Origin of the sequence: Flavobacterium sp. I-STPP5a (assembly GCF_009764685.1) — a bacterium.
Classification (GTDB): domain Bacteria; phylum Bacteroidota; class Bacteroidia; order Flavobacteriales; family Flavobacteriaceae; genus Flavobacterium.
Window position 1 is genome coordinate 1 of record NZ_VHLM01000081.1, and the last position, 57,671, is coordinate 57,671.

The 57,671-nt window shown below is 33.5% G+C and carries 45 protein-coding genes (1 of these 45 running past the window's edge); 26 read left to right on the plus strand and 19 right to left on the minus strand.

The window, feature by feature from the left end:
- Positions 1–750: 750 nt before the first annotated feature.
- Positions 751–1,428 (minus strand): DUF4294 domain-containing protein, encoded by a 678-nt coding sequence (locus tag FJV36_RS15555; protein WP_158727731.1) that lies wholly within the window; start codon positions 1,426–1,428, stop codon positions 751–753.
- Between the two features lie 82 nt (positions 1,429–1,510).
- Here FJV36_RS15555 and FJV36_RS15560 point away from each other — a divergent pair, with 82 nt between their 5' ends.
- From FJV36_RS15560 to FJV36_RS15595, 8 genes are all read left to right on the plus strand, one after another.
- Positions 1,511–2,602 carry a M42 family metallopeptidase gene (locus FJV36_RS15560; RefSeq protein WP_158727730.1) on the plus strand — a complete coding sequence of 364 codons (1,092 nt, stop codon included), beginning with the start codon at positions 1,511–1,513 and terminating at the stop codon, positions 2,600–2,602.
- A 497-nt stretch (positions 2,603–3,099) separates the two neighbouring features.
- Positions 3,100–5,391 carry a DNA topoisomerase 3 gene (locus tag FJV36_RS15565; RefSeq protein WP_158727729.1) on the plus strand — a complete coding sequence of 764 codons (2,292 nt, stop codon included), beginning with the start codon at positions 3,100–3,102 and terminating at the stop codon, positions 5,389–5,391.
- Between the two features lie 189 nt (positions 5,392–5,580).
- On the plus strand, positions 5,581–6,054 hold the full coding sequence (locus FJV36_RS15570) for a DUF6265 family protein (protein ID WP_158727728.1): 474 nt from the start codon (positions 5,581–5,583) through the stop codon (positions 6,052–6,054).
- Between the two features lie 201 nt (positions 6,055–6,255).
- Positions 6,256–7,761, plus strand: a complete 1,506-nt coding sequence (locus FJV36_RS15575) for an ankyrin repeat domain-containing protein (protein WP_158727727.1) — start codon at positions 6,256–6,258, stop codon at positions 7,759–7,761.
- A 4-nt stretch (positions 7,762–7,765) separates the two neighbouring features.
- Entirely contained in the window at positions 7,766–8,248 is a 483-nt protein-coding gene (locus tag FJV36_RS15580; protein ID WP_158727726.1) for a DUF2271 domain-containing protein, read from the plus strand.
- A 136-nt stretch (positions 8,249–8,384) separates the two neighbouring features.
- On the plus strand, positions 8,385–10,580 hold the full coding sequence (locus tag FJV36_RS15585) for a PepSY domain-containing protein (RefSeq protein ID WP_158727725.1): 2,196 nt from the start codon (positions 8,385–8,387) through the stop codon (positions 10,578–10,580).
- A gap of 167 nt (positions 10,581–10,747) precedes the next feature.
- Positions 10,748–11,758, plus strand: coding sequence for an FAD:protein FMN transferase (locus FJV36_RS15590; RefSeq protein WP_199250853.1), 1,011 nt, complete (start codon positions 10,748–10,750; stop codon positions 11,756–11,758).
- A gap of 379 nt (positions 11,759–12,137) precedes the next feature.
- Entirely contained in the window at positions 12,138–14,423 is a 2,286-nt protein-coding gene (locus FJV36_RS15595) for a TonB-dependent siderophore receptor (RefSeq protein WP_158727724.1), read from the plus strand.
- A 90-nt stretch (positions 14,424–14,513) separates the two neighbouring features.
- Here FJV36_RS15595 and FJV36_RS15600 read toward each other — a convergent pair whose 3' ends face one another.
- Both FJV36_RS15600 and FJV36_RS15605 read right to left on the minus strand, forming a co-directional pair.
- Positions 14,514–14,891, minus strand: a complete 378-nt coding sequence (locus FJV36_RS15600) for a hypothetical protein (protein WP_158727723.1) — start codon at positions 14,889–14,891, stop codon at positions 14,514–14,516.
- Positions 14,892–15,118: 227 nt separating this feature from the next.
- Positions 15,119–17,752, minus strand: a complete 2,634-nt coding sequence (locus FJV36_RS15605; protein WP_158727722.1) for a valine--tRNA ligase — start codon at positions 17,750–17,752, stop codon at positions 15,119–15,121.
- Between the two features lie 183 nt (positions 17,753–17,935).
- Between FJV36_RS15605 and FJV36_RS15610 the strand changes: the two genes are divergently transcribed.
- Positions 17,936–18,322: a DUF1573 domain-containing protein gene (locus FJV36_RS15610; RefSeq protein WP_158727721.1), complete on the plus strand. Its 387-nt coding sequence runs from the start codon at positions 17,936–17,938 to the stop codon at positions 18,320–18,322.
- A 24-nt stretch (positions 18,323–18,346) separates the two neighbouring features.
- On the opposite strand, the gene FJV36_RS15615 is transcribed toward FJV36_RS15610, so the two are convergent.
- Positions 18,347–19,675 carry an aspartyl protease family protein gene (locus FJV36_RS15615; RefSeq protein WP_347753139.1) on the minus strand — a complete coding sequence of 443 codons (1,329 nt, stop codon included), beginning with the start codon at positions 19,673–19,675 and terminating at the stop codon, positions 18,347–18,349.
- A gap of 127 nt (positions 19,676–19,802) precedes the next feature.
- Between FJV36_RS15615 and FJV36_RS15620 the strand changes: the two genes are divergently transcribed.
- The 5 genes from FJV36_RS15620 to lgt all read left to right on the plus strand — a co-directional run bounded on the left by FJV36_RS15620 (position 19,803) and on the right by lgt (position 24,716).
- The gene (locus tag FJV36_RS15620) at positions 19,803–20,996 is read left to right on the plus strand and encodes a pyridoxal phosphate-dependent aminotransferase (protein ID WP_158727720.1); all 1,194 of its coding nucleotides are present in this window, start codon (positions 19,803–19,805) and stop codon (positions 20,994–20,996) included.
- Positions 20,997–21,190: 194 nt separating this feature from the next.
- Positions 21,191–21,862 (plus strand): GTP cyclohydrolase I FolE, encoded by a 672-nt coding sequence (folE, locus tag FJV36_RS15625; RefSeq protein ID WP_158727719.1) that lies wholly within the window; start codon positions 21,191–21,193, stop codon positions 21,860–21,862.
- Between the two features lie 134 nt (positions 21,863–21,996).
- Entirely contained in the window at positions 21,997–23,478 is a 1,482-nt protein-coding gene (gene cysS / locus FJV36_RS15630) for a cysteine--tRNA ligase (protein ID WP_158727718.1), read from the plus strand.
- A 23-nt stretch (positions 23,479–23,501) separates the two neighbouring features.
- A complete protein-coding gene (gene yidD, locus FJV36_RS15635) occupies positions 23,502–23,744 on the plus strand; it encodes a membrane protein insertion efficiency factor YidD (protein ID WP_158727717.1) in 243 nt (80 codons plus the stop codon).
- Between the two features lie 54 nt (positions 23,745–23,798).
- A complete protein-coding gene (gene lgt, locus FJV36_RS15640) occupies positions 23,799–24,716 on the plus strand; it encodes a prolipoprotein diacylglyceryl transferase (protein WP_158727716.1) in 918 nt (305 codons plus the stop codon).
- A gap of 27 nt (positions 24,717–24,743) precedes the next feature.
- On the opposite strand, the gene FJV36_RS15645 is transcribed toward lgt, so the two are convergent.
- The 8 genes from FJV36_RS15645 to FJV36_RS15680 all read right to left on the minus strand — a co-directional run bounded on the left by FJV36_RS15645 (position 24,744) and on the right by FJV36_RS15680 (position 38,006).
- On the minus strand, positions 24,744–25,391 hold the full coding sequence (locus FJV36_RS15645) for an acyloxyacyl hydrolase (protein WP_233264511.1): 648 nt from the start codon (positions 25,389–25,391) through the stop codon (positions 24,744–24,746).
- Positions 25,392–25,484: 93 nt separating this feature from the next.
- Positions 25,485–28,457, minus strand: a complete 2,973-nt coding sequence (gene secDF, locus FJV36_RS15650) for a protein translocase subunit SecDF (RefSeq protein ID WP_158727715.1) — start codon at positions 28,455–28,457, stop codon at positions 25,485–25,487.
- 228 nt (positions 28,458–28,685) lie between these two features.
- Entirely contained in the window at positions 28,686–29,618 is a 933-nt protein-coding gene (gene mdh / locus FJV36_RS15655) for a malate dehydrogenase (protein WP_144893300.1), read from the minus strand.
- 71 nt (positions 29,619–29,689) lie between these two features.
- Complete coding sequence (gyrB, locus tag FJV36_RS15660) at positions 29,690–31,633, minus strand: DNA topoisomerase (ATP-hydrolyzing) subunit B (protein WP_158727714.1); 1,944 nt, start codon at positions 31,631–31,633, stop codon at positions 29,690–29,692.
- Positions 31,634–31,896: 263 nt separating this feature from the next.
- Positions 31,897–33,498, minus strand: a complete 1,602-nt coding sequence (asnB, locus tag FJV36_RS15665) for an asparagine synthase B (protein WP_158727713.1) — start codon at positions 33,496–33,498, stop codon at positions 31,897–31,899.
- Between the two features lie 190 nt (positions 33,499–33,688).
- Complete coding sequence (locus FJV36_RS15670; RefSeq protein ID WP_158727712.1) at positions 33,689–35,314, minus strand: amidohydrolase; 1,626 nt, start codon at positions 35,312–35,314, stop codon at positions 33,689–33,691.
- Positions 35,315–35,689: 375 nt separating this feature from the next.
- Positions 35,690–37,366 carry an asparagine synthase B gene (gene asnB / locus FJV36_RS15675; protein WP_158727711.1) on the minus strand — a complete coding sequence of 559 codons (1,677 nt, stop codon included), beginning with the start codon at positions 37,364–37,366 and terminating at the stop codon, positions 35,690–35,692.
- A 190-nt stretch (positions 37,367–37,556) separates the two neighbouring features.
- A complete protein-coding gene (locus FJV36_RS15680; protein ID WP_158727710.1) occupies positions 37,557–38,006 on the minus strand; it encodes a hypothetical protein in 450 nt (149 codons plus the stop codon).
- A 316-nt stretch (positions 38,007–38,322) separates the two neighbouring features.
- Between FJV36_RS15680 and FJV36_RS15685 the strand changes: the two genes are divergently transcribed.
- The 3 genes from FJV36_RS15685 (at position 38,323) to FJV36_RS15695 (ending at position 41,360) form a co-directional block, all read left to right on the plus strand.
- On the plus strand, positions 38,323–39,114 hold the full coding sequence (locus FJV36_RS15685; RefSeq protein WP_158727709.1) for a hypothetical protein: 792 nt from the start codon (positions 38,323–38,325) through the stop codon (positions 39,112–39,114).
- A gap of 82 nt (positions 39,115–39,196) precedes the next feature.
- Positions 39,197–40,243: a hypothetical protein gene (locus tag FJV36_RS15690; protein ID WP_158727708.1), complete on the plus strand. Its 1,047-nt coding sequence runs from the start codon at positions 39,197–39,199 to the stop codon at positions 40,241–40,243.
- Positions 40,233–41,360 (plus strand): hypothetical protein, encoded by a 1,128-nt coding sequence (locus FJV36_RS15695; protein WP_158727707.1) that lies wholly within the window; start codon positions 40,233–40,235, stop codon positions 41,358–41,360. Before FJV36_RS15690 ends, FJV36_RS15695 begins: the two co-directional genes overlap by 11 nt.
- A gap of 172 nt (positions 41,361–41,532) precedes the next feature.
- Here FJV36_RS15695 and FJV36_RS15700 read toward each other — a convergent pair whose 3' ends face one another.
- Genes FJV36_RS15700 through FJV36_RS15710 form a run of 3 tightly spaced genes read right to left on the minus strand, consistent with a single transcriptional unit; the run spans position 41,533 to position 47,299 of the window.
- Positions 41,533–43,380, minus strand: a complete 1,848-nt coding sequence (locus FJV36_RS15700; protein WP_370514367.1) for a TonB-dependent receptor — start codon at positions 43,378–43,380, stop codon at positions 41,533–41,535.
- Entirely contained in the window at positions 43,368–44,231 is an 864-nt protein-coding gene (locus tag FJV36_RS15705; RefSeq protein WP_158727706.1) for a PhzF family phenazine biosynthesis protein, read from the minus strand. Before FJV36_RS15705 ends, FJV36_RS15700 begins: the two co-directional genes overlap by 13 nt.
- A gap of 53 nt (positions 44,232–44,284) precedes the next feature.
- Complete coding sequence (locus tag FJV36_RS15710; RefSeq protein WP_158727705.1) at positions 44,285–47,299, minus strand: tetratricopeptide repeat protein; 3,015 nt, start codon at positions 47,297–47,299, stop codon at positions 44,285–44,287.
- A 242-nt stretch (positions 47,300–47,541) separates the two neighbouring features.
- On the opposite strand from FJV36_RS15710, the gene FJV36_RS15715 reads away from it, so the two are divergent.
- Together FJV36_RS15715 and FJV36_RS15720 are read left to right on the plus strand one after the other, a co-directional pair.
- A complete protein-coding gene (locus FJV36_RS15715; RefSeq protein ID WP_158727704.1) occupies positions 47,542–48,228 on the plus strand; it encodes a cell division ATP-binding protein FtsE in 687 nt (228 codons plus the stop codon).
- Positions 48,228–49,127, plus strand: a complete 900-nt coding sequence (locus FJV36_RS15720) for a glycosyltransferase (RefSeq protein WP_158727703.1) — start codon at positions 48,228–48,230, stop codon at positions 49,125–49,127. The genes FJV36_RS15715 and FJV36_RS15720 overlap by 1 nt, the downstream gene beginning before the upstream one ends.
- Here the strand turns inward: FJV36_RS15720 and FJV36_RS15725 are convergent.
- Genes FJV36_RS15725 through FJV36_RS15735 form a run of 3 tightly spaced genes read right to left on the minus strand, consistent with a single transcriptional unit; the run spans position 49,119 to position 51,683 of the window.
- A complete protein-coding gene (locus FJV36_RS15725; RefSeq protein ID WP_158727702.1) occupies positions 49,119–50,207 on the minus strand; it encodes a glycosyltransferase family 4 protein in 1,089 nt (362 codons plus the stop codon). The genes FJV36_RS15720 and FJV36_RS15725 overlap by 9 nt on opposite strands.
- A complete protein-coding gene (locus FJV36_RS15730; RefSeq protein ID WP_158727701.1) occupies positions 50,204–50,596 on the minus strand; it encodes an FdtA/QdtA family cupin domain-containing protein in 393 nt (130 codons plus the stop codon). Before FJV36_RS15730 ends, FJV36_RS15725 begins: the two co-directional genes overlap by 4 nt.
- A 1-nt stretch (position 50,597) precedes the next feature.
- A complete protein-coding gene (locus FJV36_RS15735) occupies positions 50,598–51,683 on the minus strand; it encodes a glycosyltransferase (protein ID WP_158727700.1) in 1,086 nt (361 codons plus the stop codon).
- A 47-nt stretch (positions 51,684–51,730) separates the two neighbouring features.
- Between FJV36_RS15735 and FJV36_RS15740 the strand changes: the two genes are divergently transcribed.
- From FJV36_RS15740 to FJV36_RS15750, 3 genes are all read left to right on the plus strand, one after another.
- A complete protein-coding gene (locus FJV36_RS15740) occupies positions 51,731–52,642 on the plus strand; it encodes a glycosyltransferase (protein WP_158727699.1) in 912 nt (303 codons plus the stop codon).
- 227 nt (positions 52,643–52,869) lie between these two features.
- Positions 52,870–53,430, plus strand: coding sequence for a DUF6642 family protein (locus FJV36_RS15745; RefSeq protein WP_158727698.1), 561 nt, complete (start codon positions 52,870–52,872; stop codon positions 53,428–53,430).
- Positions 53,431–53,607: 177 nt separating this feature from the next.
- Positions 53,608–53,829, plus strand: coding sequence for a hypothetical protein (locus FJV36_RS15750; RefSeq protein WP_144893270.1), 222 nt, complete (start codon positions 53,608–53,610; stop codon positions 53,827–53,829).
- Positions 53,830–53,896: 67 nt separating this feature from the next.
- On the opposite strand, the gene FJV36_RS15755 is transcribed toward FJV36_RS15750, so the two are convergent.
- Positions 53,897–54,349, minus strand: coding sequence for a DUF4442 domain-containing protein (locus FJV36_RS15755; RefSeq protein ID WP_086453722.1), 453 nt, complete (start codon positions 54,347–54,349; stop codon positions 53,897–53,899).
- Positions 54,350–54,617: 268 nt separating this feature from the next.
- Between FJV36_RS15755 and FJV36_RS15760 the strand changes: the two genes are divergently transcribed.
- The 4 genes from FJV36_RS15760 to FJV36_RS15775 form a co-directional block, all read left to right on the plus strand.
- On the plus strand, positions 54,618–55,073 hold the full coding sequence (locus FJV36_RS15760; RefSeq protein ID WP_086454626.1) for a DUF4870 domain-containing protein: 456 nt from the start codon (positions 54,618–54,620) through the stop codon (positions 55,071–55,073).
- Positions 55,074–55,307: 234 nt separating this feature from the next.
- A complete protein-coding gene (locus FJV36_RS15765; protein WP_086454625.1) occupies positions 55,308–55,637 on the plus strand; it encodes a PadR family transcriptional regulator in 330 nt (109 codons plus the stop codon).
- Between the two features lie 5 nt (positions 55,638–55,642).
- Entirely contained in the window at positions 55,643–57,382 is a 1,740-nt protein-coding gene (locus FJV36_RS15770) for a PspC domain-containing protein (RefSeq protein ID WP_086454624.1), read from the plus strand.
- A gap of 2 nt (positions 57,383–57,384) precedes the next feature.
- Positions 57,385–57,671, plus strand: the start of a protein-coding gene (locus FJV36_RS15775; protein ID WP_086454623.1) for a head GIN domain-containing protein. It continues 448 nt past the right edge of the window; only the first 287 of its 735 coding nucleotides appear in the window; its start codon is at positions 57,385–57,387; its stop codon lies off the right edge, out of view.

The window sequence follows — 57,671 nt, forward strand, 5'->3', positions numbered from 1 at the left end:
GTTCTTGCGAACAAAACGGCTGTCAATTCAATATGTCTAGGAACGTATTCTTACTATTTTTTCGCCTTTCGTTTGTTTCTCAAAGCGGGTGCAAAAGTAGTTATTCTTTTTTAACTGGCAAGAAAATAATGAAGTTTTTTTGAGATAATATTTATCTCTTTTACTCCTCTATTTCTTATCAATCTCTCAAGGAACTTCCGTTGTTTTGCGGGGTGCAAAGATAACTTTCGTTTTTAAATCTCACAAGCTTTTTTTAAAGTTTATTTAAAAAGTAAATCTCTAATTACTTTGTTCTACTTGTCAGTATTTTAAAGAACGTCTGCGTCATTGCGGGTGCAAAAATACAACCTTTATTCGCTTTTACAAGCTTTTTATTTGCCTTTTTTTGATTTATTTTATAATCGACTGATTACATGTTTCTTAAAAATGAAATTTTCTCTTTTCGTTTAAATTACTGCATTTATTCGGTGAGATCACCCCCTTTGGCGGGTATTTGAAAGTTTTATTAATATATATAGGTAAGTAGACTTTATATACTATATATACGGTATAACTCAAATCAACTCTTATTCCATTTTCGCTATTGACCCTCTCTATTGAAGAGACACATACATTATAAGGAAAAAACAACAATTCTTTAATTGTGCTTTTTTACGGTATAGTAAAGTGGAGCGGAGAGATATTCTTAAAAGAAATTAAATATTACTACACTTATTGAAACTCTAATTTAATAGAAAGTAATATAGATGATCATTTTTTTAAATTCTCAGCTCGTTTTACCCAGGAATCGTTTAAAGTATCATAATCTATAACGATCGCTGGTTTTTGGTTTTGAAGCCTTCCAGCTTCAAATGCTCTAAATAATATGGTTTCTATTAAATAATCTTCGTTTACGGTATATGGAGCATATTTTGTTTTAAGATTGATATCAAATAAACTTGCTGCGGTATTTGACCAAAATGCCTTCCAACCGCTCTTGAGGGTTTTTACAAGCTCATAAGTAGTAGTGCCTGTTTGCCTGTGAATAAGCTTTACTAATATTTGGCCTTGCTTGCGGGATAGTTTTTTGAGTTTGGCTTCGAATTCATTGCTCAAATAACCCTCAACGATTTTAAAATATTTTTTCTTTTCTTTATTCGTTTTCAAATTCGCCATGCCTTTGTTAAGATTAGTCAATCGCTCCGATGCTATTTTTGCATAAGGATACACTTTATATACTCTACTTTGTAGCAATAAGAATTGTTTTCTAGCTTCTGGATCTAGTTTCTCTTTTGAAATTAAAATCTCTGGCAGTTGTATGGTGTCATTAATTTCATATTCATCTTCACCAAGTTCGTAACCTATTTTTGTAGTGTCTTGAGGTGTTGTCTGTGCATTTGAGAAGTGAACACAAAAAATAATTAATAACGCTATAAGCAATGGTTTCATGTTTCGAATTTTTAAAATCAAAATTATACAATATATGTACAAGTGTGATGCCAAATTTTTAATTTAGCAAAAAAAATATTTTATGAGTACAACAACATTATTAAATACAACTTCCTTAGCCTTTTTAGAAAAATACTTAAACAACGCCTCCCCGACTGGCTACGAAAGTGAAGGTCAAAAAATATGGATGGATTATTTACGCCCATATGTAGATACCTTTATAACGGATACCTATGGAACTGCTGTAGGAGTTATAAACCCTGATGCTCCATATAAAGTAGTTATTGAAGGACATGCCGATGAAATTTCATGGTATGTAAATTACATTACTGAAGATGGATTACTGTATGTGATACGCAACGGTGGATCTGACCATCAAATTGCTCCATCAAAGAGAGTTGATATTCACACTAAAAAAGGTATTGTAAAAGGGGTATTTGGCTGGCCGGCTATCCATACAAGAAGTAGAGCCAAAGAGGAAACTGCCAAAGTTGAGAATATTTTTATTGATATAGGTTGTGAAACAAAAGAGCAAGTGGAAGCTATGGGGGTTCATGTAGGCTGTGTAATTACGTATCCAGACGAATTCATGATTTTGAATGACAACAAATTTGTTTGTAGAGCCATTGACAATCGAATGGGTGGTTTTATGATTGCCGAGGTAGCTAGAATGTTGCACGAAAATAAAATTACACTACCATTTGGTCTTTATATTACCAATTCTGTGCAAGAGGAAGTGGGCTTGCGTGGCGCAGAAATGATTACCAAAACCATACGACCAAATGTTGCTATTGTAACCGATGTATGTCATGACTCAACCACGCCGATGATTGATAAAAAAATAGAAGGCGACACCAAAATAGGTAAAGGACCAGTAATTACCTATGCGCCAGCTGTACACAATACACTGCGAGAAATAATTCTTGATACAGCTATTGCAAATGAGATTCCGTTTCAAAGATTAGCTTCGTCAAGAGTAACGGGCACAGATACTGATGCATTTGCCTACAGTAACGGAGGTGTAGCATCGGCTTTGATCTCTTTACCGCTACGTTACATGCACACTACAGTAGAAATGGTTGATCGCTCTGATGTAGAAAATGTGATAGAGCTTATTTACAAAACCTTGCTTCAATTAAAAAACAACGATACGTATTCTTATTTTAGTAAGTAGCCGTATCTATTTAAAAACAACTCAAAACCTTCCTTGAGTTGTTTTTAAATTTTTCTTCGCTATCTGGTTAATTCCCAGATAGTGAAGAAAATATTAATATACTTAGTTTGTCAAAAAGTTCAGATTTCCATTTTATTTTTGGATCTAATGCTTGACAAATCCCATAAATAAGACTACTTGGCCATTTTCATGAGAACAATTTGAAGCTGGTACAGGAATAGATTCGTGCTAGAATTTCACTAAATATTTACGTTTAGGACTCTTGTGTTGCACTCTACTCCTTTTGAAAAAGAATATAATCTATTGAGCCCTGATAGCAGCGGCATCCTTTTATCCCGATTTTTTTTCGGGATGAAAGATATAGCGGATAGCAGGAGGAGTTTTACTTACTAAGAAAGAAGTACTGCTCCTTAAAAAAAGCTTTTGAAAACTCAGTGTGAATTGTTTTTTGATATCCTTTCTAAATTGCTAATTTGCGCCCTTAAATGTATATGAAGATGAAGGTATGTATTGCCGAAAAACCTAGTGTGGCAAGAGAAATTGCAACTGTACTGGGTGCCAACACTAAACGAGATGGATATTATGAAGGGAATGGTTATGCGGTTACCTACACTTTTGGACATTTGTGCACGCTTAAAGAGCCTAATGATTACAAACCACACTGGAAAAGTTGGGACTTGAATAACTTACCCATGCTTCCTGAGAAATTTGAAACCAAAGTAGTGGAAAATTCAGGAATCCAAAAACAGTTTAAAATTGTAAAACAATTGTTTGACCAAGCAGAAATGGTTATTAATTGTGGTGATGCGGGCCAAGAAGGAGAACTCATTCAGCGCTGGGTTATGAACCAAGCACATTATAAAGGAGTGGTGATGCGACTTTGGATTTCCTCTTTGACAACCGAAGCTATTAGAGAAGGTTTTCAAAACTTAAAACCCTCCAGCCAATACGACAACCTGTTCTATGCTGGTTTCTCTAGGGCTATTGGTGACTGGTTACTGGGCATGAATGCCACTCGACTGTACACTGTAAAACATGGTGGATACAAGCAAGTGTTATCTATAGGTAGGGTACAAACCCCTACTCTTGCTATGGTTGTAGAACGGTATAAAGAGATTATGAATTTCAAGCCACAGCCCTATTGGGAATTACAAACCTTGTACCGTGAAACTCTTTTTAATTATGAAGAAGGTAGGTTTTTAAAGAAAGAAGAAGGTGAAATTCTGGCTCAAAAAGTAAAAGAAAGTCCGTTTGAAATTATTGCTGTTGACAAGAAAAACGGCAATGAGTATGCTCCAAAATTATTTGACCTAACTGGATTACAGGTGTACTGCAATACTAAATTTGGTTTCTCAGCAGATGAAACTTTAAAAATAGCCCAACTGTTATACGAACAAAAAGTAATTACCTACCCTAGAGTAGACACCACTTTTTTGCCCAATGATGTTTACCCAAAAGTACCTGGTATTTTACAAAAATTAACGGCATACGCACAATTGACCGCTCCTTTATTGAATAAAAAAATAAAAAAATCAAGTAAGGTTTTTAATGATAGTAAAGTAACAGATCACCATGCAATTATTCCCACGGGTGTACAAAATAACTTGTCCTACAATCACCAGCAAGTATACGATATTATAACCAAACGATTTATCGCTGTTTTTTATGACGATTGTCTTGTGGCAAATACTACGGTGCTGGGTAAAGCCGCCGATGTAGTTTTTAAAACAACCGGTAAAATAATTTTAAAAAAAGGATGGAGAGTTGTTTTTGAAGATCCAAATGCTAAGGAAAAAGAAACCGATCTTTTACCCTTATTCAACATTGGCGAAAGTGGCCCTCATGAACCTTCTTTCTTAGAAAAAGAAACGAAAGCGCCCAATCAGTTTACCGAAGCTACCTTATTAAGAGCCATGGAAACCGCCGGAAAACAAGTTGAAGATGATGACTTGCGCGAACTCATGAAAGAAAACGGTATTGGCAGACCATCAACCCGAGCTAACATTATTGAAACCTTATTCAAGAGGCAATATATTATTAGAAATAAAAAACAAGTATTGCCCACTGCAACCGGCATTCAACTGATTGAGACCATTCAGAATGACATGGTAAAATCAGCAGAACTCACGGGTTCTTGGGAAAAACAACTTCGTGATATTGAAAAAGGAACCTATTCTGCCGCTTCATTCATTAATAATATGAAACAAATGGTAGGAGCACTTGTTGATGAAGTTCGTCTGGAAACCCGTCGTGCCATACATGCAACACCACTGCATGAGGAAAAGAAAATTGCAAAACCCGTAAAAAAATCACCTGCCGGAATTGCACAACAAAAATGCCCGAAATGCAAACAAGGATCGCTACTAAAAGGAAAAACAGCCTACGGTTGCAGCGCCTATCAATCTGGATGTACTTTTTTATTACCTTATGTTTATGCCGAAAAAAAGATTTCAGAAAATCAATACTTGCGCTTACTGCAAAAAGGATCTACCGTAAACTTGAAAGATTTTAAAACACAAGCCGGTACAGTAGAAGGTTTATTGCATTTTGACGAAAATTTCCAACTTATACTTGAACAGAAGAAGACTTTGGCGAAAGCCGTTCCTGACGAATTATCCTGCCCGAAATGCAAAAAAGGAACCGTCTTAAAAGGAAAATTAGCCTATGGATGCAGCCAATATAAAGTAGGCTGTACCTTTAACGTTAGTTTTATTAAGGTTCGGGAGCAGTTAAACGGAGTCGTTGCCACAAAAGATCTTGTACACCAAATTCTTAAAAGCAATAGTTAGTTTTCTGGAGCTTCATCCAGCTATCCGCTATATCTTTTTATGATTAAAAAAAATCATAAAAAGGATGCCGCTTCTATCTGGGCTAAGAATGACAAGTAAACTATAATTGACGAATAAATATTTCAACAGAAATCATATCTTTTTTTTTAAATTTGTAAGGCAAACAAAGTGCAACTTTATACACTACCCATGAAAAAACACATCCTCATTATCTTATCAGCAATCAGTATTGTTAGTTGTAACAAAAAAAGCTCTAGCGAAAAGGAAAAAATTAAAGCAGCTCATTGGATGATTGGCAACTGGAAATACAAAACAGCAACCGGAACCCTTACTGAGAACTGGACAAAGGGCAATGACAGTACTTTACTAGCCACCTCATTTTACATACAAGATAAGGATACCATACACCATGAAACAATTGTACTGCAACAAAACGGTGATAATCTCACTTACACGGCTACAATAAAAGGACAACATAATGATCAACCTGTTGTTTTTACTTTAAATCGCGCAACAGAAAAATCAATGGTTTTTGAAAACCTGAAAAACGATTATCCTAGAACTATTACCTACCAGCAAGTGTCATCCCAATCTATAATCGCTAAAATAAGCGGAATACAACAAGGCAAACCTTCATCAGAGCAATTTGTTTTAAAAAAATAGTTGCATTACAATTTCAGTCAAACGTCTGCAAATTAATTTTTTGTATAATACAGGCCCAAGAAATTTAATAATTTTTCACTTTACTATTCATATTTATTCTAAATAATTTTAATTCTTCGAAAAGGGTTTCTATATTTGCAGTGTATTATTTTTATTTAATCTAAATAAGTGACTGCAAATAGAAATCTAAATATTATTGACATGAAAAATAAACTTTTTGTTTCGTTGGCCTTTGTAACAACACTCTTAGTAAGTGCTCAACAAAAAAACAGCTTACTTGACCAATCCTTTTGGAAAACAAAACCAGATGTAAATACTGTAAAAGCTGAAATTGATAAAGGAAATAGCCCATCAGCATCCACTTCTAACTCTTTTGATGTTACCGTAATGGCCATTAACAATGATGCGCCAGAAGCTACCATTAAATACCTTTTAGAACAACCCGGCAATGAAGTCAGTAAATTGACTCATGACAATCGTATTTACTTGCATTGGGCAGCAAACAAAGGGAATTCGGCAATTGTCGAGCATTTAATTGCAAAAGGGTCTGATATCAATCTAGAGGATAGTAAAGGAGAAACCCCACTTACTTTTGCCGCAATTGGTGGCCAAAGCAACACAGCACTGTACGAAGCTTTTTTTAAAGCAGGAACAGATCCAAAGAAAAAATATAAAGATGGAGTAAACCTATTACTCATGGCTATTGCATCTGATAAAAGTTTAGCACTAACAAATTATTTTACCTCAAAAGGAATGTCTTTGAAAGATACTGATGCTGATGGAAACACCGCTTTTGATTATGCTGCAAGATCAGGAAATATAACCTTACTGAAATCACTTATCGAGAAAGGAGTAAAATATACCAATAACGCATTACTTTTTGCAGCTCAAGGGTCAAGAAGAGAAGCAACTTCACTAGAAACCTATAAATATCTGGTAGAAGATTTAAAACTTAAACCTACTATTGCCAATAAAAACGGAGAAATGGTTTTGTATTATTTAGCCGGAAAGCCAAACCAAATTGAAACAATCAACTATTTTCTAGCAAAAGGTGTTCCTTTGAACACAAGAAACAGTGACGGAAATACTCCAATCATGGTAGCAGCCTCAACTCGAGATACAGCTGTTTTAGAATTATTGTTACCGCTTGTTTCAAACGTCAATGCTCAAAATGAAAAAGGAGAATCGGCATTAACTATTGCTGTAAAATACGGAACTCCCGAAGCAGTTAGAGCACTATTAAACAAAGACGCAAATCCAAAAGTACTAAACAAAGATCAACACAATCTAGGATTCTATTTAATTCAATCCTACAAACCAATGACCGGCAAACCAGAAAATGCAAATGGTTCCGTTCAAGATCCATTTGATCTTAAAATGAAATTTTTACAAGAAAAAGGACTTGATTTAGTTGCGTCTCAAAAAGACGGAAACACTTTAATTCATTTCGCAGTTGCAAAAAATGATTTGGAATTAGTCAAAAAGGTAGCTGCCTTACCTATAGACTTAAATTCAAAAAACAAAGATGGATTAACGGCACTTCACAAAGCCGCCATGATCTCAAAAGATGATGTTATTTTAAAATATTTATTAAGTATAGGAGTAAAAAAAGATAGCACTACTGAACTTGATGAAACGGCATACTCTCTGGCTAAAGAAAACGAGACACTTATCACTAACAAAATTGATCTAGAATTTTTAAAATAGCACTATGAAATCCATACTTAAAATATCGTTAACCCTATTATTACTGTGTTTTACAACAAATCAAGCAACAGCTCAAAGTAGTAAGTACAAATGCATGTTACAAATGTCAAACTATATGGGCGAAGGAGCTTACATTGTAGTTTCACTAGTGAATGTAAAAGGAGAATACGTAAAAACGCTTTATGTAATGGGCGATGATAAAAAATGGTACAAAACATTAAAGGAATGGCACAAATTTTACGCTAAAAAACCTGAAAATTTAAGTGCTAAAACAGGTGCATCTGTAACAGGTGGTGACCGTAGCATCACGACTATTGAGATTGAAGATGCTAAAATTAATAAAGGATTTAAATTGCGTTTTGAAACCGCTGTAGAAGATCACAAATACCACACCACCGATATTGAAATTCCACTTACTACTGAAGGAATTGCGGCTAAAACTGAAGGTAATAATTACATCAGATTCGTGCGTTTAAATAAAATTTAAAAACACATATTACTACTATTCAAACAAATTGACCCTTGCTTTTTAAATGAATGCAAGGGTCATTTTTAAATAAATCATCTACTTTGATCCACTCTCTAAAATATAATTAGAGCGGATAAGTAACTACTTTTACATTATGACTATCTCTTTTTGGCGACTATCACATTTAGCTCTAGCTTTATTCTCGGCGTTATTTTTAATATTAGCATCAATTACAGGAGTGATTCTTGCTGTTGATGCTATTCAGGAAAAAACTCCACCTTACAAAGTTGCTAATTTTGATACCCTCACACTAGACAAAACTATTGCAGCCGTTAGAAAAATTTACCCAGAAATAACTTCGGTACGTGTAGATCACAATCAGTTTGTAATTTTAGAAGGAATAGACAGTCAAGATCAAGATGTGAATGCGTACATAGATCCTAATACTGGAAAAATCCTGGGAAAACCCAAGAAAAAAAATGAATTTATCCTATGGACAACTGCTCTTCATAGGTCTTTATTTTTAAAAGAAACTGGAAGATTAATAGTTGGTTTTATCTCTTTTTTATTGGTTTTAATAAGTATTTCTGGATTGGCACTGCTAATAAAAAGACAGAAAAGTTTCCGTGGTTTATTTTCAAAAATTGTCAAGGAAAACTTTGCGCAGTACTACCACATTGTTTTAGGAAGATGGTCTTTGATTCCGATTCTAATACTTGCCATTACAGGAACTTTTTTGACACTAGAGAAGTTCAATTTTTTTATAGATTCAACTGAAAAAGAGGCTAAAAATACAACTACGATAACCCATATTCCAACAAAAAAAACAGCTCAATCCTTTTTTAAAAACACCTTACTGAGCAATATTCAAAAAATAGAATTTCCGTTTTCTGATGATCCTGAGGAAAATTATATTATAACTTTAGGTGACAAAGAAATTGAAGTAAATCAAGTATCTGGAGCGGTAGTGCGCGAAACACCTTTTCCATTGCAAACGCTTATTTCAGGCTGGAGCCTTAATTTACATACCGGGAGAACTAGTGTTTTATGGGCATTAATACTAGGTTTTGCAAGTATCAACATATTGTTTTTTATCTATTCTGGATTTGCCATGACAATCAAAAGTAGGTCAAGCAGAATAAAAAACAAGTTTAAAAAAGACGAAAGTAACATCATCATTTTAGTAGGTTCGGAAAACGGCAGCACACTCGTTTTTGCAAATGCGATTCAAAAACAACTTATTGCGGCAGGAAATAAAGTCTATATAACGGAACTCAACTCATATCAAACCTATCCTCAAGCAGAACATATATTGGTTTTTACTGCAACGCATGGCTTAGGTGATGCACCTGCAAATGCCACTAAGTTTACTTCATTAATCAATCAAAACGTTCAAAACCAGAAGATAAATTTTTCAGTATTGGGTTTTGGATCTCGTGCTTATCCTGACTTTTGTGAATTTGCCACTACAGTTGATAGTATTTTAGACAAGCAAGATTGGGCTATACGATTACTCGATTTACAAACTGTTAATGACAAATCAGTTGCTGAATTTATAGAGTGGGTACGCTTGTGGAATACCAAAACGGGAATCCCGCTGGCTACTACTCCGTCTTTATACAATGCAGTACCAAAAGGAATTAAAAAACTTGTTGTACTTGATAAAACAGAAGTCTCTCCTACAGACCAAACTTTTATTATGAATCTAGGATATGCCAAAAGAAACAAAATAAAATCCGGTGATTTACTTGCCATTTATCCTGCAAACGACAATCAAGAACGACTATACTCTGTAGGTATGCTACAAGACAAGATCCAACTTGTAGTAAAATTACATCCGCATGGTTTGGGTTCTAGATATTTATATAACTTAAAAAAAGGAGATGTTTTTGAGGGCAGAATAGTAAGCAATCCGTCGTTTTATTTTCCTGAGCAAGCTACAAAAATTGCAATGATATCAAATGGAACAGGAATTGCTCCGTTTCTGGGAATGATAGATAAAAATAAAACAAAAGTTCCTACCTATATATACTGTGGTTTTAGGAAAAAAACCGAAACCGTAAAAGGATATGAAGATTTCTTAACTAAAATGATAGAAAAAAAGAAACTAAACGAGTTTCATTTAGCACTATCTCGTGAAGAAAATTCTCTTTATGTAATGGATTTAATTCAGCGTGATGCTTCCTTTTTTATAGATTTACTAGTTTCTGGCGGCGTAATCATGATTTGTGGTTCACTAGCCATGCAGCAAGATGTAGAGCGTGTTTTAGAAAATATTTGTCTTGAGCATACCAGAGTTGGAATTGACTTGTACAAAAATAAAAATCAAATCCTGTCTGACTGCTATTAAAAAACTGACTTACTGTACGCATGTTTTTGCGTGAGTGATGGCAGTGGAGCTCTTTATAGGAAAGCCTTTTTGAGGGCTTTTCTATAAAAGCGGGAACGAACAGCACGACCCTCAGTTTCGTCCTTTGGAAAGAAACTGAGGGTCACGCCCTAAAAAATTAATAAGTAATGATCCAATTTCGTATATTTTTATCGCTAGTAACCTTCTTATTGGTCCAAAACCTAGAAGCTCAAGTTTTAAAAAAAAGAACCACATTATTGATGGGTGGTCGCTTTGACATTTCTATAGTGGCTCAAGATACTACAACAGCTGTGCAAAGTATTGATGAAGTTGTTGCTGAAATAACACGTATAGAAAACTTGATTTCGGACTGGAAGCCTACTTCTCAAGTTTCGGAAGTGAATCAAAATGCAGGTATTCGCCCCGTAAAAGTTGACAAAGAAGTATTTGAATTGACGCAAAGAGCGCTTGAATTATCAAAGATTACTAAGGGCGCGTTTGACATTAGCTTTGCGGCTATGGATAGGATTTGGAAATTTGACGGGTCGATGACCGAGATGCCTACAGCAGAAGCTATTCAAAAATCAGTAGAAAAGGTGGGTTATGAAAATATCATTTTAGACAGTTTAGAGTCTACCATTTACCTCAAAGTAAAAGGGATGAAAATAGGTTTTGGCGCCTTAGGCGAAGGATACGCAACCGATAAATGCCGTGCTATGATGCTGTCCAAAGGCATTCCTGCTGGAATCATTAATGGCTCTGGCGATATGAGTACGTGGGGAACGCAGCCTAATGGCAAACCTTGGAATATTGGTATTACGAACCCTTTTCGACCCGAAAAAATTATGTCGATCGTTCCATTAAGGCAAGAAGCCGTAACCACTTCTGGGAGTTATGAAAAATATGTCGTTTTTAATGGTAAACGCTATTCACACATCATTAATCCCGCTACGGGTTATCCTGCTACGGGTTTGTGTAGCGTGACCGTTTTTGGCCCCAATGCTGAAACAGCAAATGGATTAAGTACCTCTATAATGGTACTTGGTCAAAAGGATGGATTGCAGTTGTTAAAAAGATATCCGGACTATTCGGGTATTTTGATATTAGATACCGGAACAACAATTAAGACGAGTAATTTTAAAAAAATGAAAAAAAATTCATTTTTACAATTGAAGTAATATATGCCTCCCTTTGTATTATTCTAGACAAGAAACTTCATTAGCACTCTTTATCAGTATTTAAAATAAATAGCTATTTATATCACAATCTTAAAATCTTTTTTGCTGATTGCCATACTCCCTATTTTCCAGGCGCGTCATTTAAAAGACTAAGCTTGCCGTTTTTCATTTCCTTTTTTACAATTTAATTGGTTTAATTGAGACATAGAAAGTTAAGTTAGACTTTCATTCTTCAAAAAATACTATTTTAATTCACTACAAATCAATGCACTAAATTTTTATTAGTTTTTTATTAGTATTTAATCTAAATAAGCTTTGTAATTCAAAAGATGGGTTTTATATTTGCAAAGTTATTTTTAATTATTCTAAATAAATGCAAATGAAATATATTTTTTTACCCGTAGCTGCTTTTTTTATGAGTCTTTCTAGTTTTTCACAAACTGGATTAAACACTACAGAGACCAAAGAAATTGAAGCTTACATGGAAACAGCAGTAGACACTGTAAAAAATAAAAAAGGACAAATATTAAAAGAAGTTGTGGTTTCAAGCAACAAAGACAAAAAAACAATATCTGCTTTACGTTCTGGTTTGAAACCAATGGATACTCCACAAAGTTTACAAGTTATAGGATCTGAAATTATTGGTCAACAGCAATCTATTAGATTGAGTGATGTGGTCAAAAACACTAATGGTGTTTATGTGAGTTCGGCTCGTGGTGGTGCTACCGAATCATTTTTTTCGCGCGGGTATGATATGTCTGGTAACAATATGTTTAAAAATGGTTTCCGTTATAATGCAGGTTCTATTCCTGAGGTTTCTGGTTTAGAAAAAGTAGAGTTTTTAAAAGGAGGATCGGCATTATTATATGGAAATGTGGCTCCAGGAGGTATTTTGAACTTGGTAACAAAAACTCCAAAGTTTACAGCTGGAGGCGAATTATCCATGCAAATGGGAAGTTTTTCGTATTACAAACCATCTATTGATTTTTATGGCCCGTTGAGTAAAAGTATTGCTTATCGTGTAAATGCTTCTTACGAAAAATCAGAAAGTTTTAGAGACTTTGTAAAAAACGATAGAGTTTATATTAATCCTTCGTTATTATTCCATATTTCTGATAAAACTCAAATCACCGTACAAGGTGATTATTTAAGCGCTGATTGGACACCTGATTTTGGGACAGGAATTGTTGGAAAAGAAATATTAGATTTACCAAGAAATCAGTTTTTTGGAGCAAAATGGTCTAATGGAAACACCAAGTCTTCAAGTGCATCGGTTCAATTACACCACGATTTTAATATCAATTGGAATTTGAATTTTAATTCATCATTTCAAAATTATGACCGAAGCCAAAAATCTACAGCGCAACTTTCCAATTTAAACACTTATTCGGTGCCTGGAACGTGGAACAGAGGATTGGTTCAAAATAAAAATTTAGAGAAAATATTTGGTGACCAGTTAAGTATTCAAGGTACTTTTTATTCTGGAAAAGTAAAACATCAAATCTTTACTGGGGTAGATTATGAATTGTCTATTGCTGATAACTACACCTATGTTTTTAACGAAAAAGCGGTTATGGTAAATGGAAAATACGATCCGAGTTTATACGACACAATCAATCTTTTTAGTTTCAATCCTAACTCACAAAGAAACGACATTCCAAATGCAGCCAATACACAAATTGCAATTACAGAAACTAGTCGTTTTGGTGGATTTGCACAAGACTTGATATCGATTACAGATAAAATTAAAGTTTTGGCAGGTATCCGTTGGTCTTGGCAAGAAGCTCAAGTAGTAACCACAGATTTTACAAAAAACACAGTTACTGAAGGAGCCAATAATTTAAATAGAGCGTTCTCTCCAAAAGCAGGCTTAGTATACCAACCTAATAAAACCACAACGGTGTTTAGTAGTTATTCTAATTCTTTCACGCCAAATACAGGAACGACAGTTGATTATAAACCACTTGATCCTTCTATTATTGACCAATATGAAGTAGGAATCAAAAAAGATTTTATGAAAGGTTTGCTTACAACAAACATTACCGCCTATATTATTGAAAATAATAATCTTGCACAAACAGCTCCTTTTGCAGCTGATGGAGTTACCCCAAATGTAAATACGAACTTGAGAGAATTAGTAGGAGGGACGAAAGGAAAAGGGATTGAAATTGACATCAATGCTAACCCAGTTAAAGGTTTAAACGTTTTGGCAGGGTATAGTTTTAATGAAACCAAAATCACTAAAACTTCTGGTACAAGTGGAAGTTTAATTGAAGGTGATTTATTAACCAGAACACCTAAACACACTGCCAACTTTAGTGTTTTTTACAAAATTCCAGAAGGTTTTTTCAAAGGAATAACACTTGGTGGTATCGCTAGCTATGTAGGTGACCGAGTGGGCGGTTGGAACGACCGTTATGTGTGGACTGAAAACAAGCCTTCAACTACGCCAAAAACCTACACTATTACTATAGAAGACCGTGACATTCCATTAAAAGGATATACAACAGTAGATTTATCAATTGGCTATGACTGGAAGAAAGTATCACTATTATGTAAACTTTCTAACATAACAAATGAATTGAATTATACGGTGCACGAAAATTACAGTACAAATCCTATTGCTCCTAGACAAATAATGGCTATTTTAAAGTATAAATTGTAATTCTGAATCTTTATTTCATACTTTAACCCGATAAAAAAACACCTCCAAAGCAATAGCTTTGGAGGTGTTTTTTCATTGTAGATGTTTGGTCTATCGCATCTCTATACCTATATTGTCTAAAACATTTAATAAGGAAACGCTATAATCTGGTTCATATTTCTCAATACCGCTTTGATACCATTCTGCAATAATTCCAAGTTGATACGTGGTATATCCTACATCATCTATAGGTAATCCTAATAATCCAGCAATCAGAAAGTCTTCTAAAACTTTTTCAGTAACAATTCTACTAGGAATTCCGTCTCTTATAAAACCATTCATTTGTTCATAATCTGACCTACCAGCTTTAAAACCTGATATACAAGCATCGTTTTGCATGTTGCTATTGTATTCTAAAAAAGGATTTAGTCCAATAGCGTATCCTTTATTGTAATCTTGCTTATAAGCAATACTAAATATTTTTTTCATGTATTTGTAAATGTGGTATTTATACAATTATCCTCCAAAATTACATACAAAAAACAGCAACTCAATTTAATATCGATTAAAGGGTAAAAAACTCTTTAAATAACAGCTAGCCTGTCATTTACCGATTATTTTCCATGAAATAGTCTCGTGAATCATTGGTCCTAAACAAAAAAACCCATTTCAATTTGAAGTTGAAATGGGTTCCTAATTTATTTTCTAATAAATAATTATTTTAAACCAGCTAAACTGTGCTCAATGGTTTCAATTTTTGATAGAGCATCCGCCTCTTTTTTTCGCTCGTTTTCAATTACCTCTGGTTTAGCATTGGCAACAAACTTCTCATTGGACAATTTAACTTGAACTGATTTCAAGAAACCTTTAATGTAATTGAGTTCCTCTGTTAATTTTGCAATTTCGGCAGCTACATCAATATTTCCAGTGATAGGGATAAAATATTCGTTAGAATTTACACGAAAAGAAAGTGCTCCCTCTACTTTATCTGAAACGTATTCTAAATCATTAATGTTTCCTAATTTAAGAATAACACTGTCAAAATAAGTTGACGCATTATCATTATTTACTACTCTAAAATCAATAGCGTCCTTAAAGGGTATGTTTTTATCTTTACGAATTGTTCTAATTCCCGAAATTACCTCTATTGTAGATTCAAAATTCGCAATTAACTGTGAATCAAATGATTTTAATTCTGGCCATGTTGCAACGATTAAAGCTTCTTCAGCCGTTCTCTCTGCAATTAAATGCCAAATTTCCTCAGTCAAGAAAGGCATAAACGGATGCAATAATTTCAGGTTGTTTTCAAGCATTTCAATTGCTTTCGCAAAAGTTACGCTGTCAATTGGTTGCTGATATGCTGGTTTAATCATTTCTAAAAACCAAGAACAGAAGTCGTCCCAAACTAATTTGTAAATCCCCATCAAAGCATCAGAAATTCTGTATTTCTCAAAATTATCTTCAATATCTACTAATGTTTGTTGCAATTTTGCTTCGTACCATTCGATTGCTACTTTTGATGAATCGGGTTGCTCAATTGTATCTGAAACTTCCCAACCTTTTATGAGTTTAAAAGCATTCCAAATTTTATTAGTAAACGCTTTCCCTTGGTTACACAACTCTTCATCAAACATAATATCATTACCTGCAGAAGCACTCAAAAGCAATCCTACTCGAACTCCATCAGCACCAAATTTTTCAATCAATTCTAAAGGCTCAGGAGAATTCCCTAAAGATTTAGACATTTTTCGGCGTTGTTTATCTCTTACTAAACCAGTCAGATATACGTTCGTAAAAGGTTTCTGCCCCGTGTATTCATATCCTGCAATGATCATTCTGGCTACCCAGAAAAACAAAATATCTGGACCAGTAACTAAATCATTCGTTGGATAATAATATTTAAAATCTTCGCTTTCAGGATCCATAATTCCACCAAAAACAGACATTGGCCACAGCCAAGAAGAAAACCAAGTGTCTAAGGCGTCCACATCTTGTTTTAAATCTTTTGTTTCAAGTTTAAGGTTTAAAGTTTTCTCTTTTGCTAACTTTAAGGCATCATCAATATTCTCTGCAACTACAAAATCCTCTTTTCCATCACCATAAAAATAAGCTGGAATTTGTTGTCCCCACCACAATTGACGGGAGATATTCCAGTCTCTAATGTTGTTTAGCCAATGTGCATAGGTATTATTGAAACGCACTGGGTGCAATTTAATATCACCATCCTCTAAAACGGATTTGATAGCTGGTTTTACCAAATCTTCCATTTTTAAGAACCACTGATCAGACAAGCGTGGCTCGATAACAGCTTTGGTTCTTTCTGAAGTTCCCACCTTATTAAGATGCATTTCTGTTTTTGCTAAAGCACCTATTGTTTGCAATTCTATAGCAATAGCCTCGCGAACCGCAAAACGATCTTGACCTTGATAGTGCAATCCAAAACTATTTAAAGTTGCATCCTCGTTAAAAATATCAATAATCTCAAGATTATGCTTTTCTCCAAGAGTTTTGTCATTCATATCGTGAGCAGGAGTCACTTTTAAACAACCTGTTCCAAATTCGATATCAACATACTCATCTTCAATGATTGGAATTACTCTTCCGCAAATTGGGACAATTGCTTTTTTACCTTTCAAATGAGCAAAACGTTCATCATTAGGGTTGATGCAAATTGCAGTATCTCCAAAAATTGTTTCTGGACGTGTTGTAGCAATGGTTAGAAATTCTTCTGTCCCCTCAATTTTATAATTAAGAAAAAAGAGTTTTCCTTGCTGTTCTTCATAAATAACCTCTTCATCTGACAAAGTTGTTTTAGCTTCAGGATCCCAATTTACCATTCGATATCCTCTATAAATCAAACCTTTGTTGTATAAATCAACAAAAGATTTAATTACTGAGGCTGACATATCAGGGTCCATTGTAAATTTTGTTCGTTCCCAGTCGCAAGAAGCACCAAGTTTTTTTAATTGATCCAAAATTACTCCGCCATATTTATCTGTCCATTCCCACGCATGCGCTAAGAATTCCTCACGAGTCAAATCATTTTTATTGATTCCTTCTGCTTTCAATTTAGCAACAACCTTCGCTTCTGTTGCTATAGATGCGTGATCAGTACCAGGAACCCAGCACGCATTAAAGCCTTTAAGACGTGCTCTTCTTATCAATACATCCTGAATGGTATTGTTTAGCATGTGCCCCATATGCAAAACTCCGGTTACATTTGGTGGTGGAATTACTATGGTATACGGTGTTCTATGATCTGGTTCTGAGTGAAAATAATTATTTTTCATCCAGTAGTCATACCACTTATTTTCAATAGTTTTAGCGTCGAATTGTGCAGGAATTGTCATTTTATTTAGAGTTTTAAAACCGTTGCAACATTTCTAAAAATGCAGCTCTTGTCTTTGGTCTGATATTTGTAATTCAATAAGTGAACAAAAGTAAATAATTAAGTAGACTATAAAAAGAGAAATAAAATTTTGTTCTATAATAATAAACACGGTATATTTACTTAACCGAATTTAACAACAACGATGAAAAAAACGATTACATTACTTACACTAATATTATTTTCAAGTATTGGCTTGGCCCAAAACGGACCCCAAATTAATTTTGAAGCTATTGACAATACTATTGATTACGGAAAAGTTAAAAATACTGAAAATGGAAATCGGGATTTTATTTTTACAAATACAGGAAACGCTCCATTGCTAATTACAAATGTGTCATCAACTAGCGGATGTACTTTTCCATCTAAACCTAATGAAGCTATCATGCCAGGTAAGACCGGTAAAATAACTGTAAAATACAATATGGCTCCCGGCCCTATAAGAAAAACCATTACGGTAGAATCTAATGCTGTAAACTATGAGGAAGGAAGAATTGCTCTAAAAATAAAAGGAGAAGTAATTACAAACTAAAATAATTTCAAGCTGGATGACACTTTATAAAATGTCCTCCAGTTGAAATTTAAATTTTAAGAGCATATTATTGCGTTGTACTTCAAGTGTTATCCACTTACTATTTACAGCTTTAAACATTGCATTAAGATCTTGTAGTGTCATATTATAAGGATATGTGCTATTAATTCGTACTATGACGTCTCCACTTTGCAATCCAGATTTTGCTGCTGCTGAATTTTTTCTAACATGCGCAATTTGATATATGGGTTTTAACTGAAACTTATATTTAAAATCATTTCGATAAACTGTTATTCCTCCGCTTTTACCATAGGTTGCAGGTTCGGCTACTGTTTCCATTTTTACTGTCTCTTGTACCCATTCAAGTCGGTTATGCTCCACCTCAATTCCGCTCTTGTTATAATTAAAGGGAGTTTTGTAATCTCTATTTTTCTTTAAAAAAAGCTGTTGGTTGTTATAATCAAAGACAACTTTAAATCTGCGCATAATTTCACCTCCTACTGATCCCATCCTATCTGGAACCATAGAAACATTTTTTGTAGAAACACTGTCTGGAAATGCAGCAATAGGATTGTCAAAACAGAAAAATCCTAACTCAAAACGAGTGATTTTAGCTCTCTTTCCTTCAATATCTCCACTAAAACCTCTACCTAAAAAGTCATCAAAATTCTTAGCTGGTATTTGCAAATATTTATTGGTGTTCTTAAATAACCAAACGGCATCACTGTTACCTATATCAATGAGTAATTTTACAGGCAACTGTTTTTCTGCAAGACTCACATTGGTTATAATGTATGGTTTTGACTTTTCTAAAGATATGGGTAAAACAGTTGCATTCCTAGATACTTTTTGTTGGTGCTTTTTATTGTCTTTATAAACAATGATTTTTTTGTGTAGGTAATCAATTTCTACTAAATTATTTCTAAAAAAATGATACCCAATAATTCCATTCACAGGAATCCCAACATGAGAAGAAAAATTAAATTCTGGATCTAAAACTATGTATAACAAATGATTCTTATTAGTCATATTACCAAAAGAGAGCAAATTATTAGTTGACTTCAAACCCTCAACAGATTTTTGACTACCCAAGCCCCTTAAGCTTATTTTCTCAGTATTTAAAAAACGCACTTCTTTTTTTTCTTCAAGACTAAACAGAATAGTTTCAGCAACACCTGTGTCTAATAAAAAATTAAGCTCAACACCATTTACTTTTATAGGAACAAAAACCAAATTATTAATCAACTGAAAAGAAACAACCGCTTTAATTGATTTACCTTCAAACTGGAAACCATTTTGAGAATAAACTGGAAAAGCCAAATACAATAAAAAGAAAAGTAAAACTTGTTTCATTATTTTTATTTCACATAAAATTAATGAATTAATCGTTCAAAAATAAAGATTTAACAATTGATAAACCTTTTTATTGCATTTACTTTCAAAAAAAAATTGCAATTTTGTGCATCAATAATTCAAAATTATGCCAACTATATCTAACAAAGGCAAACAAATGCCTGAATCACCAATACGTAAATTGGTCCCATTCTCTGAAATTGCAAAAAAGAAAGGCCATAAAGTATATCACCTTAACATTGGACAACCGGACATAAAAACTCCCGAAGTTGCAATGCAAGCTGTAAAAAATATTGACTTAACCATCTTAGAATACAGTCATTCTGCTGGAAATGAATCGTATCGTAAAAAATTGTCAAATTATTACACTCAACAAGGTATTGATGTATCTACAGAAAATATTATAATTACCACTGGAGGTTCTGAGGCATTACTTTTTGCAATGGGTAGCACCATGGATCAAGGGGATGAAATTATTATTCCTGAACCTTTTTATGCTAATTACAATGGTTTTTCAACTGCTTCAGGTGTTACCGTTGTTCCAGTAATATCGACTATTGAAAATGGTTTTGCATTACCTGCCGTAGCCGATTTTGAAAAGTTAATTACAGCAAAAACAAAAGCAATCTTAATTTGTAATCCTGGAAATCCAACAGGGTATTTATACTCAAAAGAAGAAATTCTGCAACTGGCAGAACTTGTAAAAAAGCATGATTTATTTTTAATCTCAGATGAAGTTTACCGTGAGTTTACTTATGATGGTGATGTACACTACTCTGTAATGAGTATTCCTGGACTTGAGGAGCATGCTATTATGATTGATTCTGTATCAAAACGTTACAGTATGTGTGGCGCAAGAATAGGATGTATCACCTCCAAAAACAAAGAAGTGATGGCAGCGGCTATGAAATTTGCACAAGCACGTTTGAGTCCGCCTACTATTGAACAAATTGCTAGTGAAGCAGCTTTAGACACACCTCAATCTTATTTTGACGAAGTTATATCAGAATATAGAGAAAGGCGAGATACCTTAATTGAAGAGTTAAACAAAATTGATGGTGTTGTTATCAGTAAGCCAAAAGGTGCTTTTTACTGTATTGCACAATTGCCAATTGATAATGCAGATGCTTTTGCACAATGGTTACTAGAAAGCTTTGACTTAAATGGTGAAACCGTTATGGTTGCACCGGCTGCAGGTTTTTACTCCACTCCAGGAATGGGTTTAAACCAAGTACGTATAGCGTATGTGTTAAAAAAAGAAGATTTAATAAAAGCAGTTGCCATTTTAAAAGCTGCAATTCCTGCTTACAACGCGTTATAAAAATAATTTCTATCCATAAAATGAAAGGCAAATCTATTGTAGTTTTGCCTTTCATTTTTTTTAGAATAAAACAGTAAAAAACAAATGGCAAAGCCATAAAGTACTCTTAAATAGTAAGCCTCATTGAAAAACTTTGTTATTTATTATTATCTTTACCGCTTGAATAAATATACCCACTATAATAGTTGCTTTTAATGATAAAAAACGAAGAATTTCAAGACGAAATAGGTGACAATCACGTGAGTTTGTCCGCAAATAATCCAATTAGAAAAGATGCATTTGACATCTCTGATGATGATAAAATTGAAAAAATAAAAAAAGATGTTGAAAACATTCTACTAACCCTAGGAATGGATTTAACAGATGACAGTCTTAAAGGAACACCAAATAGAGTAGCAAAAATGTTTGTGAAAGAAATTTTTGGCGGATTAAATCCTGATAGAAAACCAAAAGCATCAACATTTGACAACAATTACAAATATGGAGAAATGTTGGTAGAAAAGAATATTATTGTTTATTCTACTTGTGAACATCATTTATTACCCATAATCGGTAGAGCTCATGTTGCCTATATTTCAAACGGAACCGTTATTGGTTTATCCAAAATGAATCGTATTGTAGAATATTATGCAAAAAGACCCCAAGTTCAAGAGCGTTTAACGATGCAAATTGTGCAAGAATTACAAATAGCGCTTGGCACTGAAGATGTAGCTTGTGTGATAGATGCAAAACACCTATGCGTTAACTCAAGAGGAATAAGTGATATTGAAAGTAGCACCGTAACATCTGAGTTTGGTGGAAAATTCAAAGATAACGTAACCAGAAGAGAGTTTTTAGATTACATTAAATTAGAAACAAAGTTCTAGTCTAATCTCATATTATCAATAAAATTAGGAAAGTTGATCTTTTCAAATAGAAAAAGATAAAAAAACACAATAACACATTCACAACTCAACTCCCCTTTTTATAGGGGATTTGTTGAGTAAAATATACAGCCAAAATGCCATTATACAGTAACCACAAACTCAGAATTTACAATTCATTATCTGGAGAAAAGGAACTTTTTGAACCTATAATTGAGGGAAATGTAGGCATGTACGTTTGTGGACCTACAGTTTATAGCAATGTTCATTTAGGAAACGTTCGCACATTCATGTCTTTTGATATGATTTTTAGATATTTTTTACATCTTGATTATAAAGTGCGCTACGTACGTAACATTACCGATGTAGGTCATATTGTAGACGATGTAGACGAAGGAGAAGATAAAATTGCAAAAAAAGCGCGTTTAGAACAACTAGAACCTATGGAGGTAGTACAACGCTATACCGTAGATTTTCATGATATTTTAAGTGCTTTCAATTTTTTACCTCCAAGTATTGAACCTACTGCAACAGGGCATATCATTGAACAAATTGAAATTGTAAAAAAAATTATTGCATCAGGAATAGGATATGAAGCAAATGGTTCTGTTTATTTTGATGTTGTTAAGTTTAACGAAACCAATCATTACGGAAAATTAAGCGGTCGAAACATTGAAGACATGCTTGCAAATACACGTGATCTTGATGGGCAAAGTGACAAAAGAAATCCTCAAGATTTTGCACTTTGGAAAAAAGCAGAAACGCAACATATCATGCGCTGGCCTTCACCATGGAGTGATGGCTTCCCGGGATGGCATTTAGAGTGTACTGCTATGAGCACTAAATACTTAGGCAATCATTTTGACATTCACGGTGGAGGAATGGATTTAAAATTTCCACATCATGAATGTGAAATTGCACAAAATGAAGCTTGCACAGGACAAACTCCTGTTAACTATTGGATGCATGCAAATATGCTAACTCTAAATGGTAAAAAAATGGCCAAATCTACAGGTAACAATATTTTACCACGAGAGATTTTGACAGGAGAAAACACCATCTTAAGTAAAGCATTTTCAGCATCTGTGGCACGTTTTTTTATGCTACAAGCACATTACAGAAGTATTCTTGATTTCTCTGATGATGCAATTGTAGCAGCCGAAAAAGGCTTTAAAAGACTTATGGAAGCGATGAATTCAATTGCTGAAATCGCTGTTTCAAATGCAAGTACGCTAGACATTGCTGCTTGGAAACAATCATGTTACGATGCTATGAACGATGATTTTAATACACCTATATTAATTGCTCAACTATTTGAAGGTGTTCGATTCATAAATCTTTTAAAAGACAATAAAGAAACGCTTAATCAAGAGGACTTACAGCTTTTTACTGCAACAATGCAGGGTTTCGTATTTGATGTTTTAGGATTAGAAGATGAAAAACTTTCGGATACCAGTAATAATAAATTAGAAGGTACAGTAAACATGCTTATTGAAATGAGAAAACAAGCAAGAGAGAATAAAAACTTTGCTTTGTCTGATCAAATTCGAGATCAATTAATTGCACTAGGAATTCAATTAAAAGACGGTAAAGAGGGAACTACGTTCAGCATTAACTAGTTTATAAATGACAAGCAAAAAATATGATCAAAAAAATATTAATTTTTCCGCTTGTATTTTTAGTACGATTTTATCAAGTCGCAATTTCTCCATTTACACCCGCAGCATGTCGTTTTGAACCTACGTGTTCACATTATATGATTGAATCTTTGCAAGTACATGGTTTATTTTACGGAACTTTTCTTGGTGTAAAACGTATTTTCAGCTGTCATCCTTGGGGCAAAACGGGATATGATCCAGTACCCAAAAAAACAACAAAGAGTTAATACCTTCTCTTATAATAATCACTATTTTTACTATTCAAAAATTAAAAAACACACATGACACACGCATTAAACTTAGTTTGGAACCCATCAGAAGGAATTGATTTAGGTTTTTTCATGATTAGATTTTACAGTTTAATGTTTGTTGTAGCCTTTGGTTTAGGCTGGTATATTATGAAACACATATTCGAAAGAGAAGGAGAATCTATTGAAAAACTAGATTCTTTGTTCATTTGGACTGTCCTTGCTACCTTAGCAGGAGCACGTTTAGGACATGTGTTTTTTTACGATTGGGAATATTATCGCAACCATTTACCAGAAATTTTATTACCGTTTCGTTTTAGTCCAAGTTTTGAATTTACAGGTTATCAAGGATTGGCAAGTCATGGTGCTGCTATTTCTATCATCATTGCCATGTATTTTTACAGTAAAAATATTTTAAAAAGACCTCAATTATGGATATTAGATCGCGTTGTAATACCGGTTGCTAGTGGCGCTATTTTTGTACGTTTAGGAAACTTTTTTAACTCCGAAATTATTGGAAACGAAACTAATTCTCCTTTTGGAATCAAGTTTTTAAGAGATCATTTTAGCCCACAAGATGCCGTTAATGCAACACAAATCTCAAATCCAAAAGATGCCTATTATGCTATTGCAAATGACCCAAAGTTTGCAACACTAATAGAACAAGTACCAGTTAAACACCCTACTCAGCTATATGAAGCTTTTGCCTATATCTTTGTATTTGCTGCATTATTTTTCTTGTATTGGAAAACTGAACAAAGAAATTATAGTGGATATATATTTGGGATGTTCCTAGTGCTTTTATTTACTGTTCGATTCATCGTTGAATCTGTTAAAGAAAGCCAAGGCGGATTTGAAAATGCACTCGGATTATTTTCAACAGGACAATGGCTTAGTATACCCTTTGTATTAATTGGTATGTATTTTGTTATCCGAGCCAAAAAAAATTAGACCAACATTTTTCATATATAAAAAGCGTTACTTCAATATAGATTTAACGCTTTTTTTTGGTACAAAAAGAACACCAATCTCAATATTACTAGTATTAAAACCCGCATTATTATCTTGCAGCCCTGCATTAGAAGTATGCCTTAAATTCGGTCTAAAATCGAGTATAAACTGCCCCATTTCATAGTTAACACCTAGCGCTAAAACATCTGCAAATGCAAAACCTTTTGATAATCGCTCTGTTGCTGTATCAATATACATAGGACCTACACTGCCCAAGACATATAAACTTAACTTTTTTGATAAAGGATAGCGCATTAATAATCCTATATTCAATATGTATTCATTACACGTTTTTAGCTTTGTGTACCGCTCTCTTTTTTCAATATAATTTTCCTCATCAGGCTTAACAAAGTAGAGATTTAAAAGTTGATGCGTACCACTATTAAATTCAGGTTGCAACACCAAATCATAGCTAAATCTGTTGGTCGATTTAACAGTTTTCACAAACTGAAACTTAAAATATTGATTTGAATACGTGTAGTTTCTATTTTTAAACTCACTACCAAAACCTACTAAAAAACCTAACTTTATATCGCTCGGAGTTTGTTGCGCATTGCATGCAAAAGACAAAGCATACGCACAAAAAAAGAAACCAATAATTTTGTTATACATCATACAAAACAATTCATCATTAAATTACAATTCAAACAAAAAAAATAGGTTCAACTTGCGTTAAACCTATTTTCATTATATTCATACTACCCTTTATTATTCAGCAGCATGCTCTTTTTCGATTGTGCTTTTATCCTCTTTAGTAAAAGTATCTACTACCACTGGGGTAGCAATAAATAAAGATGAATATGTACCCACAATAATACCCACTAACATAGCAAAGATAAATCCTCTGATTGACTCACCTCCAAAAAGGAACATAGTCAATAATACAAGAATCATTGTCAATGAAGTATTTAAAGTTCTTGACAAAGTAGTGTTAATCGATGCATTTACAATGTTTTCAAAACTTCCTTTTCTTTTTCCTAAGATAAATTCTCTAATTCTATCAAATACAATTACAGTATCGTTCATTGAATATCCAATTACAGTAAGAATAGCAGCAATAAAATGCTGATCCATTTCCATGTGGAAAGGCATGAATTTATAACACAAAGAGTAAATTCCTAATACAAAGATAACATCATGCGCAACGGCAGCAATAGCTCCTAATGAATACTGCCACTTACGGAAGGAAATCATAAGGTATAAAAAGATTACTGCAAGAGCACCTAAAACAGCCCAGTAAGAGTTTGTTTTGATATCTTCAGAGATAGAAGCACCAACTTTAGAAGCTTGTAATACTCCAACTTTTTTACCATCAAAAGTGTTTGTAAATTTATCATAAGATGTATTTGGAAAATATTTAGCTAAAGCATTGTATAATTTTTCATTCACTTCTTTATCTACTGCAATACCATCCTCTTTGATTTTGTATTTAGTTGTGATTTTTAATTGGTCATCATCACCTAAAACTTTCGCTTCTACTGGTGTACCAAATGCTGTAGATAATTCTTCTGAAACTACAGAAGCATCTATTGGTTTTTCAAATTTCACTTGAAAAGTTCTACCTCCAACAAAATCCACACCTTGGTCTAAACCATTAACAAAGAAAATAGAAATCAAACTTACTACAACAACTACAGAAGAGAAGATGTAAGTAAATTTTTTGATTTTGATAAAGTCATAGTTAAAGTTTGTAAACCAATTTTTAGTCATATTGGTACAGAACGTTAAATCAGCTTTACCAGCGATATTTTTATCAATAAAAATTCTTGCAATAAAGATTGATGTAAATAACGATGTTGCTATACCTATAAGTAATGTTAATGCAAAACCTTTAATTGGGCCTGTTCCAAAAATAAACAAGATTGCTCCAGTTAAAACGTGTGTAACGTTAGCATCAATAATAGAACGCATTGCACCATGCCATCCGTAAGCTGAAACTACTGCATCAGATAATGTTTTACCGTCGCGCAACTCCTCTTTTGCTCTTTCATATATAATAATGTTTGCATCTACCGCTGTTCCCAATGTCAATACAATACCTGCAATACCTGGCAATGTTAATACAAAACCAAAACTTGCCATAATACCAAACAAAAACAACAAGTTTAATAATAGTGCTAAATTAGCATACCAACCTGCTTTTCCGTAATAAAATACCATCCAGAAACAAACTAGTAAAAAACCAATGATTGATGAAATCAATCCAGCATCAATAGAAGCCTGACCTAATGAAGGACCTACTACAGTTGACTGAATAATATCTGCCGAAGCTGGTAATTTACCCGCGTTAAGCACGTTAGCTAAATCTTTAGTTTCAGTTACGTCAAATGCACCTGAGATTTCAGATCTTCCACCTGAAATAGGTCCGCTTGATACACCTGGAGCTGAATACACAACATTATCTAAAACAATTGCAATATTGCTTTTTTGAGTAAATGCTCTACCTGTTAATTCTTCCCAACCTTTAGCGCCTTGAGAATTCATTTGCATAGAAACAGCAGGTTTACCTAACTGATCAAAAGTATCTTTTGCATCGGTAACAACTGCACCTACCATGGCTGGGTTGTTATCTCTATTACCACGTAAAGCGTATAATTCTACGACTTCTACTTGCTTTTTCTTATCATCAGTAATGCTAAGTGGTTTACCCCAAACAAATTTAGCGTAAGTCAATGCTGCAGGTAATAAGATTTTTATGTCTTGTCTCTTGAAATATGCGTTAATTGTAGCAGTATCTTTAGGAGAAAACAAACCTAAAACTGGTCCGCCACCTTGACTTACTATTTTATCAAACAAAGGATTTTGTCCTTTTTTTGCAGCTGTAGAATCTTTTGTATCAGTTAATAATGCACTTAACGAATCTTTAACAACTGGCTTCACAACATTTGTTTTGATTTCAGTTTTTTTCAATGCTTCATTAGCAGCCATTAAGAAATTACCAACTTCTTCAATTTTGTACGTTTCCCAAAATTCAAGTTGTGCTTTACCTCCTAATAACTTTTTAATTCTATCAACATCCTTAGCACCAGGAAGTTCAACAAGGATCCTTCCTGTTTCTCCTAATTTTTGAATGTTAGGCTGTGTTACTCCAAACTTGTCAATACGCTCTCTTAATACTTTAAAAGCACTTTCAATAGATTCGTCTACTTTTCTCTTGATTACTTTTTGAACTTCAGCGTCAGTCATTTGAAAACTAACACCACCTTCACCTTGTAAAGATCTGTTTGCAAAAATATCTGGAGAAGCTAATTTTACAGTTCCTTTTGAATTAGCATCAAAAGCCTCGTAAAATTTATCTAAATATGTTTTGTTTCCTTCAAAATTAGCAGAAGCATCAGCTAACGACTTATTAAAAACTGGATTTTTAGAGTTGTTTGATAAACCTTTCAAAACATCTTTGATAGAAATTTGAAGAATTACGTTAATCCCTCCTTCTAAGTCAAGACCTTTGTTGATTTGTTTGTTTTTTACTTCATCATAAGTAAAATCAGTAAATCCAAGGTTTAATATTTTTTCTTTACCAATAGAATCTAAATACTTTAACTCTTTATCAGGATTATCTCCTGCAAAAACTTTAGCATCACTTTTGATGTTATTGGCCAAAAAAGTGAAAGAAAGTTGGTAAATACTTACCAATGCAAATAGAATTGCGAAAAATTTAATAAGTCCTTTATTCTGCATTATTACTAAAAATTAATTATTTTATATTATAATTTCAACTTAAGTATTGAAAATCAGTTTTTTAATCATCATAAACAAGAAAAAAATCGATTTTGTACTGTAGTATTTTTTCTAAACCGAGCAAATATATAATTAAGGTTATGATTAACCAATTTATTTATTGATTAATATCAAGAAAAAGACTGCTATGCAACTAGCAGTCTTTGATTTCTTATATATTTGATATTTCTATAAAATGTCCTTTAAGGCATCGTTCATTTGTCGCACAGCATCAGCGCTTTTTGCAAACAAAGCCTTTTCAGAATCATTCAACTCAATATTCAGTATTTCTTCTACGCCATTTTTACCAATGATACATGGCACTCCAATACAAATATCTTCTTGCCCATACTCACCTTCAACAAAAACAGAACACGCAATCATTTTCTTTTGATCGTTCAAAATACTATCTACTAAAAAAGCAACAGAAGCACCTGGAGCGTACCAAGCAGATGTACCTAGTAAACCCGTCAGTGTAGCACCACCCACCATTGTATCGGCAGCCACTTTTTGCAACTCTTCTTCTGATAAAAATTGAGATACGGGTATCCCGTTATAAGAAGCCAATCGTGTTAATGGAATCATGGTTGTATCTCCATGCCCACCAATAACCATTGCTGAAATATCGTTAGCTGGCTTATCTAAAGCCAAAGACAAATACGTTCTAAAGCGAGAACTATCTAAAGCCCCACCCATTCCTATAATTCTATTTTTTGGCAATCCTGTAGATTTCAATGCTAAATAAGTCATTGTATCCATAGGATTTGAAACTACAACTATTATGGTATCCGGAGAATGTTTCAACACATTTTCAGCAACCGTTTTCACAATTCCTGCATTTATACCTATTAACTCCTCGCGTGTCATACCTGGTTTTCTTGGTATTCCAGATGTAATTACCACTACATCACTGCCAGCAGTTTTTGCATAATCATTTGTAACACCAGACACTTTGGTATTAAAACCTGTATTTGTTGCACATTGCATAATATCAAGGGCTTTACCTTCAGCAAAACCTTCTTTTATGTCCAGCAAAACTACTTCGCTAGCAATTCCTCTATAAGAAATCACATCAGCACATGTCGCACCTACATTTCCTGCACCTACAATGGTAACTTTCATATTATTAAGTTTATTCGGTTAATTGTTATTTTGGTTATTTGATATTAATTAGTTCATATTCAATTTTAAAATTAGGCATCAATATTAGCATACACTGCATTTTTCTCTATAAATTCTCTTCTTGGCGGCACCTCATCACCCATTAACATAGAAAAAACTCTATCAGCCTCAGCTAAACTGTCAATAGTTACCTGACGTAATGTTCTAAAGTTTGGATCCATTGTAGTTTCCCACAACTGCTCTGCATTCATCTCTCCAAGACCTTTATAACGTTGAATTCCTGCGCTTCCGCCCATTCTTTCATTCGCCTGATCGCGTTGTACATCGTTCCAAGCATATTCCTTTTTATTTCCTTTTTTAACTAAATATAAAGGTGGTGCTGCAATGTATACGTGACCTTCCTCTATTAACTCTTTCATAAAACGGAAGAAAAACGTTAAGATTAGGGTAGAAATGTGACTACCATCGACATCGGCATCACACATAATAATTACTTTGTGGTAACGTAACTTTGATATATTTAATGCTTTACTGTCTTCTTCGGTTCCAATTGTAACACCAAGTGCTGTAAAAATGTTTCGGATCTCTTCGTTTTCAAAAACTTTGTGATGCATTGCTTTTTCTACGTTCAAAATTTTACCACGTAATGGCAAAATTGCTTGAAATGCACGATCACGTCCTTGTTTAGCGGTTCCTCCTGCCGAATCTCCCTCGACAAGATATACTTCGCATTTTGCAGGATCTTGCTCAGAACAGTCAGAAAGTTTACCTGGCAATCCGCCTCCACCCATTACAGTTTTACGCTGTACCATTTCACGTGCTTTTTTAGCTGCGTGACGGGCTTGAGCTGCAAGTATTACTTTTTGAACTATTATTCGAGCATCATTTGGATTTTCTTCCAAATAATTTTCGATCATTTCACTTACTGCCTGACTTACTGGAGAAACAACTTCTCTGTTTCCAAGTTTCGTTTTAGTCTGTCCCTCAAATTGTGGTTCAGCAACCTTAACAGAAATAATTGCCGTAAGACCTTCACGGAAATCATCACCAGAAATATCAAACTTTAATTTATCTAACATTCCAGATGCATCAGCATATTTTTTCAAAGATCGAGTTAGACCCGTTCTAAAACCTTGCAAGTGCGTTCCTCCTTCATGCGTATTGATATTATTTACGTATGAAAAAATATTTTCGGTATAACTGGTGTTATAAATCAAAGCCACCTCAACTGGAATTTCTCCCTTTTCGTGGTCCATTGATATTACATGCGCAATAATAGGCTCTCTATTACCATCTAAATAACGGATATATTCTTTCAATCCTTCATCTGAATGAAAAACCTCAGAAACAAAATTTCCATCTTTATCTAACTCTCTTTTATCAGTAAAAGTGATTGTAATTCCTTTATTCAAGAAAGACAATTCACGCATACGTGCCGAAAGTGTATCATAAGAATACTCAATAGTTTGAGTAAAAATAGTTGGATCTGGGTAAAAAGTTACAATCGTACCTCTCTTTGTCGTTTCACCAATTTGTTTTACTGGATATAGCGCTTTCCCTTTTTCGTATTCTTGCTCGTATATTTTACCGTCACTGCTATGAACAGTTGCTCTTAAATGGTTTGATAATGCATTTACTACGGATACACCCACACCGTGTAAACCTCCAGATACTTTATAAGAATCTTTATCGAATTTTCCTCCTGCACCAATCTTTGTCATTACAACTTCAAGCGCAGATACCCCTTCTTTTTTGTGAATACCAACAGGAATTCCACGACCATTATCTTCAACAGAAATCGAACCATCTTCGTTGATATCTACCCTAATGGTATCGCAATGGCCACCCATAGCCTCATCAATAGAGTTATCTACTACTTCATATACCAAATGGTGCAAACCTCTTACACCTACATCACCTATATACATTGATGGACGCATCCTTACGTGCTCCATTCCTTCTAATGCTTGAATACTATCTGCTGAATAATTGTCCTTCTTGATTTCTTCGCTCATATCTTTATTCTAAAAATGTAATTTTTGTATAACACGCAAATATATAAAAACGCAAATTATATTACCGTTAAAATCAGTTTTAAAGGCTTTAAGTTATTAACATTTGTTTATAAAAATAGATTGAAAAATGGGTCGTCTTGCTCATTCCGTATGATTAACAAAATAAAAAATCAGGGAGCACAAAAAAAGACTTTCAAAAACCACTGCTTACAGGTGGTTTTGAAAATCTTTCAAGATAAAATAATGAATATCGTATTTAAAATTTAAGCTTTGCCGGCGTATGCTGATTCTTCGTGAGCAGCATTAGCCCTTCCACTAGGATCTAAATTTTCTTGCCACTTTGGAATCCACTTTCTTACTGTTTGGGCAGCACTCAATTGCGGGAAATGCTTTTGAAAAATAGAACGATAAAGATAGGCTTCTTTTGTTGTAGGCGAATTATACGGAAAAGTTGCTGAAGCTGTTGCCAATTGTTCATCAGACACTTGAGTTGCACAATAAGCAATTAATTCATCGACCCAACTGTAGCCTACTCCATCTGAAAATTGTTCTTTTTGCCTCCACAAGATTTCATCTGGTAAATAAGAATCATCAGGAGTGTCAAATGCTTTTCTTAAAATATATTTTTCTTTACCACCATACGTTTTAGGTAGTTTCTGCTCTGGGTTAATCCTAATGGCAAGATCCAAAAAGGCTTGATCTAAAAAAGGCAATCTAACTTCAAGACCGTGAGCCATTGTTGCTTTATCAGCTCTCAACAAATCGGCAGTAAATATTTTTTGTACTCTCTCTATTGTTTCACGTTGAAAATCAGCAACTGAAGGAGCATTTGCGAAATACAAATATCCTCCAAAAATTTCATCGGCACCTTCGCCAGATAAAACTACTTTAATCCCTTTTCCAACAATAACTTTAGACAAAAAATACATTGGAACACTTGCTCTCACTGAGATTACATCATATGTTTCTATTTGGTAAATTATTTTTTCAAGCACTTCAATACCTTGCTGTACAGTAAAAAAAACTTCATGATGTTGTGTTCCTAAAAAATTAGCCACTTTTCTGGCTGCAACAATATCTGGAGCATTTTCATCTATTCCTATTGCAAAAGAGTGCAAGGGTTCTGATTGATTTTTAAGTAAACGGGAAGCTATTGCTGTTGTTAATGACGAATCTAAACCACCTGATAACAAAACCCCTAATGGAACATCTGCCATTAACCTTTTTTGAGTAGCAGTAGTCAAATATTCACGGAGTAATTGATAATCTACATCTTGGTATTCATTTACAAAAGACTCGTATTCTGGCTTGTAATATTTTACAAAACCTGTTTTTGCTGTATAATAATGTCCTGGCGGAAAAGTTGAAAAGGTTTTACATTGATCTGCAATAGCTTTCATTTCTGAAGCAAAGTACATCCTGCCTCTTTCATCTAATCCATAATACAAAGGCTTTACTCCTAGAGGATCTCTTGCTGCCATGTAATCATCACCATCAATGATTACAAAAGCAAAATCTCCGTCTAATTTATCACAAAAATTATATCCAAACTCTTCATAAAGATGCACAATAACTTCCGAATCTGATTGGGTACGAAATACATGGTTACTCAAATATTCTTGCTTTAATTCTAAGTAATTGTATATTTCACCATTATGAACCATGTAAGCTGTAGTTGTGCCTTGAATAGGTTGTTTTCCTGAATGCAAGTCAATTATAGAAAGTCGCTCATGGCTTAAATAATGACCATTAGGCATGGCATACAAATCCCGTTCATCAGGTCCACGATGTGACATTCGACTAGAGAGATCTCTAACCAACTGCTCTTCTTTTCCTTTACCAATGATGGCCAATATTCCACACATACTTATTCTATTTAATTGTTAAACAAACGGGAACTGCAAATATGCATTTCCGACTACACATTTAAAACACAATCAACATCTTTAATTTCTATTTGAAAGTAAAAACAACACATTCAATTAAAAATGAAACAAAAAACCATTTCAATTTCTGATTTTAAAGATAAAATCAACTTATACTATACTTACTTTGTTATTTTACTTTTAGTCCTTTAATAAAAGTACCACTAGGTTTCATTTTGACCATCATATTTTCATTCACTTTCATTAAATCTTCGTCATAGATTACAAAATCAGCCCATTTACCAACTTCTAAACTTCCTTTTTCTTTTTCTTCAAAATTAGAATAAGCGGCCCAGAGCGTCATTCCTCTCAATGTTTCGGCACGAGTAAGTGCATTTTCCATTTGAAAACCACCTTTTGGAAAATTCTTAACATCTTTACGAGTTACGGCAGCATGAAAAGTAAGCATTGGGTTCACTTCCTCCACAGGAAAATCTGTTCCTAAAGCAACCGTCCCAGCTTTTTGAAGGAGTTTTTTGAAAGCATAAGCGTTTTTCAATCTTTGTTTTCCAAGGCGTTCTTCGGCCCAATACATATCTGATGTAGCGTGCGTGGGCTGAACAGATGGAATAATACCAAATTTGAAATAATCAAAATCAGCCTCACGCAACACTTGAGCATGTTCTATTTTCCATCGTCTGTCTTTGGTTCCAGCCAAAACCTCTTTGTAAATTTTTAAAATCACTGTATTTGCAGAATCGCCAATAGCGTGAGTATTCAATTGAAAATTTGAATTCGCAATTTGTTTCGCAACCGATTTTAGTCCTACAACCGGCGCTAGTAAGGCTCCATATTGACCTGGCTTATCAGAATACGGTTTGTGCATACACGCGCCACGCGAACCTAAAGCACCATCACCATACATTTTAAAAGATCTTACATTAAGTTGATCTGTTTTATAAACTCCTTTTTTTAGATATAAATCAATGTTTTTTTGATTGGCTGTAACCATAGCATACACATTAAGCTTCATCAATTTTGCTTTTTGTAAACTATCCATCAAGTGAATAATATCTGGATCAAGTCCAGCATCATTTACGGTTGTTAAACCATAATCAAACATTACTTTTTCAGCGTCTAATAAAGCTGCTATTTGAATTTTACGAGTTGGTTTAGGTATAATTTTAAAAATTAATTCCATCGGATTGTCTACTAAAATTCCTGTAGGCTCACCGTTTAAAATTTCTATTTGACCACCTTCAGCATTCGTATCTTTTGTAATTCCTGCCAGTGTGAGAGCTTTACTGTTTACAATAATGGCGTGACTGTCTACTCGGTTTAAAACTACTGGGATATCAGGAAATGCAACATCAAGATCAGCCTTTGTTGGATATTTTTTTACGTCCCAATCGTTTTGGTCCCAACCATTACCAACAATAAACGCAGGATTTTTTTCTTTTTGAAAAACTTTTAAACGACTTATGATGTCTGCCATACTGGTTGTTCCACGCAAATCAACCTCTTGTAAGCTCAAACCGTACGTGTAAAAATGACAGTGTGCATCTATTAATCCAGGATAAATGAATTTACCATCAGCATTTGTAGTGTTATTAGACTGGTATTTATTTTCAATATCAGTATCTGACCCAATAGCAACAATTTTACCTTTATCAATTGCCATAGCTGTAGCTTTCTCAAAAGTATTGTTTACGGTGTAAATGGTAGCATCAGTAATAATGGCATCCACCATAATTTTTTCGTTTTGGTTGCATGAAATTAAAAATAGTGTAAAAAAAAGTAAAGCAAAAGCTCTCATAAGTTATAATTTAGTTATGCTAATATAAAAAACTGTCCTGAAATAGAGCGCATTAATTTAGAATTAAAACCATTTTAAGGTTTAATGTTATTTTTATTCATAAAAAAACGCACTCCTTTCGGGAGGGCACTGAAAAAGTCCCTATTTTCAAAAATCATTAAAAAAAGTGATTAAATAAGGCTTTGATTTTATTTAATCGTCTTTTTTTAGTCAAATTTAATCTTCTTAGATTACAAGGGGTTTGTAATAACTAAAAGGAGCGAAACCATTGTGTTTTCGCTCCTTTTTAGTTATTTTCATTTTCCTTATTCGAGGGACTTTTTCAGTGCCCTCCCTTTCGGGTGCGTTTCCTTTACTACTTATTAAGCTATGTTGCTATACTTTTGCGTAAGCATCATCATGGACACTTGCTACGGCTCTACCCGATGGATCGTTCATGTTCTTGAAAGCTTCATCCCACTCCAAAGCAATTTTTGTACTACAAGCTACACTGGCTTCTTGAGGTACACACAAGGCGGCAGCATCACTAGGAAAATGGTCGTGAAAGATAGAACGGTAATAATATTCCTCTTTTGATGTAGGCGTTTGCAACGGAAACTTATATTTGGCATTTGCCAATTGTTCGTCAGAAACCTCAACGGCAACAACTTCTTTTAAAGTATCAATCCAGCTGTACCCTACACCATCACTAAATTGCTCTTTTTGTCTCCATGCCACACTTGGGGGCAACATATCTTCGAATGCTTTACGAACCACCCATTTCTCCATAGGATGTTCTTTGTTGATCATTTTATCTTGCGGGTTGATGCGCATGGCCACATCCATGAACTCTTTGTCAAGGAAAGGAACACGTCCTTCGATTCCCCACGCCGCTAAACTTTTATTGGCACGCAAACAATCATACATGTGCAGCTTACTTAGTTTACGTACATTCTCTTCGTGAAATTCCCTTGCATTTGGTGCTTTATGAAAGTACAAGTACCCACCAAAAAGTTCATCAGCTCCTTCACCAGAAAGTACCATTTTTATACCCATTGACTTAATAACTCTCGCCATCAACCACATAGGTGTTGAGGCTCTAATGGTAGTTACATCATAAGTTTCTAAGTTGTAAATGACATCTTTGACCGCATCTAATCCTTCTTGAATAGTGAATTTAATTTCGTGATGAATGGTGCCAATGTGATCTGCTACAATTTGGGCTGCTGCAAGATCCGGAGAACCTTCTAATCCTACTGAAAATGAGTGCAGTTGTGGGTACCAAGCATCGGTAGTATCACCAGACTCAATTCGTTTTTGTGCAAATTTTTTGGCTACAGCCGAAGTTATAGAGGAATCTAACCCGCCAGAAAGTAAAACACCATAAGGCACATCACTCATTAATTGTCTGTGAACGGCTGCTTCTAATGCTACTTTTATATCCTGAATGTTTGTTTCGTTATCTTTTACAGCATCATAATCAGTCCAGTCTCTTTTATACCATTGTACAAATTCGCCATCAGTACTCGTCATGTAGTGTCCAGGAGGAAACAATTGTATTTTAGTACAATATCCTTCTAAAGCTTTCAATTCAGAAGCAACATAAAACGTACCGTGCTCATCCCAACCGATGTATAATGGAATAATTCCCATATGATCCCTTGCAATGAAGTACTCATCTTTCTCTACATCATAAATGGCAAAGCCAAAAATTCCGTTCATTTCATCTATAAAATGAGGTCCTTTTTCTTTGTAAAGTGCCAAAATAACTTCGCAATCACTTTCTGTTTGAAAGTTGTATTTGCCTTCAAATTGCTTGCGCAATGCTCTGTGGTTGTAAATCTCACCATTGGCAGCTAAGATAAGTTGTTTGTCTTCGCTAAATAAAGGTTGTTTACCTGATGCTGGATCAACAATTGCCAAACGTTCATGCGATAAAATGGCTTTTTCGTTGCTAAAGATTCCGCTCCAGTCTGGTCCACGATGACGAATTATTTTTGACATTTCTAAAACCTTAGGTCTTAAAACTTCTGCTTTTTGTTTCAGGTCGAAGGCACATACTATTCCACACATAATGCTATATTTTATAAATGAATTTATTTATTTTGATAAAGCAAAGATGCAGTTATAGTTTCATATGTAAAACACAAAACCGATATTCAGTTACATATTTAAACTAAAAACAACTAAAAACTATAAAAAACTAATTAAAACCTAAATAAAAAATAGAGTCTACTAGTAAAGTGTAAATAGCATAAAATTTTTATTGAATTGATTGAATTACATAGTTTGAACCATTAATCTCAAAAGTAAATCCTTCTTGGTTCCCCATTAACTTCGCTCCCAATGGTGATTGCGGAGAAAGTGCAATGACATTGATACCATCAACAGCAATTTTAGGAAGTGCTGTACTTAAATACAAATAAATCCCATTGGCTTTGACCAAACTTCCCACAATAATAGTTTTAGCACTTGTACTAGAATCAATTTTATCTAAAATGGCTTTTTGACCCAATGCTTCTTTTAATTTATGATTGAGTTTTTCTTGCTCAATGTGCATCATCGATAAAGCCGTTTCGTGTTTATCGCCTGCTGAACCTTTGGCATCATTTTTAGAATCTTCAGTAAGTGCCGTAATCATGTCCTTAAAGACATCTATTCGGTCTTGAACCAATTGATGGTATTGATTGTATATTTTTTGCTTGAAAGTCATTAAAAAAGTTTAACCACAAAGTACGCAAAGAATTATTTAAGGTTTACAAAAGCAGCTCATAAATTTAATAAAAAACATTCAAACTTTTTTTAAACATTTTATTATTTCATAACCTCGTTGAAAACACTACCATTTGTACTTTCATAAGTGAATACTCGTTATAAAAGAGCTTTAGTAGGGGAAATAAATAATACGTAACTCAAGGTTTGTATAAATTTCTTAACATTTCTCTTAATATCTTCTTTCCTTTTTGTCAATAATACATACATTTATAAAAAATTATGCTTTTGAAAGTATAACGAAATATAAAACACCCATGACAATAAAAATAATTTACAAAACACAGCTCATATGTGTGTTATTACTTTGTATTACTATGAGTTATGGCCAAAATGGGACAATTGAAAAAAAGAAAACAACGCCGACTGTTAAATCCAAACTAGAGAAATTAGCTGTTATTGAAAAGGTTTGTCAAACCATAATAGACTACAATTACTTTAACCCAAATAACAGTACTTTAACTGAAAGTTATCCTAGCAGCACTTCCACCGATAAAAATTTGCTCGATGTATTCAGCGATATTTCGACCGAACTTCAAAAAAACAAAAACAACACTTCCGAAAGCCTAGTGTCGGGAACTAAAGTAAATAGTGGACCGTCATTTGACGAAATGTACCCAAAGCAAAAATATGAAACTTTGATAGCTCATGGCGATGCATTTGTCAAAAAAACGGAATTACTTTCTCAAACGTTGCAAAAGAAAGCAACCGAATTTGACACTGCTGCTAAAGCAAATAATATTGAAGAAATTAAAAGGGTTTACACTAAAATGGGATTGGCTTTTCATACTATGAGTGCTAAGCTTGATAGCGGAATACTAGATTTAAAAAAAACACAACCCTCTATAATTGAAACTTATACAAAAATGATGGCTGTTGGCAACGAAACAGATGTTCTAAAAAAAGTAGAAACTACCTTTGATGCTACAAGCAGTATGATTGGAATCCTATATTATTTGTCAGCTATTAAAAATTGTAATACTGTAGTCTCTAAAATTCAAGAACATTTGGCTCAGTTATCTAAAGCGTCAGCTGCCCAAAAAGGCTGACTTATGCAACTTGTATAATAATATTTTGAAGTCTGAATACATTAAAATTACCCAAATATGTCGAATATAAAAGTTACTTAAAATGCATAAAATTAAAACCCTACTATTATTTTTTTTCATCCCATTATCAAGTTTTTCACAGCTGAAAACCAATAATCAAAATGGAATTTATAAAGATTTGTATCACTTAAATTTAAATGATTCGGTTAAATCAGTCGTTTATGACCGTGTGTTTTTTAAAGAAGATCTGACAGCAGATGAAATAGATGATATCACAGATGTAGTAATATTGCGGAACTCATATAAATCATATGATTTTAATAAATATGGTTTAATATCAAGACATTTTTCCGATTCATTAGTATATGACCCAAAAGATCTTCAAAATAATTTCAAATATGAATTGGATAAAAAAGTCTATCGGGCACCTGATTGGACGGGAATGGCTAATTTAAATATGCAAAATGTAAATAAAACTACGTTTAACAGGTCTACCTGTTTTAAAATTTCAAACTCGGATATTGCGTATAAATATAATTTCGACAAAAACGGTAAAATAACCGCTGAAAAAGAATATTTTATACAAAAAGATGCTTCTACTAATAAAATTGAAACTGAGCTATACCAAACCAAAAAATATATATACGATCTTAAAGGCAATTTGGTACAGCAACGCTTATTTTATGAAGGAGAATCCAAGAATGAGAATGATAATACTGAAAAAGATGGGGCGTATGAAAAACGTATGTATGAATATGATGGTAAAAATCGTTTAATTAAAGCGACTTATATGAATGCTGTGATCCCGGAGGTCGAACAAGAGCCACTTATGGAACAGAAATATAAATATCATCCTACCGAAAATTACGTTACAGAGGTTGAAACATTTGATGACGTTGGTTTTGGCACTCATTATGAATATAAAAAAGCTAAATTTTATTATAACAAAAATGCAGATATCATAGCATGTGAATACATAAATTATGATTTACATAAACAAGAAAAAATTTTTTACGAATATGAGTATGATAGCCATAACAATTGGATAAAATGCAAACTCAGATACAATTCGATGCAGGGCGAGGTGATTAAAAGTGTAAAAAGAAAAATTTCATATTATGGAAATTAAATTAAATATTGAAAAAGTTATTGCAGGTTTTGCATTGATATGCGGCTGCCTTTGTATTGCTCAGGAAAACAAATTAAAAGTAAACAGATCCTTAAATCTAAATGGTCCTGTTAAGACCGTAAATACATTTTATTCCTTTTACAAACAAGACATTACACCACTTGTAAAATATCGTGTATTATTTGAAAACGACATCGCCAATGATGATTCTTACGAATTTAACAAAGAGGGACTTCCTATACAAAAAGCAATTACTTATAGATCCAAAGGTTATGAAGATAGGCCACAGGGGAGAATATATAAATATGAATATGATGACAAAGACTATATTTTAAAGAAAGATTTGTTGCCCTATCTAAGTATTTCAAAACCTTTATCTATTGATTTGGATTTACAAATCCAGACTAATTTCAGTATTGAAACTAGATTTAAACAAGATATAGAATATAAAATAGCCAAACTAGATAGCGTAAATATAGTTCTAAATCATCAAGATCAATATGGAGATTTAAGACAGTTTCAATATCAATATAAAACTGAAGAAAATAAAATTATTGAAGAAAAGGTCTATTATAAACCTAATCCAGGACAAAAAACATTTAAATCACCTTCAGAAGACGAACTACTATTAGTTAAGACATTTACTTACGATTCGAAAGGAAACCTAATAGAATGTAATTTTGATTTAAAAAACGTAACCCCCTATCGCGACCGTAATTTAGACAATAAATTTAACTATGCCTGTGACACTAAATTTAAATGCTTCTACGATGATAAAAGCAAAATTATCAAGACAACTTGGCGTAACTATTTAGGAATATTCCTTACCACAATTTATACTTACGACTCTACCAATACCTATATTCAAAAAACACATATTACAGGTCAACAATCTTATCCCTACCCAAGTGATGACATAATTTTCAACTATAATGAAAATAATGATTTAGTGGAAGTTATTTTTATTAGTGAAGATGAAATAAATCAACCCGCAAACAGATATTATGAATATGAATACGATAATTATAAAAACTGGATTAAGTGTAAGATGTATTTAGAAGGAAATAAAAATGAAGTAACAGCTATAATGGAGAGAAAAATAAAATATTATAAATAAAAAATCTTAGAATTTAAAATCACTATGAAATTGAAAACCTCATTGTTTTTTAGTCTTTAAGGAATTGAATAAAATAGGCTTTTTTACAAAACAAAAGGTCCACAAAGAACACTAGAATTGACTATAAAATTATGTTCCCTACGTTCTTTGCTCACTTTTTGGTTAAGAAACTCTAAAAATCAAACTTATAATTGGCTCCCACTAAAAATTGAAAACCTTGCACTGGGAAATTCAACCATTTTTGATAGTTGTTATTGGTTAGATTGTTTAATTTTATAAAACCCGTTAATTGATCATTGTATTTGTAACCCACATTTGCATTCACATCAAAATATCCTTCTAATATAATCGGAGTTGTTGTTGGTAAAAAAATAGTACTGTTTTGAAGATCTTTGCGTTCTCCTACATAAAATACATTAGCGCCAGCATACCATTTCTCTGTGATATCCACGTCAAGATTTGCTTTAATCTGAATTGCTGGTAAGTTCCAAGCCTCTTGTTGAAAATCATTCGTAAAACTGCTAAAGCTGCCGTTTATTCCAAAAGAAATATCCTTTGAAAAATCAGCTTTAAGTTCTCCGAAAAAACGAAGGGTACGCATATCATCATACACCACTTGAAATGAGTTCCCAAAACCATAGTTCATATTAGTAGCGGTCTCACTATAATCATTACTTTTAAACAAAGCCTTGTTGCGCTCATTGTTATACGAACCTCTCAAGGTATAACTCACAGTATTACTCAACTTTCCTTTAAGACCTGCATAGATTTCATATTGATTATCGGTTGGATTAATCAATAAGGTTGGAGACAAAAATGGGTTTTCGGTCACAAAATCTTGATAGGAATTTTGGTTTAAATTCCCTTCGGCACCAGCATAAAATATCATCAAATCGCCCACCACTTTGTAGGACGCAGTAAATTTTGGATAGATATATAAAGAGCTATTGCTATTCTTGGTATCCAAACTATAATAAATAGTAGCACCAAGGTTTAAAGTCCAATCTTTCTCTTGCATCACAAAACTTGGCGAGAGTCCAAAATTTGTAAAACCATACTCAATTCCTGCAGTATTGCTGTTATTAGTGGCAAAAGTTCCGCCTACATAATCCACAATTACATCCGTTTTTACAGCATAATCCATTACTTGAAGTTCAAGTGTGGGCTTCACTACAAAACGATTTTCGGCCGATTTATAAAGATCTGTAAATCTATTGAACTTCACAGTTGCTTTATCTAATATCCCCTCGGTAAGCACTACATTCCCTGAGAAAGATAAAGTATTATACGATTGTTTAGGATCAATACTAGAAAGCAAAATTCCTTTATCAGAATTAGTTAATGAATTTCCAAAATTCATTGGCAAACCATACCAATTGTAGACTTGGTTATTGTAACCCAAATCAAGGTTGTACGAAAGCGTTTTTTGATTTGAACCGTACATAATATCGAATCCCGTATCATAAAAACTATTATCTAAATCTATCGTGTTAATACCGCCTTGCGAGGAGTGGTGCCTGAACATTCCACCCACATAATCAGTAGCATTTAAATCATGATTCACAAACAGTTCTCCTACCAATGTTCCATAATTACCCGCACCAAATGTGGCATAATTTTTAAAAATATGAGGTTGTTTTTCCTTTTCAACCCCTTGTGCTTTTCCTTTTGAAGGTGTAAAAGTTGATGCTACAGGGAATGAAAAAATAGCATACTTAACCGTTTCTTTTTTCGAATTGGCCTCTTCTTCAAGTTCTGGCACTTCTTTGACTTTAAAGGCATCTGAAATTTTAGGAGTAAATGGCTTGACTACGTTCACCGTTTCTGTCCCTATTTGCTCTTTTTTTTGTGACCAAGAAATTGGAATTATACCCATAAACAAAAAGCCCAATACTAACGGCTTTAAAATTCCGATTTTGCTATGATTCTGTACGTTTATAATGGATGGATTCAATATCATTTCTATTGTGTTTACTTCTTGTTTTTTTAATGCTTTTTTACGCAAGCTTATACTTCCCAAACTCCTTTTGCAAGAAACTGAGATTTGCCACCTATTTTAATTTCATAATTTTCACCACTTTTTATTCCGTCAAAATAAATTTGAGAGGGCCTATGTATAAAATGCCCCTGGTGATTGACAAGCTTTATTACTGGATTGTGGTATTGTAATAAAAATGCTTGCAAGCATGTACTGGCGCTACCTGTAGCGGCATCCTCAATTAATTGATTGTTTTCAATACACATCATCCTACTAGATAATTTTTCATTTTCTAAACAAAAAAAGTAAAAAGCCCTATGTGGTGTTTTACAATTTTGGTGCAACCATTGTTCTGCTTTATTTTTATCCAAAACAATCTTGCCCAGCACCTCTTCATTTTTTACTGGTACCATCACAAATGCGCTTCCAGTAGTCACCTCTTGAATAGGGAAATTTGCATCAAAATCATCTTGTGACAAAGTACTAAATGAGGAAAAATCATCTTTTAAATAAACGTCTAAAAAAGTAGGTTGCGCGGCTTGAAGCCAAATAAATCCATCTTTTTCATGAACAGGAATTGCTCCCACAGGAACCTGCATTGTAATCGTTGATGGATTGTTATTGAAAATTTTATTCATTAAAACCCATGATGTCCCAATGATGGGATGCCCTGCAAACTGCATTTCATGTTCAGGGGTGAAAATTTTAATTTCGGCAGTATTTGTTTCCGTATTGATGTGAGTGATAAAAGTACTCTCGGCAAAGTTTATTTCCTTTGCAATTTGTTGCATTTTATCTTTGCTCAGGCTTTCGGCACCAAAAAAAACAGCAAGTTGATTGCCTGCATACTTCGCATCCGTAAAAACATCTACTATATAAAAATCTAAATTCATTTTTCTGTTTTATTAAAAATCAAACATCATTTCCAAACAATTCTGTGAAGCAATTATTTAGTTACAGATGAGTTTGTTTTGGACTCTTCGGTTTTGATAATATCTAATTCTTTTTGAGCATCAGCAACAACATCTGGGAAATCAGTGAAATTCTGAATAACATTCTCTAAAATATAAGTGGCTTGAAAACTATCTTTCAGTCCATAAAAATTCTTAGCCATTAGCACCAATCCTTTAGCACCAAAATATTTATAACTAGCATAACTTTTAGCTAATTTTTGCACCGCTGTATTCGAAGCTTCATAATTAGCCTCTTTGTTTTTAAAATAGGCATCATAATACAACGCCTCTGCTGCCAGTTCTCCTTTGGCCGTAACCATTAATTTTGCATAAGCGCTTTTCGCTTTTACTTCGTCTCCGTTAACTATTGCAGCACGGGCAATGATAATTTGAGCATCGCTTTTTACTCCATTATCCGTTTTAGGATTTAGCAATACTTTTTCGGCATAAACACCCGAATTAGGATAGTCTTTATTGTCGTAATACAATTTCATCAAATTAGACTGAGCAAAAGTTTTGTTTTGAGACGTTTCTGCTTCGTTTTCCAATCTAGTTAGCATTGCAATTGCTTTCTCTGAATCTTTATTTTTAAGATAAATTTGAGCCAATCGTGATAAAGACTGCTCTGTAAATTCATTTCGAGGCTGAGCCACTACGTACTCATAATGCGGAATAGTTTTGTTCTCGGCACCATCTGTAAAATAAAGTTGCGCTAAATAATAGTTAGCTGGTAAAGCATGAAGTCCTCGTGGAAACTGACTTACATAACTTGCAAATCCAGCAATAGCTTGCTTTGTATTGTTTTGCTGAAATTGCTTTTCGGCTGCCTCATAACTGTCATTGTCTAATTCTGCATCCGTTACAGCAACAAAGTCAAGTGTTTTAACCCACGTTGCGTATTCATTTACTCGTCCAGTGTCTACATAAATCAATCTTGCTGTTGCAACAGCCTCTAGTGCCTCAGGAGTTCTAGGGAAATCAGCAGCAACTTTTTTAAATTTCACTAATGCTTGATCGTCTTTATCTGTATTGTAAAAAATTAAACCTTGACGCAAAATTGATCTAGAAGTAAATGTTCCGTTTTTAAACTCGGTATTCAATCTGTCGTAGGCCTTAATTCCTTTGTCATTTTCGTTTTCAGCAACATAGGTATTTGCTAGTTCAAACAACGCATCATCTCTAAAATCAGATTTTTGATAAGCCGCTAAAAATGAATTTAAATCATCTATTTTTTTGTCATTTTTTCCCATAAAACCATACGAAATAGCTCTTTGAAAATAAGCATAATCAGCATCTACACTTTTTGAGTCTACCACTTTTGAATACGCTTGTAAGGCCTCAGCATATTTTGAAGTTACAAATCGACAATCTGCTAGTCTTAAATAAGAATCTTGAAGACGAACTTTATCTGCGGTTGCGTTATCAATTTGTTTTTGAAAATAATTCCCAGCTTGTTCGTATTCTTTCAACTTAAAATACGTGTATGCTATATTGTAATTGTGATTTTTAAACTCAAGAACGGTGTTTGCCTGAGCTGCATTTGTAAACTGTTTAAAAGTGAGTAAAGCCTCTTTAAAATCATTTAAAACATATTCTGTTTCTGCTTTCCAAAAAATTGTTCTAGCAGTAAAAACAGGATCTTTTTGTTCGGTTAAAGCTTTAGTAAACATTTTCAAAGCTTCATTAAAATTTGCGTCGGTGTACAATTCTAATCCTCGGTAAAAAAGAACTTTTTGGTACGCCACTTTATTTTCGGGCGACTTATTTTTTTCTAATAATACGAGCGCTTCATTGTAATTTTTAGAAGAAATATAGGAGTCTATCAATAATTTTTCAATCTCATTTTTATTCGCATTCTCTGGATATTTCTTTAAAAAAGCTTGTAAAACGGATGGTACACTTTGATAGGAATTTCCTAATTCATAACTCAATTTAGCGTAATTCAAACTCGCATCTTCTTGAATGGCTAGATCAAAATCCATTTCAGACGCATTCTTGAAAGCGTTTAATGCTTGTTGTTTCTTATCTGTATTCAAGTAACTTTCCCCCAAGTGATAGTAGGCATTTTGCGCCACAAAATCTTTCCCTCCTATTATTTTATTGAATTGACTGATTGCATTTTCAAAATCTTTTTGCTTGTAATGCGCATAACCTAACTGGTAAAAATCTGTATTTGTCCACTTTCCTTTTTTACCTTTGTAAGCTTCAAGAAAAGGAATTGCGTTGCTGTATTGTTTTAAATTAAAGTAGCTTTCGCCAATGATTTTATTCAGCTCTGATTTTTCTAAAGCATTTGAACCAGCCATTGCTTTTTGCCCTAAATCGATAGCTTTTTGAAAATTACCTAGTTTAAAATTCATATCGGCTTGGTAATACGACAATTTTTCTTTGTACTTCTCCTCGCCCGAAACTTCATCAAAATACTTAGTTGCTTGCTTGTAATCATCGCCCTCATAAGCCATAAATCCTAAATAGTATTTGGCTTGAGATCCATATTCTTGTGAGTTAATTACTTTGTTAAAATACGTAGTTGCCTCCTTGCGTTTCTTAGCATTGAAATTCCCATACCCCTTTTGAAAATTAAATTTATCTTGATCCTTTCTACTCAAACTAGACTCGTCTACTTTATCAAACCATTGCAAAGCTTGAGGATAATTTCCTTGTTTAAAGTGAAATTGCGCTACCTCTATATATGCTTGATTTTGTTTTACACTCGTGGGATAATCTGTAACAAACTTTTCCATCAACTCATCTGCATTAGACTGGTTGGTTCTAATGGCGCAGTTTGCAACATAATAAGTACAATCTGATTTTAGCTCCTCGGTAGTGGCTGATTCTTTTACTTTATCAAAAATCAATTGAGCAAATGTGTATTGAGCATCTTTGAACAACGAAACTGCTTTGTCAAATTCCCTGGAATCATGTGTATATATTGCTGTTTTTTGTGCACTAAGACTAGTGGCGTAGATAAAAAGGCTACCTATAAAACATTGAGAAAGTTTGCGCATTGTACTTTTATTTTAATAGTTCAAATGTATTATATTCTGAGTCTATAACGAATTGATTACAGGATTTATTATGATTTTTTTACAATTGCTGTGCGTTAGCATACTGTTTTAGGATTATTATTAAAAAACAGCGGGTTTGATTTTGTTCTTTGATTTTTTATCGAATTCTAAGCATTACAATAGAATTTATTTTGAATCGTTGCGTTAACTTCTTACTTTTACCCCATAAACAAATGTAAAACATGTCACAATCCGTAGTATCCTTAAAAAATGTAACTATTTATCAAGAAAATAAATCAATTTTATCTGATGTAAACTTGGAGGTAAAGCATGGCGAATTTCTTTACATCATAGGTAAAACAGGTTCTGGTAAAAGTAGTTTGATGAAAACACTTTACGCAGATATGCCTTTGACTGAAGGAAAAGGAACAATTGTTGACTTTGATTTGGTTACCTTAAAAGAAGATGATATTCCGTTTTTGAGACGAAAAATAGGAATTGTTTTCCAAGATTTTAAATTACTACCCGATCGTACTGTAAATGACAACATGTTATTTGTGCTTAAAGCTACAGGCTGGACAGATAACGGTGAAATGGAATCTAAAATTGAGGAAGTTCTAAATAAAGTAGGTATGGGTGAATTTGGCAGAAAAATGCCACATCAATTATCTGGTGGAGAACAACAGCGTGTGGCTATTGCTCGTGCATTACTAAACGATCCAGAGCTAATCCTTGCTGATGAACCTACGGGAAATCTTGATCCTCAAACCAGTGCCGAAGTTCTTGAAGTACTAAAAAAGATTAATAGTATAGGAAAAACAGTCATTATGGCTACTCATGATTATGCTTTATTGATGAAATTCCCATCAAAAACATTAAAATGTGAGGATGCTAAAATATTCGAAGTGATACAGCAACGCAATTCGTAATGCTTTCTATTCTTGTTCCTATTTATAATTTCAATGCATTTCCTACCGTTCAAGAACTGCATAGACAATGTGTAAAACAAGAAATACCATTCGAAATTATTTGCCAAGATGATGCTTCACAATCAGATTTGAATCGTTTTAATGAAAAAATAAACGACTTATCTAATTGTAGTTTTGTTTCCTTAAAAAATAATATTAGCCACCGAGAAAATAGAAATAATCTAGCAGCACAATCAAAATATGATTGGCTGCTTTTTTTAGATGGCGATTCTGTTATCATAAACAAAAACTATATTCATCACTACATCAAACAAATAAACACTTTCGATATTATTTATGGTGGCCGTGTACATCCTGAAAAATGCCCTTCAAATAATCAAAAACTGCGCTGGAAATACGGTCGCTATATGGAAGACCAAAGTACCCCTGAACGAGAAAGAAAAGGGTATTCTGCACTGCTTTTTAACAATACACTCATCAAAAAAAAGTGTTTTGATACGGTAAAATTCGACACGAACACTACAAAATACGGTCATGACGATACCCAACTTTCCTATCGCTTGAGTCTCAAACTTTTTTCTTTAAAGCATCTTGAAAATCCTGTAGAACATGGTGATATTGACACAAACTATGATTATTTAAATAAAACCAAGCAATCTCTGGAAAATTTGCAGCAATTGTATCAAACAAAAACAATTGATTTTAAGTTTGTCAAATTGCTTTCTCTATATGATTTTTTAGTTCGTAGTAAACTTCAATACGGTATAGCGCTAGCTTTCAAAATATTTTCGAAAGCATTAGAACAAAATTTAAAAAGTAACAATCCAAAATTATTCTTTTTTAATTGTTTTAGATTAGGGTATTTATGTTCTATTTCAAAGCAAAAGCTTTTAAGTTAAGGACTTTATTAATTTTTTCCATTCAGGCATAACGTGTTCTATCTGGTAAGCATTACTTGTAGCTTGCGCTTTTTTGCCCATTTCTAAACGAAGCGTTTCATTGCTCATCAACAACTGCAATTGTTTTATAAATTCATCTTGATTACCATCTTCAACGAACAATCCATCAACACCATGATTGATAATTGCTCTTGGACCACAAGGACAATCATAAGCAACACAAGGAACTCCAGAAGCCATTGCCTCCAGTAAAACCATAGGAAAGCACTCGTACCGAGACGTCAAAACATAAATAGTTGCTTGTAAATAAACCTCTTGAATCGTTTTGGTTGGGTCTAAAAAAACTACTGAATCTTGTATTCCTAACTCTCGTGTTAACACTTCAAGATCTTGGTAGTTGCCACAGTATAATTCTAATTTCCAAGATGGATATAATGCTACGACTTCTTTCCAAATAGGCAACAACCTGTCAAGCCCTTTCTCATAAGTATTTCTAGCTACAGCAATCACCTTTCTAGATGAAAGCGGCGCAACAGAATTTACAGAAAACCATAATGGATTAGGAATTATTGCTTTCTTCCTAACATTCCATTCTAGAGCACTTTCATGAGATAAAAATACAACTTTAGTATACTTTTGAGCAGCATACTTTTTGAAATGATATTGCAAATTCTGTTTCAAAGAATTGAATACAGCATGCGAAGAGGGATGTTCTTGTACATGAATGGAACTGTGAATCTCTAACAAAAGTGGAATTTTGCGGCGAATAAAAAAAGGCAACAAAAAAGCTTTTAATCCATTATCGCAAACCAAAATACAATTTGGTTTAATAAGGGAAATATATTGATTTAAAGCCTTATAATATTGAAAAGCAAACAAAGGAGCAGCACCTTTTAATTGCATGTCATGAAACACAACATCCTCATGAAAAGAGTAAAACAAGGGAGTATTCCCCTTATTCTGAGTTAAAATATGGACTTCATAACCGCATTTTGTGATAAAATAATTCGTTTTCAAGGATAAGATTCTTGCAACTCCTCCTTCATTATTAATATTCGGAACTATATAAAGTAGTTTCATTTTTTTGAGTTGATGAAAGTATCAAAATCCCTAATATAATCCTCCTCATCAAAAGTGGATGATGCCAAGACAAGACAAACGGCACCTGATGAAAAATTTTCAAGTTCGCGCCACGTATCATTTTTAATCAATAATCCCTTATCAGGTTTATTTAAGGTAATGGTTTTTTCTGTAATTCCATCTTTTAAAACTACATCAAAACTCCCTGAAATGGCAATTAAAACTTGTTGCAGCTGTTTATGAGAATGTCCGCCTCTTTTTGAGGAACTAGGAATATCAAATAAATAATACACACGTTTAATGTCAAACGGAATCACCTCATTTTCTATGACTGCAATGTTCCCAAGCACATTTTCAATCTTGGGTATGTCTATAATTTCTATTTGCATCTTAACTCTTCCTATTTAAATAATCAAGCCATTCATTTCCAATTTTTTCTACTGAAAACCGAAGTGTACTTGGTACACTATTCGCTTTGCAAAATGCTCTCAATTCAGCATCCGTATAAAGTAAATCTATAGCCTTGACCAGTTGCTCCTTATTTTGATTTTCAACTAGCAAACCATTGAATCGGTCTGTAATAATTTCACTTGGCCCAGCAAAACAATCATAGGAAATGGCAGGAGTTCCTACTAACAAACTTTCTATAATCACATTTGAAAGCCCCTCATATTCACTGGTAACTACTGTATAAAGAGCGTTTTTTTGGTAACAAAAAGGATTTTTTTGATAACCCAAAAACTCTACCAAATCACCTAATTTTTTTTCAGCAACAAGCCGTTTTAAATCCTCAAGATAGACTCCAGAACCAATAATTTTTAATTTTATTCCATTTTGTGGCAATACCGTTTTAGAATACGCCTCTATCAACACATCAAATTGTTTTACCTTTTCGTTCATTCGACCCACAGCAATGATATAGGTATCATCTATTGGCATACTAGCAAGAGCTAATTCTTGAATCTTTTCGACTTCAAAAGGATTGTAAATGGTTTGAGCTTTAATATTATACTGCTGGAGCAACGCCTTTTCCAGTGCTTTACTTACGGTAACAAAATTATGTTTTCCATAAATAAAACGTGCAACCCAGGGTTTCTTTGAAATGTAATTGTGTAAAATCCCACTATGAATGGTATAAATAACACTCGTTTGATAGACATAATGTGCCATCAAAAATTCATTAATTGTATTCACTCGATAGCGAAAATCAAGAACAAAATCAAAATGATGTTCTTTAAAATAACTTCGTAACTCGTGCAATCGTCGTAGCTTTCTAAAGGTTGTCGCGGTATTTTTTTTACCTAAATTCAGCACAACTCCTTTGTAATCGTAAACTATATCGTCAACAAAAATAATATTGTGAACTTCAATTCCTTTGCTTTCAAAAAAAACAGACAACACGGCATGCACACGTTCTGCACCACCGCCACCCAGTGAATCGCCCACAAGAGCAATTGTTGTTTTTTTCGGAATCATTTTTAATTTACTAATTTAGCTTCAAATATAAACACTTCTTTGTTCAAATGAATTACAATCCACTAGTTTCCGTTATCTGTCTTTGTTACAATCATGAAAAATTTGTTCAAGAAGGACTGGAATCAATTGTAAATCAAACGCATAAAAACATTGAAATTATTATTGTAGATGACTGTAGCACAGATAATTCTGCGGAAGAGATTGAAAAATGGCTCGTTAACTATCCCAATGTTATTTTTATTGCCAATCGTGTAAACCAAGGGAATACAAAATCTTTTAATACCGCCTTCAAGCGCTCAACTGGCTCCTATATTATTGATTTTGCAACTGATGATTTACTCCATCCCGATTGTGTAGCCACGCAACTAGAACAGTTTAAAAACAGCACTTACCCTAATCTTGGAATTGTATACGGAAATGCCGAAATGGTTTTTGAAGACAAGACGCATTTTAGATATTTTTTTGAGGTAGACCAAAATAAAAAACGAATACAAAGTCAACCTACAGGCGACATTTATTTAGGATTATTGCGTTTAGACAATAATGTTTGTTCCGTTTCGGCAATGGCAAAAAGAGAAGTTTATGAAAAGCTAAATGGCTATAATGAAAACTTGCATTATGAAGATTATGATTTCTGGATACGAGCAGCGCGCAGCTACAACTTTGATTACATAGACCAAATTCTGTTACAAAAAAGAGAATTAAAAAATTCCTTGAGTACCTACCGTTTTAGAAGATTGAATTCAAAAACGCGAAAATACAACCGGTCTACATATAAAATTGTAATCCATGCATTAAACATGAATACGACTACCGAAGAAAACAAGGCCATTTTAAACATGATTCATCATGAAATGGAAATAGCATTGCGAACAATCGACCCAATTTTACTTCTCAAATATATCTTATTAGAAACCAAAGTAGTAGCCTTAATCATACTCAAAAAAAGATATCAATAATTCTTAGTTGGGTTTTATAAAAAACGAATCGACGTAAAAAAACATCTAAATCAAATACTAGTCTTACAAAAAAAACGATGTTCACAACACTTTTTTTGCAATAACTTCACACTCGTTTAGGCAAGAATATAGCCGTAGAACCTTATTTTTGTTATCATGAGATATTTTAAATTAGGTATAGTGCCATTTGGAATTCTTTATTTTTTACATCATCTAAATCGAATACAATGGAAACCGATACATTTATTTTCTGTCTTGAGGCTGTAGCCGATGTAGAGGAAAATCTAGATACCGAAGTTGTCAAACATCTAGAAAAACTAGCGTCAGATCAAGGATTGACTAGTATTTATAAAACATGTGACACCATAGAAGGACTAGAAGAAAGCTTAAACACCTTACTATATGACGATCATAATTTTACCAATTATGAAATCATCTATCTGGTAATGCCTGGCGAAGCCAATACGATTTGCATCAACGAATATTTTTACAGTCTTGAAGAAATAGCCGAATTATTTGAAGGGAAAATGAGAGGGAAAATTGTTCATTTTGCGAATTCAAAAATTCTTGACTTATCACCAGATGAGGCACAATATTTTATTGATGTTACTGGTGCAAAAGCTGTCTCGGGCTATGGTGCATTCCTTCCTAATGTGAGTAGTACCGCGCTAGACCGTTTGTTTTTTGGAATCTTTGAAGAGCAAGATGATATTTTTGAAATTGTTGAAGAACTACATCAAAAACAGTATGCTTTGTGCAAATTACTTGATTTTAGAATGTATTATTAACACGTTTATAGCATTTTAGATATTAAAACCAGTTCATACAAAAAATGACTATAATAGCTTCTTAAACTATTTTTATATGTTAAAGTGGCGGCATAAAGACTAATTTTTTCACAATAAGAGATTCAACATTGCATAAAATCTTTATATTTGAAATACAAAATTCAAAAATCAAAACTTATGAAAAAAATAGTATCCCTAGCTGTAATTGCTTTTTTTACACTTCAAATGAATGCTCAAGAAGTTAAAGCAGTAGCCAAAGAAAAAGCAAAAAAAGAGGCTTGTTGTTCTAAAAAAGGTGGAAAAGCAGCCATGTCAGCAGCTGAAATTGAAAAATGTATGGCAGCATGCAAAGCCAAAGGAAAAAAATGCGATGCATCAAGTGCCGGTAAAAAATGCTAAAAACCGATATGTATGATACAAAAAACGCCTCTTTCTAGAGGCGTTTTACTTTTATATAAGTAGGTAATTATTTTACTCTCACACTCCACTCAAAGTCCATTTCTGAAACTTGCACTCCTTTTTCATCTGTGCCAATGGATTTCATCCAAAAGGTTTGCCCCTCTCCTGTAGCAATAGTTTCCTGAATTGCTTTCTCAATTAAATGTCCGTCATTGCACGTAAAAGTAATGCGACCCGTTGCTTTTTTGGTAAAGTTTCCTTTGTTGTTTGCAACTAACATTGATATTTTACGACCACTTTTTTGAATTTGAAACATCACAAGTGCACCCGTGGTCAATTCTGCCGCCATAGCTTGAACGGCAAAATACATGGAGTTAAACGGATTTTGATTGATCCAACGGTGTTTTACAGATACAACACATTTTTTTTCGTCAATGTTTTTTACGCGAACTCCGCAAATAAAAGCCGATGGTAATTTGAAAAGTAAAAATTTATTAAGTTTTGATGCAGTAAGTAACATAGGCTTTCTAGTTTATGAATTTTAATTACAAATGGTAATACATGGGCTGTCAGGGTTATTGCCATTTGATATTTGGCTAAAATACAAAAAAATACTATGCACGCCTATTAAATTTATTTGTTAATTTTATGTTAATATTTGGTACTATGCGAAACAAGATACTGTTTTTTAAACATATATTTGCATAAGAAATTACTAGGTAGCCTAATTAATCTAAAAATCAAATCAGTTTCAATCATCATCAGAAATCTAAAAAAATCAAAAAAAAATGGAATCATCTACAGAAAAAAACATTGCCACATTTACACACTTGAGTACACTAACTCAATATTTTATTCCTTTTGGGAATTACATTTTCCCAATTGTATTGTGGAGCACTAAAAAAGGAGACTCGGAATTTGTGGATCACCACGGGAAACAAGCTATTAATTTTCAGTTGAGTTTATTACTCTATTCATTAGTTTTGTTAATGATAGCAATTCCTTGTTTTTTAATCACTGTATTTAAAAATATACCTTTGAATAGCTTGCATGAGAATCACAATTTTATCTTGTCTGATTTTAATTTTAGTGACAATGCTGGATTTTTAACGGTAGGAATTGTGAGTCTTTTACTTTTTTTAATACTAAAAGTTGTTGAGTTCTTTTATATTATTTACGCTTCGATGCAAACATCTAATGGCATAGCATATAAATACCCGCTTACCATTCCGTTTTTAAAATAGACAGGAGAGCAATAGAAGTTCTGTATAGCCCTGATTGCAACGGCATCCTTTTATGGTCTCGTTTTTTAGAGACCAGAAAAGATAGAGTGAAAAGCAGGAATAAAAGTTCTTAAAAAAACGGGAGTTGACTGCTCCTAAAAAATCATCATAATAATCAATCACGCTGGGGTAAAATCCGGAAAATCAATCAAAGAATGAACAGTTTTAATCACACAAAATCAAAAAAATGAAATTATGAACATTGAAAACACAAAAGCACAAATGCGCAAAGGTGTTCTTGAGTTTTGCATCCTATCGGTACTAAAAGAGAAAGACGCATACACATCAGAAATATTAGACACTTTAAAAAACGCAAAATTACTAGTTGTTGAGGGCACTATTTATCCTTTATTGACTCGACTTAAAAATGACGGTTTGCTCAATTATCGTTGGGAAGAGTCTACATCAGGACCACCAAGAAAGTATTATGGCTTGACCGAAATAGGACAAACTTTTTTAAAAGAACTTAGTGGCACCTGGACTGAATTATCAGATGCTGTAAACCTTATAACCAACCAAAAATAATAATCATGAACAAGACTGTAAATATAAACCTAGGCGGAATGGTTTTTCATATAGATGAAAATGCATACCAAAAATTGACTCGATACTTTGATGCTATTAAGCGCTCTTTATCAAACTCATCTGGACACGATGAAATATTAAAAGACATTGAAATGCGTGTGTCTGAATTGTTGAATGAAAAACAAATAAGCGACAAGCATGTTATAGGGTTGAAAGAAGTTGATGAAATGATTGCAGTTATGGGGCAACCTGAAGACTATATCATTGAAGACGAAAACGCCGAAGCAAAACCATACCAAAACACGAGCAGAAGAACTAAAAAACTGTATCGTGATAAAGAAAAAGGTATGCTAGGTGGTGTAGCACAAGGATTGGGTTACTATTTTGGGGTTGATGCCGTGTGGATCAGAATAGTACTAGTATTGCTGGTTTTTGCTGGTTTTGGAACTGGTATTTTAGCGTATATCATTTTATGGATTGTAACACCAGAGGCCGTAACAACCTCTGAAAAGCTTGAAATGACTGGAGAACCTGTTAATATATCAAACATTGAAAAAAAAGTTAGAGAAGAGTTTGAGAACGTTTCTGGAAAGCTAAAAAATGTAGATTATGACAAATACGGAAATCAAATAAGAACTGGAGCAAACAAAATAGGAAGCTCGTTTGGAGATTTTATCATGACTGTTTTTAAAGTTTTTGCAAAATTCTTAGGCATATTATTGATCTTGTCTGGAATCACGGTTTTATTTTTCTTGTTGATTGGTATTTTCACATTGGGTTCTGGATTGTTTATCGATTTCCCTTGGCAAAATTTTATAGAAGCAGGCAATTTTACTGATTATCCTGTGTGGTCTTTTGGATTACTTATGTTTTTTGCAGTTGGGATTCCGTTCTTTTTCTTAACGTTGCTAGGGTTTAAATTACTAGCACCAAACATGAAATCAATAGGGAATATTGTAAAGTATACCTTGCTTGCTATTTGGATTATTGCAGTTTCTATTGCTATCTCAATTGGGATTAAACAAGCTAGTGCATTTGCAGTAGATGGTAGAGATGTAAAAAAAGAAACCATCAATTTAAAACCTACAGATACATTGTACATCAAATTTAGATACAACGATTATTTTGCCAAGAACGTAGATGACAATAGAAATTTTGAGGTAACACAAGACTCCACTGGAACTAACATTATTTACTCTAATGATGTGCGTTTTAAAATTGAAAAAACAGATGAAAAACTACCTTACCTTCAAATAGAAAAAGAAGCTAGAGGTATATCATTATCTGAAGCTAAAAAAAGAGCTCAGAAAATTAAATATGCGTATTCCATCAATGGGAATCAAATTGTTTTAGATAATTACATGATTACTGAATTAAAAAATAAATACCGTGATCAAAGTGTAGATATCACCCTATTTGTTCCTGTAGGAACTTATATTAAGCCTGATTCATCTGTACAAAACTACGACAGATCTGACGATGAATTCTTTAATTTACACTACAGCTCAGATAATTACGTTTACAAAGTTACATCAGATAAAATAAAATGTTTAAATTGCCCTGCTGATGAAAATGAATATAATGATTCAGAAACTCAAGAGGAAGAGGTATACAATTCTGAATATTCAAGTGAAGTTGATAGTACTTCAATAGAGAGCAATGTAGAAAACACAAACGAAACTAAAAAAGGCTCTGGAAAAGGGTTATCAATAAATAAGGACGGAATAATTGTAAAAAATAAATAATCATGCTAAAAATTATCACACTCATTACTAAGTTTATTGTAGGTGTACTTATTGCCTTATTTTGCACCTCTTGCCATTTTAATTTTGACGCTGTTGAAGGAAACGGAAATGTAACCACAGAAAACCGAAAAATTACAGAGCGATTTAAAAGTATCGAAGTAAATAGTGGCATTGATGTTGAAATAGAACAATCAGACAAGGTTGAAGTCATTGTAGAAACGGACGAAAACTTACAAGAATATTTGACTACGGAAGTTGAAAATGGTACGCTTGTAATCACCTTTGACAA

What these genes read in the sequence shown, in the direction of transcription:
- FJV36_RS15705 (WP_158727706.1), bottom strand. Translation starts at nt 44,231, where the DNA reads ATGAATTTAGATTTTTATATAGTAGATGTTTTTACGGATGCGAAGTAT.
- asnB (WP_158727711.1), bottom strand. Translation starts at nt 37,366, where the DNA reads ATGTGTGGAATAGTATGTGCCTTCGACCTGAAACAAAAAGCAGAAGTT.
- secDF (WP_158727715.1), bottom strand. Translation starts at nt 28,457, where the DNA reads ATGCAGAATAAAGGACTTATTAAATTTTTCGCAATTCTATTTGCATTG.
- mdh (WP_144893300.1), bottom strand. Translation starts at nt 29,618, where the DNA reads ATGAAAGTTACCATTGTAGGTGCAGGAAATGTAGGTGCGACATGTGCT.
- FJV36_RS15580 (WP_158727726.1), top strand. Translation starts at nt 7,766, where the DNA reads ATGAAATCCATACTTAAAATATCGTTAACCCTATTATTACTGTGTTTT.
- FJV36_RS15770 (WP_086454624.1), top strand. Translation starts at nt 55,643, where the DNA reads ATGAACAAGACTGTAAATATAAACCTAGGCGGAATGGTTTTTCATATA.
- FJV36_RS15605 (WP_158727722.1), bottom strand. Translation starts at nt 17,752, where the DNA reads ATGACAATTCCTGCACAATTCGACGCTAAAACTATTGAAAATAAGTGG.
- FJV36_RS15720 (WP_158727703.1), top strand. Translation starts at nt 48,228, where the DNA reads ATGCTTTCTATTCTTGTTCCTATTTATAATTTCAATGCATTTCCTACC.
- FJV36_RS15710 (WP_158727705.1), bottom strand. Translation starts at nt 47,299, where the DNA reads ATGCGCAAACTTTCTCAATGTTTTATAGGTAGCCTTTTTATCTACGCC.
- FJV36_RS15560 (WP_158727730.1), top strand. Translation starts at nt 1,511, where the DNA reads ATGAGTACAACAACATTATTAAATACAACTTCCTTAGCCTTTTTAGAA.
- FJV36_RS15715 (WP_158727704.1), top strand. Translation starts at nt 47,542, where the DNA reads ATGTCACAATCCGTAGTATCCTTAAAAAATGTAACTATTTATCAAGAA.
- FJV36_RS15670 (WP_158727712.1), bottom strand. Translation starts at nt 35,314, where the DNA reads ATGAGAGCTTTTGCTTTACTTTTTTTTACACTATTTTTAATTTCATGC.
- folE (WP_158727719.1), top strand. Translation starts at nt 21,191, where the DNA reads ATGATAAAAAACGAAGAATTTCAAGACGAAATAGGTGACAATCACGTG.
- FJV36_RS15685 (WP_158727709.1), top strand. Translation starts at nt 38,323, where the DNA reads ATGACAATAAAAATAATTTACAAAACACAGCTCATATGTGTGTTATTA.
- FJV36_RS15575 (WP_158727727.1), top strand. Translation starts at nt 6,256, where the DNA reads ATGAAAAATAAACTTTTTGTTTCGTTGGCCTTTGTAACAACACTCTTA.
- FJV36_RS15590 (WP_199250853.1), top strand. Translation starts at nt 10,748, where the DNA reads ATGATCCAATTTCGTATATTTTTATCGCTAGTAACCTTCTTATTGGTC.
- FJV36_RS15565 (WP_158727729.1), top strand. Translation starts at nt 3,100, where the DNA reads ATGAAGGTATGTATTGCCGAAAAACCTAGTGTGGCAAGAGAAATTGCA.
- FJV36_RS15680 (WP_158727710.1), bottom strand. Translation starts at nt 38,006, where the DNA reads ATGACTTTCAAGCAAAAAATATACAATCAATACCATCAATTGGTTCAA.
- FJV36_RS15690 (WP_158727708.1), top strand. Translation starts at nt 39,197, where the DNA reads ATGCATAAAATTAAAACCCTACTATTATTTTTTTTCATCCCATTATCA.
- FJV36_RS15765 (WP_086454625.1), top strand. Translation starts at nt 55,308, where the DNA reads ATGAACATTGAAAACACAAAAGCACAAATGCGCAAAGGTGTTCTTGAG.
- lgt (WP_158727716.1), top strand. Translation starts at nt 23,799, where the DNA reads ATGACACACGCATTAAACTTAGTTTGGAACCCATCAGAAGGAATTGAT.
- FJV36_RS15570 (WP_158727728.1), top strand. Translation starts at nt 5,581, where the DNA reads ATGAAAAAACACATCCTCATTATCTTATCAGCAATCAGTATTGTTAGT.
- FJV36_RS15695 (WP_158727707.1), top strand. Translation starts at nt 40,233, where the DNA reads ATGGAAATTAAATTAAATATTGAAAAAGTTATTGCAGGTTTTGCATTG.
- FJV36_RS15610 (WP_158727721.1), top strand. Translation starts at nt 17,936, where the DNA reads ATGAAAAAAACGATTACATTACTTACACTAATATTATTTTCAAGTATT.
- FJV36_RS15645 (WP_233264511.1), bottom strand. Translation starts at nt 25,391, where the DNA reads ATGATGTATAACAAAATTATTGGTTTCTTTTTTTGTGCGTATGCTTTG.
- gyrB (WP_158727714.1), bottom strand. Translation starts at nt 31,633, where the DNA reads ATGAGCGAAGAAATCAAGAAGGACAATTATTCAGCAGATAGTATTCAA.
- FJV36_RS15740 (WP_158727699.1), top strand. Translation starts at nt 51,731, where the DNA reads ATGAATTACAATCCACTAGTTTCCGTTATCTGTCTTTGTTACAATCAT.
- FJV36_RS15725 (WP_158727702.1), bottom strand. Translation starts at nt 50,207, where the DNA reads ATGAAACTACTTTATATAGTTCCGAATATTAATAATGAAGGAGGAGTT.
- FJV36_RS15555 (WP_158727731.1), bottom strand. Translation starts at nt 1,428, where the DNA reads ATGAAACCATTGCTTATAGCGTTATTAATTATTTTTTGTGTTCACTTC.
- yidD (WP_158727717.1), top strand. Translation starts at nt 23,502, where the DNA reads ATGATCAAAAAAATATTAATTTTTCCGCTTGTATTTTTAGTACGATTT.
- FJV36_RS15620 (WP_158727720.1), top strand. Translation starts at nt 19,803, where the DNA reads ATGCCAACTATATCTAACAAAGGCAAACAAATGCCTGAATCACCAATA.
- FJV36_RS15750 (WP_144893270.1), top strand. Translation starts at nt 53,608, where the DNA reads ATGAAAAAAATAGTATCCCTAGCTGTAATTGCTTTTTTTACACTTCAA.
- FJV36_RS15755 (WP_086453722.1), bottom strand. Translation starts at nt 54,349, where the DNA reads ATGTTACTTACTGCATCAAAACTTAATAAATTTTTACTTTTCAAATTA.
- FJV36_RS15735 (WP_158727700.1), bottom strand. Translation starts at nt 51,683, where the DNA reads ATGATTCCGAAAAAAACAACAATTGCTCTTGTGGGCGATTCACTGGGT.
- FJV36_RS15760 (WP_086454626.1), top strand. Translation starts at nt 54,618, where the DNA reads ATGGAATCATCTACAGAAAAAAACATTGCCACATTTACACACTTGAGT.
- FJV36_RS15615 (WP_347753139.1), bottom strand. Translation starts at nt 19,675, where the DNA reads ATGAAACAAGTTTTACTTTTCTTTTTATTGTATTTGGCTTTTCCAGTT.
- FJV36_RS15600 (WP_158727723.1), bottom strand. Translation starts at nt 14,891, where the DNA reads ATGAAAAAAATATTTAGTATTGCTTATAAGCAAGATTACAATAAAGGA.
- cysS (WP_158727718.1), top strand. Translation starts at nt 21,997, where the DNA reads ATGCCATTATACAGTAACCACAAACTCAGAATTTACAATTCATTATCT.
- FJV36_RS15745 (WP_158727698.1), top strand. Translation starts at nt 52,870, where the DNA reads ATGGAAACCGATACATTTATTTTCTGTCTTGAGGCTGTAGCCGATGTA.
- FJV36_RS15585 (WP_158727725.1), top strand. Translation starts at nt 8,385, where the DNA reads ATGACTATCTCTTTTTGGCGACTATCACATTTAGCTCTAGCTTTATTC.
- FJV36_RS15730 (WP_158727701.1), bottom strand. Translation starts at nt 50,596, where the DNA reads ATGCAAATAGAAATTATAGACATACCCAAGATTGAAAATGTGCTTGGG.
- asnB (WP_158727713.1), bottom strand. Translation starts at nt 33,498, where the DNA reads ATGTGTGGAATATTGGCCATCATTGGTAAAGGAAAAGAAGAGCAGTTG.
- FJV36_RS15595 (WP_158727724.1), top strand. Translation starts at nt 12,138, where the DNA reads ATGAAATATATTTTTTTACCCGTAGCTGCTTTTTTTATGAGTCTTTCT.